Source organism: Pelomonas sp. V22 (genome assembly GCF_030014915.1).
Classification (GTDB): Bacteria; Pseudomonadota; Gammaproteobacteria; order Burkholderiales; family Burkholderiaceae_C; genus JAUASW01.
The window spans coordinates 217,117-274,301 of the sequence record NZ_JAGIXS010000002.1 but is presented as its reverse complement, the minus strand read 5'-3'; the positions used below and the strand labels follow the sequence as shown (position 1 = coordinate 274,301).

The window sequence follows — 57,185 nt, the reverse complement described above, 5'->3', positions numbered from 1 at the left end:
CTGCCGAACAGTGCCGCATGGTCCGCTGAGTTCCCGCTGGTGCTTGCAAGTCCAGCCACTTGTCCGGCGTCGTTAATGCGGCGAGCGTTGTTGGTGGTGCCGCCCAGCGTGCCGAGTGGGGTAACTGAATAGAGCGCCTCAGCTGTCGCTGGCTGCCCGACAACGAGCATCGCCGATGCGGCCAGTGCGGCAATCCACTGAGCCAAGAAGCGAAGTCGGGAACGATTGGGACTCATACGCACTCCCTTGCACGGTCCGTTGAAGGTTCGATCTGGATGCTGTCCCATTTTTCGATCGGCATCATCAAGTCCACGCCTCCCCTAATGCCTGCGCTTGCTGCAGCACCAGCTCCACTGCCGCGTCTTGCATGTCCGGCGGGTACTTGTACTTCCGCAGGATGCGCTTGACCATCAGCCGCAGGCTGGCGCGCACGCTCTCGCGTTCGGACCAATCGACGCTAAGGTTCTTGCGCAGGTTCTCGGTCAGTTCGTGGGCGATTTTCTTCAGGGTCTCGTCAGTCAGCTCTTTGACCGCTGACTCGTTGTTAGCCAGCGCGTCGTAGAAGCGCACCTCATCGTCAGTTAGGCCCAATGCCTCACCACGTGACGCCGCCTCGCGGAACTTCTTGGCCATCTCGACCAGCTCTTCCATGACCTGGGCCGTCTCGATGGAGCGGTTCTGGTAGCGAGTGATGACCTGGCCCAGCAGCTCGGAAAACTTCTTCTGCTGCACAACGTTGGTGGCGAACTTGGACTTGATTTCGCCCTCCAGCAGCCTCTCCAGCAACTCGACGGCCAGATTGCGTTCGGGCAGGTTCTTCACCTGAGCCAGGAATTCGTCGTCGAGCAGGCCGATATTGGGCTTGTCCAGGCCCACGGCATCAAAGATGTCCACGACGCTGTCGGAGACCACAGCCTGGCTGATGATCTGGCGGATGGCCTGTTCGCGTTGCTCGTCGGTCTTCTTTTGCTGGGTGATGTCGCGCTTAGTCAGGATCACCTTGACCGCCTGCAGGAAGGCCACCTCTTCGCGCACGGCCTTGGCCTCATCCAGCGTGCAGCACAGGGTGAAGGCCTTGCTCATCGCTAGCGCAGCGTCGGCAAAGCGCTTCTTGCCGTCGCGGTTCACTTCGCTCCTCAGAGCCAGCACATGGTTCGCAGCGCCGGCCAGGGTCTTGTGACCGCCGGTGAGGAAGCCGCTCCAGTCGTAGCCGTGAAGCATGGCCCGCAGCACGTCCAGCTTCTCGGCCAACACGGCATAGGCCTCCTGTGCATCAACCGTCGGCCGGCCGCGACCTTGGCTGGCGGTGTACTCGCGCATGGCCGCCTTCAGCTCGTTGCCGATGCCGATGTAGTCAACCACCAGGCCACCCTGCTTGTCCTTGAAGACGCGGTTCACCCGGGCAATAGCCTGCATCAGGTTGTGGCCCTTCATCGGTTTGTCCACGTACATGGTGTTGACGCAGGGGGCGTCGAAGCCCGTGAGCCACATGTCCCGGACGATGACCAGCTTGAGTGGGTCTGCCGGGTCCTTGAAGCGCTTCTCCAGCCGCTTCTTGACCTGGCCGCTGTAGATATGTGGACGCAGCAGGGCCTTGTCGCTGGCCGAGCCGGTCATGATGATCTTGATGACGCCCTTCTCGGGGTCCGGGTCGTGCCAGCTCGGGCGGAGCTTGACGATTTCGTCGTACAGATGGACGCAGATGTCACGGCTCATCGCCACGACCATGGCCTTGCCACGCTGCGCTGCATCGCGGTCATCGAAATGCGCCACCAGATCGGCGGCCACGCTGGCCACGCGTGGGCCGGCCCCGACCACCTTTTCGAGTGCGGCCCAGCGGCTCTTGAGCTTGGCCTGGGTGCTTTCCTCCTCGTCCTCGGCCAGCTCGTCCACCTCGTCGTCAATGGCGGGCAACTCGTCATCCTTCAGTCGCAGCTTGGCCAGACGCGACTCGTAGTAGATGGCCACGGTGGCACCATCTTCCTTGGCCTGCTGCATGTCGTAGACATGGATGTAGTCGCCGAACACGGCGCGGGTGTCGCGGTCGGCGGCCGAGACGGGGGTGCCGGTGAAGGCCACAAAGGTGGCGTTTGGCAGCGCATCGCGCAGGTGCTGGGCGTAGCCAACCTGGTACTTGGTCTTGTACGCAGGGGACTCAAAATCCCCCGCCGTATGGGCAGGATCCGCGCCATCGGTCGTTACGGCGCTGCGACCCCACCCGCTGCGGATCTTGACCTCTTTGAGCTTGGCCTCGAAGCCGTATTGCGTGCGGTGGGCCTCATCGGCCATGACGACGATGTTGTGGCGGTCCGAGAGCATGGGGAACAGGTCCTCGTCTTCGCCGGGCATGAACTTCTGGATGGTCGCGAAGACGATGCCGCCGGAAGGGCGGTTGCTGAGCAGTGCGCGCAGCTCCTGGCGTGTCGTCGCCTGCACAGGCTGCTCGCGAAGCAGATCCTGGGCCAGGCTGAAAACGCCGAACAGCTGGCCGTCCAGGTCGTTGCGGTCGGTGATGACAACGATTGTGGGGTTCTCCATCGCCGGCTCTTGCATCACCCGGGCAGCGAAGCAGGTCATGGTGATGCTCTTGCCACTGCCTTGGGTATGCCAGACCACGCCGCCCTTGCCGCGCAGCGAAGCGGTGCTGTCGGGCCGTGATGCCGCCACCACATGCTCAATGGCGGCACGCACCGCGTGGAACTGGTGGTAGCCGGCGATCTTCTTGACCAGCCGGCCGTCGTCCTCGAAGAGCACGAAGTAGCGCAGATAGTCCAGCAGCATGGCCGGGGCTAGCGCGCCGCGTACCAGGGTCTCCAACTCGCTGAACTGGCCCAGCGGGTCCAGGTCAACCCCGTTGATGGTGCGCCACTGCAGGAAGCGTTCTTCGTCGGCTGAGAGGGAGCCCATGCGCGCTTCGGTACCGTCTGAGATGACCAGCATCTCGTTGTACTGGAAGACATCGGGGATCTGGGCTTTGTACGTCTGGATCTGGTCGAAGGCCTTCCAGATGTCCGCCTGCTCGTCGGCCGGGTTCTTCAGCTCGACGAGGACCAAAGGCAGGCCGTTGACGAACAGGACGATGTCGGGCCGTCGCGTGTGGTGTGCGCCCTTGATGGTGAACTGGTTGACCGCCCACCACTCGTTGTTGGCCACATCGGCCCAGTCGATCAGGCGGACGAAGTCACCACGCGTCTCGCCGTCCTTCTGATACAGCACCGGCACGCCACTGACCAGCAGCTTGTGGAAGGCGCGGTTGGCAGAAAGCAGTGCCGGGATGCCGAGGTCCAGCACTTGAGCGAGGGCATCGCCGTGGGCGCTGGCCGGCATGTTCGGGTTCAGCCGGTGGATCGCAGCAGCTAGACGGTCGCGCAGCAGCACCTGGCGGAAGTCGCTGCGCTGTGGGCTCTCACCGTCCGGGGCGATGGTCAGGCCGTGGTGATGGATCCATTCCAGGTCGGCCAGCCACCCCAGAGCTTCCTGTTCGAGTTGGTCTTCTGTCATCTACTCCTCGCTAGCCGTAGCTCTCGATCAACCACGGACGGTAAGACCGCCCAGGCAGTGGCATAGGCGACTCCAGCGCGCTCGCAGACCTGCGATCCTGGGTGGGGCAGCCAAGGTCATGTCAGAGCCTCTTCAGGGCTTTCAGCCGTCTCTGGTAGGCGCAGTTGGCCGGAGATGAGACGGGGGAGAAGAGTGTCACGGAGGTTGGCAAGTTCGCGGGCCTGGAGCGCGCCTCGAATGCGTCGATCAAGAATCGGGCCGATCAGCATGCCGAGCGTCTTGATCACCTCTCGCGATGGGAGCGCCAACTTGGCTTCCGTCAGGTGCTTCCTTTGAATATGTCCCATGGTCGTGGCTTTGTGGGCAGCGATCTCTCGGAAGCTGGGCAGGAAGTGGCGGGTCGCCAAGTAATAGAACCACTTGGGAACTAAGTTGGACGTCACCTTAAACAAGTGCTGATTCAGCGCACCGTCGCCACCGCACCAAAACTCGACCTCTAACGAGCCCGACCACGAGAAAAGCACATCCCCATCCTGAACCACGTACTCGGGCTTAAGGCGCGCACTCGCGCGGTCCGCTCCGGTTGTGTTGCCCGCTCTGAGTTGCGCGATCTTTACCACGGGCAAGTACTCGTCGTCGCTCTCAGGTGGGAATTTCTGAAGGGCGAGGCCGTTCAGGTAGATCGCAATGCCGTCGAGAGATTGCACGGACCAGCCACTTGGCACCTCCCCCAACTCCGAGTCCTCGAAGCTGTCGGGGAAGAGGGCGGCGGTGGCTTCGTCCATGCCGTCTGGGGGGCGGCCATCGCGCTTGGCGCGCACGGGGTCGAAGTCCACGAACCAGGACTTGAACAGCGCCTGGGCGATGGCTTCCAGCGTGGCGTTGGTTTCGCGGAGGATGGTGATGCGGTCGTCGAGTGCAGATAGGAAAGAGGCTATGCGCGCCTGTACGGCCAAGTCGGGCAAGGGAATCGAGAGCTCCTTCAGCATCGGCAGTGTGATGAAGAGCGTAGTCGTGCCTCGCGCCTTAGCTGTAAACGTCGCCGACAGATGACTGAGCACGTAGTAGAGATAACGGTTGCTCAGCTTTGCTGCATCTGCTGACCAAATCACGTAGACCCGCTGCCTTGCGGTGAATGCACCGTTGACGTAGAAGACCGGAAACACTGCATTTGCGTTGTTTCCACCTAGTAGCACGGCCTCGCGATCATGTTCGTAGTCGTTGATGCGCAGGACTTCCTTTCCACACGTAAAAAATGGATACCTTCCTTGCGAATCGGCCTCCGAGCTGTTTCGCCGACCAGAAGTAATCGAGACAAGTTCTCCAAGCGGCGTATGGTCAAAACTCATAACCCATCCCCCCAAGCTTGGCTCGGATCAACGCATCCAGCTTCGCTCCCTTGGCCATCTGCTCGCCCAGTTGCTCGGTCAACCGTGTCATCTTGTTGGCGAACGCCTCGTCATCGTCCTCGACCTCTTCAGTGCCTACATAGCGCCCCGGCGTCAGCACATGGCCGTGCTGGGCGATCTCTGCCAATGGGACGCTGCGGCAGAAGCCCGGCACGTCGGCGTACTCACCCAGGGGCTCACCGGCCGCCGCTTCACCGCGCCACGAGGCCACGGTGGCGGCGACGCGGGCGATGTCTTCATCGGCCAGCTCGCGCTGCACCCGGCTGATCATGCGGCCCAGCTTGCGGGCGTCGATGAACAAGACCTGACCCTTGCGCTCGGCTGGCTTGGTCTTGGCCAGGAACCACAGGCAGGCCGGGATCTGGGTATTGAAGAACAGCTGTCCGGGCAGGGCCACCATGACCTCCACCACATCGGCGTCCACCATTGCAGCGCGGATGACGCCCTCGCTGTTCTGGCTAGAGCTCATGGAGCCGTTGGCCAGCACGATGCCGGCGCGGCCGGTCGGCTTGAGGTGGTGCAGCATGTGCTGCAGCCAAGCGTAATTGGCGTTGCCTTGCGGCGGGTCTCCGTACTGCCAGCGCGGGTCACCTTCCAGGCTGCCGTGCCACCAGTCGCTGATGTTGAAGGGTGGGTTGGCCAGGATGTAGTCGGCCCGCAGGTCGGGGTGCTGATTGCGGGTGAAGGTGTCGCCGGGCTCGCGGCCCAGGTTGAAGTCGATGCCGCGGATGGCCAGGTTCATTGCTGCCAGACGCCAGGTGGTGGGGTTGCTCTCCTGGCCGTAAATGGACACGTCGCCCAGCTTGCCTCCGTGGGCCTCGATGAACTTCTCGCTTTGCACGAACATGCCGCCCGAGCCGCAGCACGGGTCGTAGACCTTGCCGTGATGGGGGGCCAGCACGGCGACCAGGGTGCGCACGATGGAGGCCGGCGTGTAGAACTGGCCGCCTTTCTTGCCCTCAGCACTGGCGAATTGGCCGAGGAAGTACTCGTAGACCTGGCCCAGCACATCACGGGCCAGGCCAGGGTCGTCACCGAAGCCGATGGTGGAGACCAAGTCCACCAGCTCGCCGAGCTTGCCGTCTGGCAGCTGGGCGCGGCCGTAACGCTTGTCGAGGATGCCCTTGAGCTTGGGGTTGTCAGCCTCGATCAGGGTCAGAGCGTCGTCGATGCTACGGCCGATGGTCGGCTGCTTGGCCTGGCCGCGTAGGTGCTCCCAGCGCGCACCCTCAGGCACCCAGAAGACGTTGGCCGAGGTGTAGTAGTCGCGGTCGTCAGCCTCGCCAGCGAGGTCGACCTCGCTGGCGTCTCCGTAGTAGTACTCGTCCTGCGGATTGCGCAGTCGGGCGATGACCTCGGCACGGCGGGCGGCGAAGGTGTCGGACACGTATTTCAGGAAGATCAAGCCAAGCACCAGGTGCTTGTATTCGGCGGCGTCCATGTTGGCGCGCAGCTTGTCAGCGGTGGCCCAGAGTGTTTTCTTGATGTCGTCGAGCATTGGGGGCGTGAAATCGCAGTGTCAGTTGGCTGAGCCGGAGGGTTGAAGGTGCGCTGCGTCCTTGGTGGACGCCAGTGCCACGGTCCAGTGACCACCAGGCTCCTGGCGGATGTTCAGCAGGTCATATGTCTTGAGCATGCTGACCAGGCCGGAGTGGCCGTATGACTGCGGTGAGAAGGCTGGATCGGCGCGACGCAGGTAGGACCCTAGCGTGCCGACATGGACCCGCCCGTCGGTTGTTTCTGCTGCCATAAGCTTGACGGCATTGACCAAGGCCTTCGGCCGCTGCTTGGGCTTGGGTTGGTCTGCTGGTTTGGTGGCTGGTGTCGCAGCCCCTGTGGCTGTAGTCGCATCGACAGGTGCCCACTCAAAGAACTGGTCACTGGCGTTGCGCAGGGCCTCGGGTGTCTTGGACTCGCCCACGATGTGGACCGTGGCCCCGCGTTCACGCAGCTTGCGACACAGCCCGGCGAAGTCTGAGTCGCTGGTGACCAAGCAGAACGTGTCCGCCCGCTGATCAAACAGGGCCTCGATGGCGTCCATGGCCAGCGCGATGTCCGAGGTGTTCTTGCCGGGCGAGTAGGTGTACTGGAGACAAGGGGTGAAGGCCCGTTTGACCAGGGCGTCTTGCCACTTGTTCGCCAAGGTGGTGTGGTTGCCAAATCCCCGGCGCAGTACGACCCGACCGAACTGGGCTGCTACCTGCAGGGCGTACTCAAGCACGTCAGGGGACGCGTTCTCGCAATCCACCAACACGGCAACCTTCGCGTCTGAATTGAGCTCTGTGGGCCCCATGGCTTCTCCCTGGATGCGGCAAGGATGATATGGGCCACGGGCAGGGGCAACACTGCAGCCAGGTCATTGTTTGCGGGGGCAGTGCGATTGGTGTTCCGACCCGAGGTGAAGATCGATAGGGCCCAGTTGGACATCGATGCCGCTGGCCACCTTCCTTCAATTCTGTCCAGCACGATCCTTGGAACGTTGTGACCGGGAGGGTCGTGTGCCGGTCACTCCAGGCGGGCAGTTCCACTGGGGTCTAACGGAGAGGTGCAGGCCGGAACGATGAGATGGAGCCCGAACACTACTAGTGGCATCAAGACCTGCGTCGATCCCTGTAAGTTGTTGATTTGTATTGAAAAACTTGTGTTCCCCAGGAGTTTCGAATTGCACTGTTTCATTGCCGTACTCGATCTCTGGCGCGGCAATGCGCTTGGCATCAAGCTCCAGCCGGTACCCGGTGACCTTGCTGATCAGGCTCTCTATTTCACGGGAATCCAGCTCAATGCAGCTGACCCAACCATCGTGCATGGCCAGCAGCACATGCCTGCCGTACTGCCGAAGCACTGCGCGCAGGGCCTTTGCTTCTATACCCTGAAGCAGGTGGCACAGCACCTGGCCTTCGTCAGCCTCTGCCGGGTCGATCTCCAACCCCATGGCGTTGATGACCTTGCCCCGCCGGACCGACTGGGTGGCAAGAACCGCCTTGCGAACCGCCCGGATCTCGGCGGCCAGCGCCTTTACAAATGGGTCGGCAAGAAAGCTGCCAAGCGCACTCGGCTTAAACAATTTCCCTAGGGCGGTCTTTGTCGAGTGCGATAGCCTTGCGCCATAGAGTAGTGCGATCAGGGCTTCTTTTACGTCGTCCTTGGGGGCGTTCGTGATGGCCATGAGCCCGGCCCGAATCGCTCGCTTGTTCGCGAGGTACGTATCGATTGTCGGACTGGGCACGCCAACTGCAGCTGCCATTTGGCGCAGGATGGAGAAGTGGCAGTTCTCGATGTCGTAGTCCCAATAGCCCACCAGTGCTGCGTTCCGCGCGTCGCGATGGATCGTTTGCACTCCACCGATGATCATGTAGAGCCTCCCGCTTGACTTCTGCTCGTACGACACGGGCACGAAGCCATCGGCCACGTGGTTGTAGCTGAGCTTGAGAAGGTGGCGTGCAGCGCGTCGGTGCTTTTCTTCAGACGCACAGTTGGCCATCCTTTCGAGTTCTGACCTGTTGACCCTGACCAAGTTGGCGCAGGTAGCTCCGGCCCACTTGGCGTTGTTGTTGTTGGCGTCCCGGGAGCGGATGGCTCGTGGTGGTGATCGAAGGACTCGACCGTCTGGCCGATGCAAGTCGTCAGGGTTTCGGTCGTCAAGGCAGTCATCCAACGCTTGTTTGAGAGCCGGGGCAGGCTTGAACCCGCTTGCCCAGCCCACCAAGTTGTCGCCCGGTACCACGACGAAGTAGCGGTGTCCCAGAACGCGCCTCATGCTGGCATCAGAGCCCCAAAGTTTGCGGCTTTGATCCTTTGTGAAAGGCATGAAGTCGTTGTACTGGCAGTGCCTGCGACTACCGCTAGACCAGTTCCAAAGCATCATGGCTATTCGATGCTGGTGCTCCAGGGGAAGCTCACTGAACTCGGGGATGCGATTGCGGATGTGTTCGACAAGTCGTGCGGGAAAGTACATGGCGTCTCAGGCTGATAGGTGGGCATCAATGCCAATTCAAGACATGCAGGCCACCGTGAACAGGCGACCTGTAGGCAAGTGGCTGAATCAGGCGATTGGGGCTGCGACGGTTCGCTCAGCCTCCAGCTTTTTGACCAGCATGCGGATCTCGTCATCGGACCTACCAGACACACGTGCTGCGTTGAGCGCAGCGATCTCCTGTTCGGGCCAGCCGACCGAACGCGGGCCAAGGCTGACCTGCCTTGTCCACAGCCCTTGCGAGATGCGCTGGTAGATGGTTGACCGTGAATGCCCTGTTCGAGCTTGGACGGTTGGAAGGCGCAGGATGGTGTGAGACATCGTCGTATCGCAATGGATGTTGAACATGAGTTCTGATTCCATCCAAGTTCGCCTGTTTTCAATCTCCAATCTGTTGTATGTCGTGGCTCGACGGCACTGGTTGTGCGCTGCACGGTGACGGAGTACGTCAATGCCTTAGGTCAGCGTTCTGCCATTCGCTTCGCCGGGTGGGGGCGCGGGCGATGGGCAGTACATGGACGGCCGCCATTGCGCATCAATTGAATCCACAAGGCCTTGCCTAAAATTTGGACATGGCAATGGGCAGAAAAACCGGCGGCAGGGTCGCCGGTACCGTGAACCGCAAGACCGCTGACGTGATCGAGCGGCTGGCGCAGTTGGGGTGCGATCCCATTGAGGGCATGGCCGTTTTGGCCATGGACGCCTGCAACCCCCCGGAACTGCGCGGACGCATGTATGCCGAGCTGGCCCAATATGTCGCGCCCAAGCGGCGGGCGTTGGACGTGGGTGCGGCTACCGCCCCGGTGGTCCAGATACGTCTAGGTATCCCGATGAAGGCTGAGGAAGCGCCGCCGGTTGACGCGGTCTAGCGGTCTAAGGTTGACCCAAGTAGACCCTGGCGCTTGAGCGGGTTTGCTCCACTATTGCTCCAACGGAGGCCCCTTGCGGCCTCAAAAAGCCTGTGTTGGAATGCAAACTGCCTCGTCCGAGGCAGCCATTGTTGGAGTGAATTCTTGGGCGGCTGATGGTCGCTAAGTGATTGTCACCAAAGGGAAATCAGACCAGTCCCTGCTTGCTCGCGAGCACCGCAGCTTCGGCGCGGCTCGACACATTCAGCTTCTTGTAGATCGACTTGATGTGGTCGTTGACCGTGAACCACTTGATGCCCATCAGGTTGGCGATTTCCTTGATGGTGAAGCCCTTGCTGAGGTAGGTCAGCACCTCGTTCTCGCGCGGCGTCAGTCGCTCCCACTCGGGTGGCGGATCGAGGGCCACCGAGCGGCTGTTGGGGGGCGGCGCATTGAAGGTCAAAGGGCCGAAGCCGGAATTGAGACCCATGGGGCCGCTGTCGCCGGTGGAGCCGGGGCGGAAGTGCGAGAGCAAGCGCCGTGCGATGGCGGGTGAGAGCGGCGGCTGCCCGCGCACGATGCGCTGCAGCTCTTCCACCAGGACCTCGAAGCGGTCTTCCTTCAGCAGGTAGCCATCGGCACCGCACTGCAGGGCAGGGAAGAGATGATCGTCATCGGAATAGAGCGTGGTGACGATCTTCACGGCGGGCATGCCGGCCAGCTCGGTCAGGAACTCCATGCCGTTGCCGTCGGGCAGTTCCAGGTCCACCAGCACCAGTTTGAAGCCGCCGTCGGCGCCGAGGCCTGCGTTCTTGGCGACGGAGCGGCGCGCGCCTTCCAGATCGCCGGCTTCGGTGATTTCCAAAGCGTCGCTGAAGCTCTCTCGCACGACTCTGCAGAGGAAGCTGCGGGCTACCGGGTTGTCTTCAACGATCAGTACTTTGACGGGCATGTCAGTGGGTTCCGCTCACGAGGCATCCTAGCTTACAAAGCCTGCGGCCCATGCCCCGCGAAAGCAGGTCACGTCGGGAGCGGCGACGGCCTGTCGCTTCGCCGCCGCAATGGCTCGCCCTGCGTTCAGTCGGTGCGCAGTACGAGCTTGCCCACAACCTGGCGGCTGGCCATGCGATCGAAGGCGGCAGGCAACTGTTCCATCGCCAGCACCCGGTCTAGCACCGGCTTGATCTTGCCCGCTGCGTACCAGGCGGCCAGCTCGCCCAACATGGCGGCGTTGCGGCGCGGCTCGCGCTTGGCGAACTCGCCCCAGAACACGCCGACGATGGAGGCTCCCTTGAGCAGCGCAAGATTCAAGGGCAGGGCTGGAATCTGGCCCTGAGCGAAGCCGACCACCAGGTAGCGGCCGCGCCAGGCAATGGACCGGAAGGCGGGTTCGGCGAGATCGCCACCAACCGGGTCGTAGATCACATCGGGGCCGCGACCTTCGGTCAGGGCCTTGAGTTCGTCGCGCAGATTGCCGCTTGCATAGTTGATCGCCGCATCGGCGCCGAGCTGCAGGCAGCGCTGGCATTTCTCGTCCGAACTTGCCGCCGCAATCACCCGTGCTCCAGCCGCCTTGGCGATCTGGATGGCGGCCGTGCCCACGCCGCCGGCAGCGCCGAGTACCAACACGGTCTCGCCAGGCTGCAGGGCCGCGCGGTCCATCAGCGCATGGTGACTGGTGGCATAGGTGCAAATGAAGGCCGCTGCGTCCTCGAAGGCAAAGCCTGGCGGCAGCGGCATGGCCAGCGCGGCAGGAATGCAGGCATGGGTGGCAAAGCCGCCGGTGCCGGCAAAGGCGGCGACCTCGTCGCCGGGCTTGAAGCCCATGACGCCTTCACCCACGGCATCGACCACGCCGGCGAACTCCGTGCCCGGCACGAAGGGCAGTGGCGGCTTGATCTGGTACTTGTTCTCGATGATCAGCAGGTCCGGGAAGTTCAGGCTGGCTGCCTTGATCGCGATGCGGATCTGGCCGGCGGCCGGCTCAGGCAGCGGCAGTTCTTTCCATTGCAGGGCGGCAACGCCGGTGGGGGTCTCGCACAGCCAGGCTTTCATCGCGCTTGCTCCAAGGTTTGTTCGTAGCTCGCGCCATGATAGGGAGGCACGGGTAGCGGAGCGGTCCCGGAGGTGACGCGCTGCCTACAATGAAGCCATGCGAATCTTGATTGCCAATGACGACGGATACCTGGCCCCTGGGCTGCATGCGCTGGTGAAGGCTTGCGAGGGGCTGGGGCAGATCGATGTGATCGCCCCTGAGCAGAATGCCAGCGGTACCTCCAATGCCCTGACACTGAGTCGGCCGTTATCGGTATTCCGCGCGCAGAACGGATTCCGCTACGTCAACGGCACGCCGTCCGATTGCGTCCACGTGGCCCTGACAGGCCTGCTGGACTACAAGCCCGATCTGGTCCTTTCTGGCATCAATAATGGCGCCAATATGGGCGACGACACCCTGTACTCCGGTACCGTCGCAGCCGCCACCGAAGGTTTCCTGTTCGGCATTCCGTCGATCGCCTTTTCGCAGGTCGACAAGGGGTGGGGCGAGCTCGAGGCCGCCGCGCAATTGGCGCGCAGCCTGGTAGAGCAAGTCATTGCAGAAGGTCTGAGCAAGCCCTTCCTGCTGAACGTGAACATTCCCAACCGGGCCGATGCGGTGGGTCTGCCTCGGCGCGTCACGCGCCTCGGGCGTCGCCATGCCAGCGAGCCGGTGATCGAACAGCTGAACCCGCGCGGCGAGCCCATCTACTGGATAGGCCCGGCCGGCGATGCGCGCGAGGCCGGCGAGGGCACCGACTTCCATGCGACCGGCAACGGCATGGTCTCGATCACGCCGCTGCAGGTGGACCTCACCGACCACGCCGGCCTGTCCGGCTGGGCCGCGCGCCTGGACGGCCGCCGATGAGCGAGGGTGCACCCAAGGCGCCCCGGCGCTTTCCGCTGGGGCTGGAGAAGATGCAAGCGGCACGGCCCGGCAGCAGCCGGGGCGAGGTCCTGCGTCCGCAGCGCCACCTGCACATGGCGGCGGCCGATGCGGCGCGTCAGGCCGCGCCCAGCGGCCTCGGTCTCGACTCGGTCGGCGTGCGCCAGCGCATGGTGCAGCGCTTGCGCGCCGAAGGCCTGTCGGACGAGCGCGTGCTGCAGGCCCTGGCCACGGTGCCGCGCCATCAGTTCGTCGACACGGCGCTGGCAATCCAGGCTTATGAAGACACCAGCCTGCCTATTGGCCATGGCCAGACCATCTCCAAGCCCTCGGTCGTCGGCCGCATGATCGAGCTGCTGTTCGCCGGTCAGGGCGCGCGCGCGCGTGGCGAACTCGGGCGCGTGCTTGAGATTGGCACCGGCTGCGGCTATCAGGCGGCCGTGCTGGCTGAACTCTCGCGCCAGGTCGTTTCCATCGAGCGTCTCAAGCCCTTGCACGACAAGGCGGTGAGCAACCTGGCGGCGCTGCGGGGCCACAAGATCCGCCTGATCTATGGCGATGGCAAGCTCGGCCATGCGCCGCTGGCGGCCTACGACAGCATCGTGGCCGCGGCCGGTGGCGACGACATCCCGCCGGCCTGGCTGGCCCAGCTGGCGCCGGGCGGTCGGCTGGTCGCGCCCATGGCTGCGCCGGGCGGGCGGGGCCAGGTGCTGGTGGTGGTGGATCATGTGCTCGAAGAGGGCCGCAGCCAGTTTGTCCGCAGCACCCAGGAAGCGGTGCAGTTCGTGCCCCTAAAATCGGGCGTCATGTAAGCGTCGGTCCGCGCGCAGCCGTTGTCGTGGTCCGGTGAAACCTAGCCTTGCAAAGAGCGCATGCACCTGAACACGAAACGCTTCGCCCCGGCCCTGTCGGCCATGTTGGTCTGCGGCATGGCCCTGCTGGCCGGCTGCTCCACGACCTCGCACCGCGCGCCTGTGGAGGATCGCCCCGTCTCTCAGCCCGCTCAGGCAAAACCTGCCCCCAGCGGCGTAGCAGCGGGCGCGCCCGGCGCTGCAGCCTCCGCGCCTGAGTCGCCCAAGCCTGGCGCCGAGAATGCCGGCAAGCCGGGCTACTACACGGTCAAGCCCGGTGATGCGCTGATACGCATCGCCTTGGACACCGGCCAGAACTGGCGCGACCTGGCGCGCTGGAACGGCCTTGAGAATCCGAACCGCATTGAGGTGGGTCAGGTCTTGCGCGTGATTGCACCCGGCGCCGAGCCGGGCACGGCCAGTACCCGTCCTATCGCCACGGCCAAGGTCGAGAGCCGTCCGCTGGACAGCAAGCCTGCAACGGCAGCGAGTGGTGCTGCTTCGGCAGCCGAGTCGGCCGCATCGTCGCCGTCGACGGCAGCAGCCGCCCCCGCGTCGGAAGACGATCTGCCCTGGGGCTGGCCGGGCAACGGTGCCGTGCTGAACGGCTTCGGCGAATCGCGCAACAACGGCCTGACCCTGGGCGGCAAGGCCGGCGATCCGGTCTATGCGGCGGCTGGTGGCCGCGTGATGTATGCGGGGTCGGGCTTGCGCGGCTACGGCAACGTGATCATCATTAAGCACAACAACACCTACCTCTCGGCCTATGGCCACAACCAGACTTTGCTGGTGAAGGAGGATCAGGTGGTGCGCAAGGGCCAGAGGATTGCCGACATGGGCGATAGCGACGCGGATCAGGTCAAGCTGCAGTTCGAAGTGCGCAAGCAGGGCAAGCCGATTGACCCTGCCAAACTGCTGCCTGCCAGGTAGCCCGATGCGACGCGCGATGAGAGGATGCCTCCATGAAGCACATCGCGCCCGTTGCCAAAGCTGTGCCGCCGCCTGAGCTCTTGCCGGACGGCGTGCCTGCCGAGCCAGGCAATGATGAGGAAGAAGAGGGCCAGCTGTTGCGCAACGGCGCGGCGCCGATGGCCGACATCGAGGTCGGCAATGCGTTGCAGGCCTATCTCCGCGACATCCGCCGCACGCCGCTGCTGACCTCGCAGCAGGAATTCGAGACCGCCACCCGCGCCCGCGCCGGCGATTTCGAGGCGCGCCAGGCCATGATCAAGCACAATCTGCGCCTGGTCGTCAGCATCGCCAAGAACTACCTGGGGCGTGGCCTGCCGATGAGCGACCTCATCGAAGAAGGCAACCTCGGCCTGATGCATGCCATCGGCAAGTTCGAGCCCGAACGCGGCTTCCGTTTCTCGACCTACGCGAGCTGGTGGATACGCCAGAGCATTGAGCGCGCGCTGATGCACCAGGCGCGGCTCGTGCGCCTGCCGGTGCACATCGTGCGCGAGCTCAACCATGTGCTGAAGGCGCGCCGCGCGCTCGAGGCCTTGCAGAGCCAGAACGGCGGCGAAGGCCTGGTGCGGGCCGAAGACATCGCCACTGCGCTGGGCCGGCCTATCGAGGAGGTGGCCGAACTGCTGGCCTATGCCGAGCTGCCGAGCTCGCTGGATTCACCGGTCGATCGCAATGGCGAAGGCGGCGAGTCGATGATGGATCTGGTGGCCGACGAGCAGGCCGTCGATCCACTCGGCCTGCGCCTCAGCCATGAGCTGGAAGAGCTGCTAGAGCATGGCCTGGCTACGTTGAACGACCGTGAGCGCGAGGTGCTGGCCGGCCGCTATGGCCTCAGTGACCGCGAGCCCGAGACGCTGGATGTGCTGGCCATCCGCCTCGGCCTGACCCGCGAGCGCATCCGCCAGATCCAGATCGAGGCGCTGGGCAAGCTCAAGCGCAACATGATGCGGCATGGGATCAATCGGGACGCGATCTTCTGACGTGCGAGGGCCTGGGATAATCAATCCCATGACTCAAGTTTCTGAATGGCTCAAGATCGACTCGCTCGATCTTGAAGCGCAGGGTGTTGCCCACAACGAAGAAGGCAAGGTGGTGTTCGTCGAGGGTGCCTTGCCCGGTGAACAGGTCCAGGTCACCGTGGGCCGCAAGAAGAACAACTGGGAGCAGGGCACGATGGTGGCCCTGCGGCGCGAAAGCCCGCTGCGCGTGACACCTGGCTGCCCGCATTTCGGGCTGCATGCCGGTGCCTGCGGTGGCTGCAAGATGCAGCACCTGCATGCCAGTGCCCAGGTGGCGGTGAAGCAGCGTGTGGTCGAGGACAACCTCTGGCACCTCGGCAAGGTCAAGCCTGAGCGGCTGCTGCGCCCGATCGAAGGGCCGACCTGGGGCTATCGCTACCGGGCCCGTTTCTCGGTCCGCTACGTCGCCAAGAAGGGCCAGGTGCTGATCGGCTTCCATGAGCGCAAGAGCCGCTATGTGGCCGACATGCAGGTCTGCAAGGTCGTGCCTGAGCGCGTCAGCGATCTGTTGATTCCGCTGCGCGAACTGATCTCCTCGATGGAAGAGCGCGACCGCCTGCCGCAGATCGAGCTGGCCATGGGCGATGACGTGATCGCCCTCGTGCTGCGCCACCTGAACCCGCTCGGCGCGGCCGACCTGCAGCGCCTGCGAGACTTCGCCGCCCAGCACGGCGTGCAATGGTGGCTCCAGCCCAAGGGACCGGACACGGTCAAGCTGCTGGATGAAGGTGGCACCGAGTTGTCGTACTCATTGCCCGAGTTCGGCGTCGTCATGCCCTTCAAGCCGACGGACTTCACCCAGGTCAATCCACATATCAACACGGTGCTGGTGGGGCGCGCGCTGCGCTTGCTGGCGGTGCAGAAGCACGAGCGCGTGATCGACTGGTTCTGCGGCCTCGGCAACTTCACCTTGCCATTGGCCACGCAGGCACGCGAGGTGCTGGGCATCGAGGGTAGCGAGACCCTGGTGCAGCGCTCGCGTGAGAACGCGGTGCGCAATGGCCTGGCTGCGAACACCTCTTTCGTCGCTCGCAATCTGTTCGAGATGACGCCCGAGTTGCTTGCGGCCGATGGCAGTGCCGACAAGTGGCTGGTCGACCCGCCGCGCGAAGGGGCTTTTGCCCTGGCCAAGGCGATTGCCGACATCGCGCAAGACCCGAACCTGGCCCCCGGCTGGACGCCGCCGAAGCGCATTGTCTACGTGAGCTGCAACCCGGCCACGCTGGCGCGCGATGCGGGGCTGCTGGTCAACCTGGCTGGCTACCGCTGTACGGCGGCGAGTGCGGTGAACATGTTCCCGCATACGGCGCACGTGGAAAGCATAGCGGTCTTCGAACGCTGAAATGAAGAAAGGGCCGTAAGGCCCTTTCTTCTTGCGCCGCGCAGCCGGCGCTACCTCCAGCGGCACCCGCGGAACTGGCTTTGCCAGGCCGCTGGGTGCGCCCCCTTGAGGGGGAGGCGCGTGAGCGCCTCGGGGGTGGTCAATCGGTCAGTCGCGTTCCCCGCCGAAGATGCCCAGCAGCGACAGCAGACTCTGGAACACGTTGTATGCATCCAGGTAGAGGTGCAGCGTGGCCGTGATGTAGTTGGTCTCGCCGCCGTCGATGATCTGCTTGATGTCGTACAGCATCAGGGCCGAGAAGACGGCCAGCACCAGCACCAGGATGGTCAGCATCAGGGCCGAGGACTGCAGGAAGATGTTGGCGATGCCGGCCACCATCAGGATCAGAGCGCCGACCAGCAGGAACTTGCCCATGCTCGACAGGTCGCGCTTGATTACCGTGGCCAGGCTGGCCATGGCGAAGAAGATCAGGCTGGTACCGCCAAAGGCTGTCATCACCAGGCTGGCGCCGTTGCGCAGGCCGAGCACGGGTATCAGCAGGCGCGACAGCATCAGGCCCATGAAGAACGTAAAGGCCAGCAGCGCCACGACGCCGGTGCTGGAGTTCTTGGTCTTCTCAATGACGAACATCAGGCCGAAGGCGCCGATGAAGAAGAGGATGGTGCTGGCGCCCATGCCCATGCTGGCGATGAGTCCGGTGCTGACGCCGATCCAGGCGCCCAGCACGGTGGGCACCATGGAAAGCGCGAGCAGCCAGTAGGTGTTGCGCAGCACGCGCTGCTGCTGCGAGGCCAGGTCGGCACCATAGCTGCTTCCGTACTGCGTTTGCAGACCTTCGTTCATGGACTTCCTCCGTTTGAATCAGGATGCGACGATTCTAGGCGCGCCATCCCTGCGCCCGCCGCAGCTAAAGTGCAGGCCTTTCCCAAAGATTCAAGAGCCGAGACCATGAACCAGAAACCCTGCCTCAGCCTGGACGACGTCAAGCGCATCGCCGCCGCAGCCGAAGCCGAGGCTGCGGCCAACCGCTGGGCCGTCTGCATCGCCATCGCCGACGAGGGCGGCCACCTGCTGTGGCTGCAGCGCATGGACGGCGCCGCACCCATCTCCGCGCAGATCGCCCCGGCCAAGGCCCATACGGCCGCGCTGGGCCGCCGCGAGTCCAAGGTCTACGAGGACATGATCAACCAGGGCCGCACGTCCTTCTTGAGCGCGCCCGGCCTCTCCGGCATGCTCGAAGGTGGCGTGCCCATCCTGGTGGGCGGCCATTGCCTGGGTGCCGTGGGTGTCAGCGGCGTCAAGTCCATCGAGGATGCGCAGATCGCCCGCGCGGGCATTGCCGCGCTGGTGTGACGAAAGTTTTACCAGGGCGCGGGGCTCGGGGATAACCCTGCTCGGATATACTCCACAGGTTTACCCGAAACCCACCGCACCCTCGCGAAACTCCACCCGTTTCCTCCACCGGATTCAGGCTCCTCGGCTGCTCAAACAGTCGGTCCCGGAGCAGAGCTGGGCGCGCGCACAATAACGGAGTTACCCGTGCTGCCCGATCTGCTCAATCATTCCCTCGCGATCCTCGCCCTGGCAGACGGCACGGTCTTCAAAGGCAGCTCCATCGGCGCTGCAGGCCACACCGTCGGCGAAGTGGTGTTCAACACCTCGCTGACCGGTTACCAGGAAATCCTCACCGACCCGAGCTACTGCCGGCAGATCGTCACCCTGACGTATCCGCACATCGGCAACTACGGCGTCAACGACGAGGATGTGGAGGCTACGAAGATCCATGCCGCAGGCTTGATCATCAAGGAACCGCCGGTTCTCGATTCCAACTTCCGCAAGAGCCGCACGCTCGTCCAGTACCTGAAGGACGAAGGCACGGTGGCGATTGCGCACATCGACACCCGCCGACTGACCCGCGTGCTGCGCACGACCGGCGCACAGAACGGCTGCATCCTCGCGCTGCCGGCCGGCGAGAAGATCACCGAAGCCCACATCGCCGATGCGATTGCCAAGGCCAAGGCCGCCCCGAGCATGGCGGGCCTTGATCTGGCCAAGGTGGTGAGCCGCACCGAGCGCGAAACCTGGACCCAGACGGAGTGGACCTTGGGTGCAGGCTATGGCGAGCAGAAGGCACCGAAGTTCCACGTCGTGGCCTACGACTTCGGCGTGAAGAGCAACATCCTGCGCATGCTGGCCTCGCGCGGCTGCAAGATCACCGTGGTGCCCGCGCAGACGCCGGCCAGCGCCGTGTTCGATCTCGAGCCCGATGGCGTGTTCCTGTCCAACGGCCCGGGCGACCCGGAGCCTTGCGACTACGCCATCAAGGCGGCCGCCCAGCTGATCGAATCCGGCATCCCGACCTTCGGCATATGCCTCGGTCACCAGATCATGGCCCTGGCCAGCGGCGCCAAGACCTTCAAGATGAAGTTCGGCCACCACGGCGCCAACCATCCGGTGAAAGACCTGGACAACGGCCGTGTCTCGATCACCAGTCAGAACCATGGCTTCGCGGTCGACGCCGAGTCGCTGCCGGCCAATCTGCGCCCCACGCACATCAGCCTGTTCGACGGCACGCTGCAGGGCCTCGCCCGCACCGACAAGCCGGCCTTCTGCTTCCAGGGCCACCCCGAGGCCAGCCCCGGCCCGCACGACATTTCCTACCTGTTCGACCGTTTCATCGGTCTGATGGCCAAGGCTTGAACAGGGAGCACCGCTATGCCAAAACGTACAGACATCAAGAGCGTCCTCATCATCGGCGCTGGCCCGATCATCATTGGCCAGGCCTGCGAGTTCGACTATTCCGGTGCCCAGGCCTGCAAGGCGCTGCGTGAGGAGGGCTACCGCGTCATCCTCGTGAACAGCAACCCGGCCACGATCATGACGGACCCGGACACGGCCGACGTCACCTACATCGAGCCCATCACCTGGCAGGTGGTCGAGAAGATCATCGCCAAGGAGCGCCCGGACGCAGTCCTGCCCACCATGGGCGGCCAGACCGCGCTGAACTGCGCGCTCGACCTGCACAAGCACGGCGTGCTCGACAAGTACAAGGTCGAGATGATCGGTGCCAACGAGCATGCGATCGAGAAGGCCGAGGATCGCCTGAAGTTCAAGGACGCGATGACCAAGATCGGCCTGGGCTCGGCCAAGTCCGGCATCGCGCATTCGCTGGAAGAAGCCTGGAGCGTGCAGAAGCGCATCCAGGCCGACATCGGCGGCTCCGGCTTCCCCATGGTCATTCGCCCCAGCTTCACCTTGGGCGGCACGGGCGGTGGCATTGCCTACAACCCGGAAGAGTTCGAAGAGATCTGCAAGCGTGGCCTCGACCTCTCGCCGACCAACGAGCTCTTGATCGAAGAGTCGCTGATCGGCTGGAAGGAGTACGAGATGGAAGTCGTGCGCGACCGCGCCGACAACTGCATCATCGTCTGCTCGATCGAGAACCTGGACCCCATGGGCATCCACACCGGCGACTCGATCACCGTGGCCCCGGCCCAGACGCTGACCGACAAGGAATACCAGCTGCTGCGCAACGCCTCCATCGCCATCCTGCGCGAAATCGGCGTGGACACCGGCGGCTCCAACGTGCAGTTCTCGATCAACCCGAAGGACGGCCGCATGGTCGTCATCGAGATGAACCCGCGCGTTTCGCGTTCGTCCGCACTGGCTTCCAAGGCCACCGGCTTCCCGATTGCCAAGATCGCGGCCAAGCTGGCCGTGGGCTACACGCTCGATGAGCTGAAGAACGACATCACCGGCGGCGTGACCCCGGCTTCGTTCGAGCCCTCGATCGACTACGTCGTCACCAAGATCCCGCGCTTCGCCTTCGAGAAGTTCCCGATGGCCGATTCGCGCCTGACGACGCAGATGAAGTCGGTCGGCGAAGTGATGGCCATGGGTCGCAGCTTCCAGGAATCGTTCCAGAAGGCGCTGCGCGGCCTGGAAACCGGCATCGACGGCCTGACCGAGCGCTCGACCGACCGTGAAGAGATCGTCCAGGAAATCGGCGAAGCCGGTCCTGAGCGCATCCTCTTCCTGGCCGACGCTTTTCGCATCGGCATGAGCCTCGAAGAGGTGTTCGATGAAACGGCCGTGGACCCCTGGTTCCTGGCCCAGATCGAACAGCTGGTGAAGATCGAGCAGTCGCTGGCCGGCCGCACGCTGCAAAGCCTCTCGACCGAAGAGCTGCGCCTTCTGAAGCAGAAGGGCTTCTCGGACAAGCGCCTGGCCAAGCTGCTGGGCACGAATCAGCATGAGGTGCGCAATGCGCGCTGGGCGCAAGGCGTGCGCCCGGTCTACAAGCGGGTGGACACCTGCGCGGCCGAGTTCGCCACCGAGACGGCCTACATGTATTCCACGTACGACGAGGAATGCGAAGCCGAGCCGACGAACAAGAAGAAGATCATGGTGCTGGGCGGTGGCCCGAACCGCATCGGCCAGGGCATCGAGTTCGACTACTGCTGCGTCCATGCCGCCCTCGCCATGCGCGAAGACGGCTACGAGACCATCATGGTCAACTGCAACCCGGAAACGGTTTCGACCGACTACGACACCTCGGACCGCCTCTACTTCGAGCCCGTGACGTTGGAAGACGTGCTCGAGATCGTCGAGAAGGAAAAGCCGGTCGGCGTGATCGTGCAGTACGGCGGCCAGACGCCGCTGAAGCTCGCGCTGGACCTGGAGCGCGCGGGCGTGCCCATCATCGGCACAACGCCCGACAGCATCGACATCGCTGAAGACCGCGAACGCTTCCAGAAGCTCCTGCATGAGCTGGGCCTGAAGCAGCCACCGAACCGCACCGCGCGCACCGAAGACCAGGCCGTGGCCCTGGCCAACGAGATCGGCTACCCGCTGGTGGTGCGCCCGAGCTATGTGCTGGGCGGCCGCGCGATGGAAATCGTGCACGGCGACAAGGACCTCGAGCGCTACATGCGTGAAGCGGTGCGTGTGTCGGACAAGTCGCCCGTGCTGCTGGATCGCTTCCTGGAAGACGCCGTTGAAGTCGATGCCGACTGCATCAGCGACGGCACCGACGTGATGATCGGCGGCATCATGGAGCACATTGAGGCGGCCGGCATCCACAGCGGCGACTCGGCTTGCTCGCTGCCGCCGTACACACTCTCCAGCGACCTGCAAGACGAACTGCGCCGCCAGACCGCCGCCATGGCCAAGGCCCTGAACGTCGTCGGCCTGATGAACGTGCAGTTCGCGATCCAGGGCGACGTGACCCAGGGCCTGTCGGCCTGCACGGTCTACGTGCTGGAAGTGAATCCGCGTGCCTCGCGCACCGTGCCCTTCGTCTCCAAGGCCACGGGCCAGCAACTGGCCAAGATCGCAGCGCGCTGCATGGCCGGCCAGAAGCTGAAGGACCAGAAGGACCGCCTGGGCCGCGTGCCGGCCGAGGTCGTGCCGCCGTACTACAGCGTCAAGGAAGCGGTGTTCCCGTTCAACAAGTTCCCTGGCGTCGACCCCATCCTGAGTCCCGAGATGCGCTCGACCGGTGAGGTGATGGGTGCGGCCAAGACCTTCGGTGAAGCGATGCTGAAGAGCCAGCTCGGTGCCGGCTCGCGCCTGCCGCGCCAGGGCAATGTCCTGATCACGGTGAAGAACGCCGACAAGGCCCGCGCCATCAAGGTGGCCAAGGACCTGCATGCGCTGGGCTTTGGCGTCGTGGCCACCAAGGGCACGGCAGCGGCCATCCAGGAAGCCGGCGTGCCTGCCCAGGTGGTCAACAAGATCAAGGACGGCCGCCCGCACATCGTCGACATGATCAAGGGTGGCGAGATCCAGCTGGTGTTCACCACCGTGGACGAAACCCGCACGGCGATTGCTGACAGCCGCTACATCCGCCAGGCCGCGCTTGCCAACCGCATCACCTACTACACGACCATGGCCGGTTGTGAGGCGGCGGTGGAGGGCATGAAGCACCAGAACGGCCTCTTGGTGCAATCCCTGCAGGAACTGCATGCCGAACTGAACTAAAATTCAGCGCACACGATTCCGCCGCAGCAGCCCGGGGTGCCAGCCCCAGGCCGCAGCGGCGGATTCATTTTGGTTTATCAAAGTTCCTTTCTTCCATGGCCACGATCCCTCTGACCACACGCGGCGCTGAAAAGCTCAAGCAAGAACTGCATCGACTGAAATCGGTCGAGCGTCATGCCGTGATCCAGGCCATCGCCGAAGCCCGCGCCCAGGGCGACCTGTCCGAGAACGCCGAATACGAGGCTGCCAAGGACAAGCAAGGCTTCATCGAAGGCCGCATCCTCGAGATCGAGGGCAAGCTGGCGGCTGCGCAGATCATCGACCCCTCCTCGGTGGACGCCGGCGGCCGCATCGTCTTCGGCACCACCGTCGACCTGGAGGAAGAATCCAGCGGCGCCGAGGTGACCTACCAGATCGTTGGCGACGACGAGGCCGACTTGAAGCTGGGCCTGATCTCGATCAGCTCGCCGATTGCCCGTGCCTTGATCGGCAAGGAAGCCGGCGACGTGGCCGAGGTGAATGCACCGGGCGGCGTCAAGCGCTACGAAATCGTCGAAGTCCGCTACGTCTGATCGAGCTGATGCTGTATCGCGTTCGCGCCGTGCTGGCCGCCCTGTGGGGCGGCCTTCTCGTTTGCGTGGCGGCCGTGGCCGCGCCCAGCGCGTTTGCAATGCTTGAGCGTGCCCAGGCCGGTAAGCTGGTGGCCCGCGTGTTCGAACTGGATGCGCAGATCAGCCTCGGCCTCGGGCTCATGCTGCTGATGGTGGAACGTCGCTTGCAACGAGATGCGGCCGGTCCGGTCATGACGCCCAACCTGCTGCTGCCGATGGCTGCGCTGTTCTGCACGGCCGCCGGCTACTACGGCATCCAGCCGCTGATGGAAGCGGCGCGGGCGGGGCAGGGGGCTTGGTCGTTTGGCGCGCTGCACGCGGTCTCCAGCCTGTTCTTCGGGCTCAAAACGCTGGCGGTGCTGGTGTTGGCCTGGCGCGCATCCCGCGCGCCGGCCTGAGCTCGAGTCGCTCGTTCAGCCGTTCTGGCTGGACTTCTTCGTGCTGGTCATCTTGCGCTTGGCACGCTTGATCTCGCCGCCTTGAGCCACACGCTGGTTGCCGAAGACTTCGAGCTTCTTGACCTGCGGGCGGTTGTTGCCGCTCTTGGAGAACTTGACGATCTTGACGATGCGCGGGCCCGCCTTGGCGTCTTCGCGAACGGCCTTGACCTTTTCCGGCATCGGGCGCCACAGCACCAGCAGCTTGCCGATGTGCTGGATGGGCGCGGCATCCAGCTTGTCGGACAGCTCTGCGAAAATGCTTTCGCGGTTCTCACGGTCGTCCGACAACACGCGCACCTTGATCAGCCCGTGGGCGTTCAGGGCAGCATCGGTTTCCTTCACGACGGCGGGCGTGAGTCCATCCGCGCCTATCATCACGACGGGGTCGAGATGGTGGGCATCGGAGCGTTTTTCCTTGCGCTGGGCAGGGGTCAATTGAATCGCAGGCATTCCGGCATTATCGGGCCAGGCGCGGCACATCATGAAATTCACGAGCAAAAGCAAGAAAATCAACAAGGCTTGGCTGCACGGTCATATCAATGATCCGTATGTCAAAGCAGCCCAGAAGGACGGCTATCGCGCTCGAGCCGCCTACAAGCTGCAGGAAATCGACGAAGAGCTGAAGCTGATCCGTCCGGGGCAAGTGGTCGTGGACCTGGGCGCCGCGCCCGGGGCCTGGAGCCAGTACCTGCGGCGCAAGTTTGCGCCCAAGGAGGCTGGCACCGGCGGAGCGGCCGTCGGGCAGCTCAACGGCACCATCATCGCGCTCGACCTGCTGGATTTCGAGCCGATCGAGGGCGTGCATTTCATCCAGGGTGATTTCCGCGAGGACGCTGTGCTGAAGGAGCTGGAAGACACCTTGGCCGGCCGTGCGGTGGATCTGGTGGTTTCCGACATGGCTCCCAACTTGTCAGGCATCACCGATACCGACGCTGCACGGGTCAGCCACCTGATCGAGCTGGCCCTGGACTTCGGCCAGAAGCACCTGACACCCGACGGCGCCCTGGTCGCCAAAGTCTTCCATGGTGCCGGCTACGACGATCTGGTGGCCCAGTTCCGCAAGGCCTTCAAGAAGGTCAAGACCCTGAAGCCCAAGGCTTCGCGTGACCGGTCGTCTGAGACTTTCTTGATCGGCATCGGCCTCAAGTGAGGCGTTTGCAGGCAATCTCTATCGCCGGGCATGGATTTCTCAATCAGGTCCGGGGACTTGACTGCAATAGAATCAACCCCAACTGCCGTGCATCGTCTGTGCGCAAGGCGCAGACCTGTGGAATCGAGTTAAAGGAGTCGCGGTGAACAATCAGTGGTTCTCGAAAATTGCTGTCTGGCTGGTGATCGCCCTGGTGCTGTTCACCGTGGTCAAGCAGTTTGATCGGGGCACGACCCAGGGGAACCAGATCGGCTATTCCGATTTCCTCGAGGAAGTGAAGTCCCGTCGCGTCAAGCAAGTGACCTTGCAGGAAACCCCCAGCGGCACCGAGATCTCGGCGCTGACGACGGACGACAAGCCCCTGCGCGCCCTCGCCCCGGTGTATGACCGCGGGCTGTACGGCGACCTGCTCAGCAACGGCGTGAAGTTCAGCGTGAAGCAGCGCGAAGAGCAATCGCTGCTGATGGGCCTGTTGATGAGCTGGGGCCCGATGCTGCTACTGATCGGCGTCTGGATCTACTTCATGCGTCAGATGCAGGGGGGCGGCAAGGGGGGCGCGTTCAGCTTCGGCAAGAGCAAGGCCCGCATGCTGGACGAGGCCAACAACTCGATCACCTTCGCCGACGTCGCTGGTTGCGACGAAGCCAAGGAAGAGGTCAAGGAGCTGGTCGATTTCCTGAAGGACCCGCAAAAATTCCAGAAGCTCGGCGGCCGCATTCCCCGTGGCGTGCTGATGGTCGGCCCTCCGGGTACCGGCAAGACGCTGCTGGCCAAGTCCATCGCCGGCGAGGCCAAGGTGCCGTTCTTCACGATCTCGGGTTCCGACTTCGTTGAAATGTTCGTCGGCGTGGGCGCCGCCCGCGTCCGCGACATGTTCGAGCAGGCCAAGAAGAGCGCGCCCTGCATCATCTTCATCGACGAAATCGATGCGGTCGGCCGCCATCGCGGTGCCGGCCTCGGCGGTGGCAACGACGAGCGCGAACAGACGCTGAACCAGATGCTGGTTGAGATGGATGGCTTCGAGACCAATCTCGGCGTCATCGTGATCGCCGCAACCAACCGCCCCGACATCCTTGACCCGGCGCTGCTGCGCCCGGGCCGTTTCGACCGCCAGGTCTATGTGACGCTGCCGGACATCCGCGGCCGCGAGCAAATCCTCAACGTCCACATGCGCAAGGTGCCGGTGGGCCAGGACGTGGACGCCAGCATCCTCGCTCGCGGCACGCCCGGCATGAGCGGCGCCGACCTGGCCAACCTGGTCAACGAGGCCGCACTGTTCGCTGCCCGCCGCAATGGCCGCCTGGTCGAGATGATCGACTTCGAGCGTGCCAAGGACAAGCTCTACATGGGCCCCGAGCGCAAGAGCATGGTGATGAGCGAAGACGAGAAGCGGGCCACCGCCTATCACGAGTCGGGCCATGCCATCGTTGCCGAAATGCTGCCGGGCACGGACCCGGTCCACAAGGTCACCGTGATGCCGCGCGGCCGTGCGCTGGGCGTCACCTGGCAGCTGCCGGAGCGCGACCAATACAGCCGCTACTACAAGCAGATGTTGAACGAGATCAGCATCCTGTTCGGCGGCCGCATCGCGGAAGACCTGTTCGTCAAGGAAATCTCCACCGGCGCTTCGAACGACTACGAGCGGGCCACGCGCATCGCCCGTGACATGGTGACCCGCTACGGCATGAGCAATCTGCTGGGCCCGATGGTCTATGCCGAGAACGAAGGCGAAGTCTTCCTCGGCCGCAACATGACCAAGACGGCCAACATCAGCGAGACCACGCAGCAGAAGGTCGATGCCGAGATGCGCCGCATCCTGGACGAGCAGTACGCCGTGGCCCAGCGCATCCTGGAAGAGAACCGCGACAAGGTCGAGGCGATGACCGAGGCCCTGATGAAGTGGGAAACCATCGACCGCGACCAGGTGCTCGACATCATGGCCGGCAAGCCGCCGCGCGCGCCTGGCGAATCCGCCACGCCCAGCGGTGGTTCCAGCGGTGGCGGTACGCCGCCGGTGAGCACCGACGGCGCCCCGGCAGCCGCCTGATCCAACTGAACCCATACGGGGCCCGACATCGCGTCGGGCCCTTTTTCCTTTCAACTCCGTCCTCGCTATGTACTGGCAGACCCGGCGCTTTCAGATCGACCTCAGCCGCCCCCGGGTGATGGGCATCGTCAACGTCACGCCCGATTCCTTTTCCGATGGCGGCCAGCATGGCGAGGCCGCGAGCGCCATCGCGCATTGCGAACGCCTGGTGGAGGAGGGGGCCGACATCCTCGACATCGGTGGCGAATCGACGCGGCCTGGCGCTGCCGTGCTGCCCGATGAAGAGGAGTGGCGCCGCATTGCACCGGTGATCCAGGCGGCGCTGAGCCTCAAGGTGCCGCTGTCGGTCGACACCTGCAAACCGGGCGTGATGCAGCGCGCGCTGGATGCTGGCGTCGACATCGTCAACGACGTGCAGGCCCTGCGCCGCCCGGGAGCGCTGGAACTGCTTGCGGCCCATGCGTCGGCCGGTATCTGCCTGATGCACATGCGCGGCGAGCCCTCGACGATGCAGGGCCTGACCGACTATGCCGACGTGGTGGCCGAGGTGGCGCAATTCCTCGGCGAGCAAGCCGCACGGGTGCGGGCCGCTGGCGTGGCGGCTGAACGCATCGTGCTGGACCCCGGCTATGGCTTTGCCAAGACCTCCGAGCAGAACCTGCTCCTGCTGCGCGAGCAGCGAAGCCTGTTGTCACTTGGATATCCGCTGCTCGTGGGTTGGTCGCGCAAGCGCACGCTCGGTGACCTGACCGGCAGGCCGGTCGATCAACGCCTGCCGGCCAGCGTGGCGGCCGCCTTGCTGGCCTTGTCGCATGGTGCCCGCATCCTGCGTGTGCACGATGTCGCAGCAACCAGCGATGCGCTCAAGGTCTGGCAGGCTGGGGATGGGCCGGGTGCGCTATTCGCCGACAATAGCGAGATCAAAAATACTGGAGGCCGCTCGCAATGAGCCGTACCTATTTCGGAACCGATGGCATCCGCGGCACCGTGGGCCAATCGCCCATCACCCCCGATTTCATGCTGCGCCTGGGCCATGCCGTGGGCCGCGTGCTCAAACGCAAGGTCGCACGCCCCAGCGTGCTGATCGGCAAGGACACCCGCATCTCTGGCTACATGCTGGAATCCTCCCTCGAAGCTGGTTTCGCTTCGGCGGGTGTCGATGTGCGCCTGACGGGCCCGCTGCCCACGCCGGGCGTGGCCTACCTGACCCGCGCGCTGCGCCAGGACCTGGGCGTGGTCATCTCGGCCTCGCACAACCCCTTCGCCGACAACGGCATCAAGTTCTTTTCGAGCAAGGGCGAGAAGCTGCCCGATGCCTGGGAGCTGGACGTTGAAGCCGCGCTCGAAGAGCCGCCGGTCTGGGTCGATTCGGCCAACCTCGGCCGTGCCCGCCGCCTGGAAGACGCGCGCGGCCGCTACATCGAGTTCTGCAAGAACTGCTTCGGCTCCGACCTCACGCTCAAGGGCCTGAAGATCGTCGTCGACGCTGCCCATGGCGCCGGCTACCAGATCGCTCCCGACGTGTTCCACGAGCTGGGCGCCGAGGTGATCGCCATCGGTTGCAGCCCGGATGGCTACAACATCAACGCCGGCTTTGGTGCTACGGCGCCGGCCGCGCTGGTCAAGGCGGTCAAGGAGCATGGCGCCCATTACGGCGTGGCGCTGGACGGCGATGCCGACCGCCTGCAACTGGTCGATGCCGAAGGTCGCCTCTACAACGGCGATGAGCTGCTCTATGTGATGGTGGCGGACCGCCTCGATCAAGGCCTGCGTGTGCCCGGCGCCGTCGGCACGCTGATGACCAATATGGCCGTCGAGCTGGCGCTGAAGTCGCGTGATGTCGATTTCGTCCGCGCGAAGGTCGGCGACCGCTACGTGCTGGAAGAGCTGGCCGCACGCGGCTGGCAGCTCGGCGGCGAAGGCTCCGGCCACCTGCTGGCCCTGGACAAGCACACGACCGGCGACGGCATCGTCAGCGCCTTGCTGGTGCTGCAGGCGATCAGCCGCACCGGCCGCAGCTTGTCGGACCAGCTCGCTGGTGTGGACCTGTTCCCGCAGACCTTGATCAATGTGCGCCTGCAGCCGGGCCAGGACTGGAAGGGCAATGCCCGCCTGGCCCAGGAACAGGCTGAGGTCACGGCCGACCTCGGTCAGCGTGGCCGCGTGCTGATCCGGGCATCGGGCACCGAGCCCCTGCTGCGCGTGATGGTCGAGGCCAGCGATGCGACCCTGGCCCAGCAATGCGCCCAGCGTCTCGCGGAAGCCGTGCGGGTCTGATTCGCTGAATCTCAAAAAAGAGCAAGGGCCGCCAGCGTTTGCACGCTGGCGGCCCTTCTCGCTTGCTTGGTTGCTGGGCGAGGGTCCTACCTGGGGTCTATTTCTTCGGCGGCATCAGCACGCGGTCCAGCACATGGGCCACGCCATTCGTGGCCGTGATGTCGGCCTGCTGGACCATGGCTTCCTCGACAGTCACAAAGTCACCGGCGCGGGCCAGAGCGATCGTGCCGCCTTGCAGGGTCTTCTGGTTGCTGTTGCGCACCTCGGCGGCCGACAGCTTGCCAGCGACCACGTGGTAGCTCAGCACGGACTTGAGCTGGGCCTTGTCGGCCACCAGGGCTTCCAGGGTCTTGGCCGGCACGGCCTTGAAGGCTTCGTCGCTGGGCGCGAACACGGTCAGCGGGCCGGCAGCGCGCAGCTCGTCGGCCATGCCGGCCTCGGCCACCAGGCGGTTGAAGGTGCTCAGCTGGGGTGCGCGAGCCAGGGTTTCGGTCAGCGGAGCCGGGGCGGGCGCCGTGGCGCAGGCGCCCAGGCCGGCGGCCAGGACGAGGGTGGAAAAGAGGCGAACGATCTGGGTTTGCATGATGGGTCTCCACAAATGCAGGGCGGATGCAGGGTGCATGGGCCCGGTGCCTGAGACTGTAGAAAGCCTCTGTGACATCACGGTGAATTCAATGTGACACCCTTGCTAGGGCGGCAATCACCGCTGGATCTTGTCAAGCGATGTCACTACGCTGTCATATTGGCTTTTTAGGATGCCGAGCATCGTTCAACCAAGCACCGTCACAGGTCCGCCATGAATCTCACTCGCTTTGCTCAGGGTTTCCTTCTTGCTGCCGGCCTCGCCGCCATGACCGGCGCCTCCGCGCAGGACGTGACCGGCGCCGGCGCCTCGTTCCCGGCCCCGATCTACTCCAAGTGGGCTGACGCTTATCACAAGGCCACTGGCGCTCGCATCAACTATCAATCGGTCGGCTCCGGTGCCGGCATCCGCCAGATCAAGGCCAAGACGGTCGACTTCGGCGCCTCCGATGCCCCGCTGAAGGACGATGAGCTGGCCAAGGATGGCCTGGTGCAGTTCCCCACCGTGATCGGCGGCGTCGTGCCGGTGGTCAATATCAAGGGCGTGGCCCCGGGCCAGCTGAAGCTGACCGGTCAGGTGCTCGGTGACATCTACCTCGGCAAGATTGCCAAGTGGAATGACCCCGCCATCACCGCCCTGAACCCGGGCGTGGCCCTGCCTGACGCAGCCATCGCGCCGGTTCGCCGCGCCGACGGCTCGGGCACCAGTTTCCTGTTCACCAACTACCTGAGCAAGGTCAACGCCGAGTGGAAGAGCAAGGTCGGCGAAGGCACGGCCGTGAACTGGCCCACCGGTGCAGGCGGCAAGGGCAATGAGGGCGTGTCGTCGTACGTGCAGCGCCTGAGCAACTCGATCGGCTATGTCGAGTACGCCTACGCCAAGCAGAACAAGATGTCGCATGTGCTGCTGAAGAACTCGGCCGGCAACTTCGTCGCCCCGAGCGATGACGCCTTCAAGGCCGCCGCTGCCGGTGCCGAATGGTCCAAGACCTTCTACCAGGTGCTGACCGAGCAAGCCGGCAAGGACAGCTGGCCCATCACCGGCGCCACCTTCATCCTGATGCACAAGTCGCAGGAAAAGACCGCCTCGGCTGCTGCCGCCCTGAAGTTCTTCGACTGGGCCTATGCCGCCGGTGGCGACAAGATGGCCGACGATCTCGACTACGTGCCGCTGCCGGCCGCCGTCAAGGACCTGATCCGCAAGCAATGGGGCGAGATCAAGGGCGCCGACGGCAAGGCTGTCAGCTACAAGTGATGCCAAGCCGCTGAGCCCGCTCAGTGAAGCAGCCCGGTGGTGACCCCTCCGGGCTGTGGCACAAGAGGGCTAGTCAGAATTCAACGCTGAGGAAGCGACAGACCCACCATGGCCGCAATACTCCCCGCCAACACCTTGGCCGCTGACCGCGCGGCCGAGCGCAGCCAGCCCCAGGGCGGCCCGCCGGCACGCCGCCGCGTCGCCCCCTGGGCCGACACCGTCTTTGCCCTGCTGGCCCACGGCGCCGCCTGGCTGACGCTGATCCTGCTGGTCGGCATCATCGTCTCGCTGCTGATCGGTGCCGCGCCGTCCATCAAGGAATTCGGCCTCGGCTTCCTGGTCTCCAAGGACTGGGACCCCGTGCAGCAGAAGTTCGGCGGCCTGGTGATGATCTACGGCACCTTGATGACCTCGCTGATCGCGCTGGCCATTGCCGTGCCGGTCAGCTTCGGCATCGCGATGTTCCTGACCGAGCTCTCGCCCAACTGGCTCAAGCGTCCGCTGGGTGTGGCCGTGGAATTGCTGGCGGCCGTGCCTTCCATCGTTTACGGCATGTGGGGCTTGCTGGTTTTCGGCCCCATCTTCGCGACCTACGTGCAGCAGCCGCTGCAGCAGCTGTTGACTGGCGTGCCGCTGCTTGGTGAGCTGGTGTCGGGCCCGCCCGTGGGCATTGGCATCCTGCCGGCCGGCATCATCCTCGCCATCATGATCATTCCCTTCATCGCCTCGGTGATGCGGGACGTCTTCGAGGTGACGCCGCCTATGCTGAAGGAATCGGCCTACGGCCTCGGTGCCACCACCTGGGAGGTGGTCTGGCGCGTGGTGCTGCCCTACACCAAGACCGGTGTGGTCGGCGGCATCATGCTGGGCCTCGGCCGCGCGCTTGGCGAGACCATGGCCGTGACCTTTGTGATCGGCAACGCGAGCCAGCTGAATTCGCTGTCGGTCTTCGAGGCCGCCAACAGCATCACCTCGGCCCTGGCGAATGAATTTGCCGAGGCCGGCGAGGGCCTGCACCAGGCCTCGCTGATCTACCTCGGCCTGGTGCTGTTCTTCATCACCTTCGTGGTGCTGGCCTGCTCCAAGCTGCTGCTCAACAAGCTCAAGAAGAACGAGGGAGCCCGCACATGAGCACGAGCCAAGCCCGCCTGGGCATGTACAGGCGCCGCCGGCGCGTCAACCAGGTCGCGCTGACCCTGTCGCTGGCTGCGATGGCCTTCGGCGTGTTCTGGCTGATCTGGATCCTCTTTGACACCGTGCGCTTCGGCTTCGGCGGCCTGAACCTGGCCGTCTTCACCGAGACCACCCCGCCGCCGCAAGGCGAGGGCGGTGGCCTGGCCAACGCGATCTTCGGCTCCGGCCTGATGGTGGGCATGGCCACGCTGATCGGCACGCCCATCGGCATCCTGGCTGGCGTCTACCTGGCTGAGTACGGCCAGAAGACCTGGCTCGGCAGCGCCGTGCGTTTCATCAACGACATCCTGCTGTCGGCGCCTTCCATCGTGATCGGCCTCTTCATCTACGCGGTGGTGGTCACCCGCATGAAGAGCTTCTCCGGCATCGCCGGCATCATGGCGCTCGCGCTGATCGTGATCCCGGTGGTGATTCGTACGACCGAGAACATGCTGAGTCTGGTGCCGAACGCACTGCGCGAAGCCGCCTACGCACTCGGCACGCCGAAGTGGAAGGTGATTCTCTCGGTGACGCTGAAGGCCGCGCGCTCCGGCGTGATCACAGGCGTGCTGCTGGCACTGGCCCGCGTGTCGGGCGAGACCGCACCGCTGCTGTTCACGGCACTGTCCAACCAGTTCTGGAGCACCGACATCACCCGCCCGATGGCGAGCCTGCCGGCCATGATCCGCGACTTCGCGATGAGCCCCTATGCGAACTGGCAGCAACTGGCCTGGGTGGGCGTTTTCATCATCACCCTGGGCGTGCTGCTGCTGAACATCATGGCGCGCGTGTTTTTCAAGAACAAGCACTGAACCTAAGAAAGCTTTGACCATGGACGCCAAAGTCGACATGCCCATCACCGAGCGGGCCAAGCTCTCGGTGCGCAACCTGAACTTCTATTACGGCAGCTTCCACGCGCTGAAGAGCATCAACCTGGACATCCCGGAAAAGAAGGTCACCGCCTTCATCGGCCCCAGCGGCTGCGGCAAGTCCACACTGCTGCGCACGCTGAACCGCATGTTCGAGCTCTACCCCGAGCAGCGCGCAGAAGGCCAGATCCTGCTGGACGGCGAGGACATTCTCTCGAGCCGCGAAGACGTCTCCCTGATCCGCGCCAAGATCGGCATGGTGTTCCAGAAGCCCACGCCGTTCCCGATGTCGATCTACGACAACATCGCCTTCGGCGTGCGCCTCTTTGAGACGCTGCCGCGTGTGGAGATGGATGAACGTGTCGAGTGGGCTCTGAAGAAAGCCGCGCTCTGGACCGAAGTGAAAGACAAGCTCAACCAGAGCGGCTCCGGCCTCTCCGGCGGCCAGCAGCAGCGCCTGTGCATTGCACGCGGCATTGCGATCAAGCCGGAGATCCTCCTGCTCGACGAGCCCTGCTCGGCGCTGGACCCGATCTCCACCGGCAAGATCGAGGAGCTGATCCACGAGCTCAAGAGCGACTACACGGTGGCCATCGTGACCCACAACATGCAGCAGGCCGCACGCTGCTCGGACTACACGGCCTATATGTACCTGGGCGACCTGATCGAGTTCGGCCCCACGGGCGACTTGTTCATGAAGCCCAAGCGCAAAGACACTGAGGATTACATCACCGGCCGTTTCGGCTGATCGAGGGAGACCAAGAATGAGCGACAAGCATCTCTCCACCCAATTCGATGCCGAGCTGAGCGGCATCTCCACCCGCGTGCTCGAGATGGGCGGCATGGTCGAGGCCCAGGTGGCCCAGGCCGTGGAGGCCCTGGTGCAGTTCAGCGGCGAGCTGGCCAGCAGCGTGCTGCAGACCGAGGAGAAGGTCAATGCGATGGAGGTCGAGATTGACCGCGACCTCTCCACCATCATTGCCCGCCGCCAGCCCACGGCCCGCGACCTGCGCCTCTTGATCGCCATCTCGAAGGCGATTGCCAACCTGGAGCGCGTCGGTGACGAAGCCGCGCGTGTGGCCCGAACGGTGCAGCGCCTGATCAATGCCGGCGTGTCGAGCCGGCTGCGTCTGCCGATGTCGGACCTGGCCTTCGAGGCCGAGCTGGCCGTGGCCCTGCTGCGCAAGGCGCTGGATGCCTTTGCCCGCCTGGACGTCGAGAAGGCGCTCGAAGTGCTGAAGCAGGACGACCAGATCGACAAGGAGTTCGATGGCCTGCTGCGCAAGCTGATTACCTACATGATGGAAGACCCGCGCACCATCTCTTCGTCCATCGACCTGGTGTTCGTGGCCAAGGCCATCGAGCGTGTGGGCGACCATGCTAAGAACCTGGCCGAGGTCATCATCTACGTGGTCAAGGGCACGGACGTGCGTCACAACACGCCCGAGGCCGTCGAAACCATGGTGAGGTAATCAAGATGAGCCGAATCCTGGTGGTGGAAGACGAATCGGCAATCGCCGAGCTGATCTCCATCAACCTGCGCCATGCAGGTTTTGAAGTGACCCTGGCGGCGAGCGCTGACCAGGCCCAGTACGAGGTCGACCGCATGTTGCCCGACCTCGTCGTGCTGGACTGGATGCTGCCCGGCCAGAGCGGCGTGGCGCTGGCCCGCCAATGGCGCGGCAGCGCTCGCACCAAGGAGCTGCCGGTCATCATGCTGACCGCCCGCGCCGACGAGATGGACAAGATCGCCGGCCTGGATGCCGGTGCCGACGACTACCTGACCAAGCCCTTCTCGACCAACGAGCTGCTGGCCCGCATCCGCGCCGTGCTGCGCCGCCGCGCGCCCGAGGCGCTGGACTCGGTGGTCGAGGTCGGTGGCCTCAGCATCGACCCCGGCACGCGCCGCGTCAGCCGCGATGGCACCGAAGTCAAGCTGGGCCCGACCGAGTTTCGGCTGCTGCATTTCTTCATGACCCATCCCGAGCGCGTGCACAGCCGCTCGCAACTGCTGGACCGCGTCTGGGGCGACCATGTGTTCATCGAGGAACGCACGGTGGATGTGCATGTGAAGCGCCTGCGCGAGGCGCTGGAGAAGGTGCACTGTCAGCGCATGATCGAGACGGTGCGCGGTGCCGGCTATCGCCTGACGCAGCAGCAGGCTGCGCTGTCGAGCTGATCGATTGTTCAAGAAGAAGACTTTGAGGATGCGGACTTGAGCTGGTTTTTTGCCCGGCTGGTATTGATCGTGGTGGCACTGGCCGCCGGCAGCCTGGTGGGCTGGTGGGCTGGCCACGAATTCGCCGCGCCACTGGTGGCCGAGGCCCTCGGGGCTGGCACGGCGGTGGCCTTGCTCACGTTGTTTGACTCGCTGCGCGCGCACCGCCTGATGGAATGGCTTCGCGGCTCGCAGCAAGAGGCGGCTCCGCGTGACCGTGGCTTCTGGGGCGAGATCGGCTACCGCGTCGAACGTGCACTGCGCCAGCGCGAGTTGGCCCTGGCGCGTGAGCGGCTGTGGATGGACCAGTTCCTCTCCGCCATCGAGGCTTCGCCGAATGGCGTGCTGATGCTGGACGCGAACGACCAGATCCAGTGGTGCAACCACGTGGCGGCCGACCACTTCTCGCTGGACCCGCAGCGCGACCTGCAGCAGCGCATCACCAACCTCGTGCGTGCGCCCAATTTCGTGGCTTATCTGCAGGCGGGTGACTACCAGGACCCGCTGCTGCTGGCTGGCAGCTCGCGCGGGCGGGGCAGCCTGTCTGTCGTCGTGCGCAGCTACGGAGAAGGCCGCAAGCTGGTGCTCTCGGTCGATGTGACCGAGCGTGAGCGGGCCGATGCGATGCGACGCGATTTCGTCGCCAACGTCTCACACGAGATCCGCACGCCCCTGACGGTGCTGGCGGGCTTCATCGAGACCATGGACAGCCTGCCGCTGACCGAGGCCGAGCGCCGCCGCGTGCTCAGCCTGATGCAGCAGCAGACGCAGCGCATGCAGACCCTGGTGGCCGACCTGCTGACGCTGGCCCAGCTGGAGGGCAGCCCGCGGCCTACATCAGACAAATGGGTGAGCCTCGACGGGCTGCTGCAGCGCATCCGCAGCGACGCGCTCGCGCTGTCGCAGGGGCGGCACCGCATCACGGTGCTGGCTGATACGCGGGCCGAGTTGGCCGGTGTCGAGGGCGAGTTGCTCAGCGGCATCGGCAACCTGGTCTCGAATGCGGTGCGCTACACACCGGAGGGCGGCGGCATCGACGTCCATTGGCGCGAACTCGCCGATGGCTCCGGCGAGCTTTGCGTGGCCGATACCGGGCCCGGCATCGCCCGGGAGCATCTGCCGCGCCTGACCGAGCGCTTTTATCGCGTGGACGGTAGCCGCTCCCGCGAAAGCGGCGGCACGGGCCTCGGCCTGTCCATCGTCAAGCATGTGGTGCAGCGCCATGGTGGCGCCTTGCTGATCGAGAGCGAGGTCGGCAAGGGCAGCCGCTTCAAGCTGCAGTTCCCGGCCGCCCGCGTGCGCGCGGCAGCGGCTGAGCCGGTGGTGGCCGAGCAGTTGAAGGCCTGAACCGGCCGGCTGATCAGCGGGCCAGCAGCTGGTAGCCCTGGTCGCCCCGGTCGGTGGGGCGCTTCACGATGGCGAGCAGGCGCCAGCCGTTTGGCGGCACTTCCTGGCCCTGCACATAGCGCAGCGCATGGCTGCATTCGGTGATGACCAGGGGCCTGCGGGCGTCGACGTGCCAGCCACCCTGGAACTCCAGCGCAGCCAGCAGCGACATCGCCTGGTCGGGCGCTGCAATGCAGGTCGGATTTGAAGGCAGCTGTGCGCGGAGGCGCTCGATCAGCGGGCGGTTGCTGCGCGCGTAGTCCAGCGGCGGCAGCATCAGCGTCATGGCCAGCAGCCAGGCCAGGGTCACGCCGCCGGCGGGCAGGGCCAGGCTCTTCCAGACCGCATGCTGATGGCGCGACGTGCGCCAGCGCACCAGGGCCAGCCAGGCCAGCGTGGCCAGGGCCGCGGCCAGCAGGGCCAGTGGATGGAAGCTGGGCACAAAGCCCTGCGCCAGGCGCTGCAGATTGGCCAGCAGCTTGGGCGGCCAGCCCTGCTGCATCGACAGGTAGTAGGCCCAAAAGAACAGGGCCACGGCGGTGAAGAAGAACACCGAGAACCAGTCCACGGCGGCGGCGAAGCTGCGCTTGAGTGTTGGCAGCGCAAAGGCCGCCAGCACGGCCAGCGGCGGAAGGCACAGCAGCAGGGCGCGGTCCGAGCCGTTCATGGTGATCGAGGCCACCATGGGCACGACGAAGACGATCAGCGGCAACAGGATGTGGCGGCGCGGCCAGTGATGGCGCCAGCGCCACAGCGTCCAGAAGGCGAGCGGCCAGGCCGGCCAGCAGAACCAGCCGAACTGGCTCAGCAGCTGCAGGCCGAACTCTGTCGTGCCCGGCATGCTCACCCGCCAGGCCCAAGCGTCGAAGGCCCAGGCCGACAGCGCGCTCAGGAGCGCGGCCGCCAAGACCCACATCGTCAGGCTGCGCACGTCGTCGTAGCTGGAGCGCTGGCACAGCCAGGCGCCGAGGCCGGCATAGAGCATGGACACGGCCGGCGCGCCGCTGGCTGCCAGCACGGGCAGCGAGAGCAGGACGGCCGCGCGCGATTTCCAGGCGCTGTAGGGCGCCACCGCCAACCCGTAGAGATAGATGGCGCAGGCCAGCAACTGCAGCAACTCGGGCGTGGTCTCGTGGCCCAGCATCAGGAGGCCGAGGCTGGCCAGCAGAGCCAGCAGGGCGCCATCGGCCATCGCCCGTGCATAGTCGGTCACTTGCGCTTCTCCACCGAAGGCAAAGGCCACGGGCTGGGCGGCTTCGGTGCGGGCCAGATGGAAGCTGCTGTACCAGACCAGCATGAACACAAGCAGCAGCACGGCTGCGAAGGGCAGGCGCGCGGCCAGCGCCGGGTCGAGGAAGGGCAGGGCCTTGATCGCCAGCGCGCCGAGCCAGAAGGGCAGAGGGCCGCCTTCAGCAGGTATCCCGGCAATGGCCGGCTGCCACCAGGAGGCATGGCCCTGGGCGATGCTGGCCATGAAGCCGAAGGCGGTCAGGTCGGCATTGCGCCAGGGGTCGCGGCCGAACAGGCCGGGCAGCACATAGGCCGCGCACAGCAGCAGCAAGGCCAGTCGCGGCAGGCGCTGGGCGCCGCGCTCGGCCACGATGGCGGGGGTGGGCAGGTTCACGCGTCTCGGGGTCTTGTTGTTGTGAGCCGGATCATGCCGGAGATTCGGGGCGTGCCCCTTCCTGAGTCAGCTTGACACTCAGAACGGTTGAACACTGCCGGCGAAAGCAAACAAAAAAGCCCCGCGTCTCAAGGACTTGCGGGGCTTCTAGGCGTTGCATCTGGGTCCATGCGGACCGCTGCGAACAAATTTCTGGCGGAGCAGGCGGGATTCGAACCCGCGGTGGGCTATTAACCCACACACGCTTTCCAGGCGTGCGACTTAAACCACTCATCCACCGCTCCGAAGCCCGCCATTCTAGCCTAGTTTTTCGGGTGCTCCGGAGAGTCTCAAGCCTTGTTGGCGTTGCCATTCATCAGGGCCATGGCCGTGCCGATCAGGCCCGATACCTCGCTCATGTTGCCGGGCACGATCATGGTGTTGTTCTTCTGGGCGAGCTGGGCATAGGCATCGACAGCCTTCTCGGCCACCTTCAGCTGCACGGCCTGGTCGCCGCCGGGGTGCTGGATGGAGGCGGCGATCTTGCGGATGGCGTCGGCCGTGGCATCGGCCACGGCGGTGATGGCGGCGGCTTCACCGAGTGCCTTGTTGATCTCGGCCTGCTTCTCGCCTTCGGAGCGCGCGATGGCGGCCTCGCGCTCGCCGGTGGCGATGTTGATCTGTTCCTGGCGGCGGCCTTCAGATGCCGCAATCAGGGCGCGCTTCTCGCGCTCGGCCGTGATCTGCGCCTGCATCGCATGCAGGATGGCAGGCGGCGGCGTCAGGTCCTTGATCTCGTAGCGCAGCACCTTGACGCCCCAGTTCAAGGCGGCCTCGTCGAGCGCCTGTACGACGGAGCTGTTGATCATGTCGCGCTCTTCGAAGGTGCGGTCCAATTCCATGCGGCCGATCACACTGCGCAGCGTGGTCTGCGCGAGCTGGGTGATCGCGATGATGTAGTTGCTGGAGCCGTAGCTGGCACGCATCGGGTCGGTGATCTGGAAGTAGAGAATGCCGTCGACCGTCAGCTGCGTGTTGTCCTTGGTGATGCAGACCTGGCTCGGCACATCGAGCGGGATCTCCTTCAGCGAATGCTTGTAGGCCAGGCGATCAACGAAGGGCACGAGGAAGTTCAGCCCTGGCGTGAGCGTGCCGTGATAGCGGCCCAGGCGTTCGACCACCCAGGCATGCTGCTGCGGCACGACCTTGACCGAGCGGACCACAAAAATGGCTGCGACGATCAGCAGCACCAGTGCAACGATTTCCATGCATCTCCCCTTGTTGTTAGTTGGGCCTTGTGCGGCTCAGGCCGGTTCGAGCAGCAGACAGCTGCCGTCGATGGCGCGGATGACGAAGCGGCCGCTCTGCGGCTGGCCTTCGCCCTGGAAGCGGGCCTGCCAGTCGGTGCCGCGGTACTTGACGGTGGTTCGGCCGTCGTCCTGCCAGTGCTGGACCTGCACGGTTTGACCGATGTCCAGATTGACGTCGCGGTCTGCCTGCGCCGGCAGGCGCATCTGCTTGCTGCGGCGCAGATGCCACAGCGCCACGGCTGCACCGCCGACCAGGGCTCCCGTCAGCATCTGCGCCGTCATGCTCAGGCCCAGATGGGCGGCCAGTGCCGAGGCGCCGGCACCCAGGGCCAGCATCAGCAGGTAGAAGGTGCCGGTGGCCAGCTCAGCCGCGACCAGCAGGCCCACCACGATCCACCAGGCGATGGCTTGATTCATTGCCCCTCCGTTTGTTGCAAACGAGTGTAGCGCCCGGCCTGGCGCGCTCAGGTCGTCCGGTTTGTGCGACAAACGGGGGCGGCCCAGCGTCATTCCGGTGCTTGGCCCTACACTTCGCGCCTTCCGTTTTTCGCCCGTGCCCACTGGAGGCCAAGCCATGCTGCGTTTTCGTTTTCCCATCGTCATCATCGACGAGGACTACCGCTCCGAGAACACCTCGGGTCTGGGCATCCGCGCCCTGGCTGATGCCATCCAGAAGGAGGGCTTCGAGGTCTTGGGCGTTACGAGCTACGGCGACCTGAGTCAGTTCGCCCAGCAGCAGAGCCGCGCCGGCGCCTTCATCCTTTCGATCGACGACGAGGAGTTCACGCCCGGGCCCGAGCTCGACCCGGCGGTGCTGAACCTGCGCAAGTTCATCGAAGAAATCCGCTTCAAGAATGCGGACATCCCGATCTACGTCTATGGGGAGACGCGCACCTCCCAGCATCTGCCCAACGACGTGCTGCGCGAACTGCATGGCTTCATCCACATGTTCGAGGACACGCCGGAGTTCGTGGCCCGCCACATCATCCGCGAGGCGCGCAGCTACCTCGATGGCCTGGCGCCGCCGTTCTTCAAGGCGCTGATGGACTATGCGCAGGACGGCTCCTACTCCTGGCACTGCCCCGGCCACTCGGGTGGCGTGGCCTTCCTGAAGAGCCCGGTGGGCCAGATGTTCCACCAGTTCTTCGGCGAGAACATGCTGCGCGCCGACGTCTGCAATGCGGTGGAAGAGCTGGGTCAGCTGCTGGACCACACCGGCCCGGTCGCGGCCTCTGAGAAGAATGCTGCGCGCATCTTCAATGCCGACCACTGCTTCTTCGTCACCAACGGCACCAGCACTTCCAACAAGATGGTCTGGCACCACACGGTGGCGCCGGGAGACGTGGTGGTGGTGGACCGCAACTGCCACAAGAGCATCCTGCACTCGATCATCATGACCGGCGCCGTGCCGGTCTTCATGACGCCGACGCGCAACCACTACGGCATCATCGGCCCCATCCCGGACAGCGAGTTCTCGCCCGAGAGCATCCGCAAGAAGATCGCCAAGAATCCGCTGCTCAAGGGCGTGGATGCGAAGAAGGTCAAGCCGCGCATCATGACGCTGACGCAGAGCACCTATGACGGCGTGCTCTACAACACCGAGACGATCAAGGCCAAGCTCGATGGCTGGATCGACACCCTGCATTTCGACGAGGCCTGGCTGCCGCACGCCGCCTTCCATGGCTTCTACGGCTCCTACCATTCGATGGGCAAGAACCGCCCGCGCCCCAAGCAGGCGATGGTCTATGCCACGCAGTCGACCCACAAGCTGCTGGCCGGCATCAGCCAGGCTTCGCAGGTGCTCGTGCAGGATGCGCAGAACGTCAAGCTGGACAAGCATCTGTTCAACGAGGCCTACCTGATGCACACCTCCACAAGCCCGCAGTACTCGATCATTGCGAGCTGCGACGTGGCGGCCGCGATGATGGATGCGCCTGGCGGCCCGGCCCTGGTGGAAGAAAGCATCGCCGAGGCGCTGGACTTCCGCCGTGCCATGCGCAAGGTCGAGACCGACTATGGCAAGGACTGGTGGTTCAAGGTCTGGGGTCCGGACAAGCTGGTGGAAGAAGGCATCGGCAAGCCAGCCGACTGGATGCTCAAGGCCAACCAGAAGTGGCACGGCTTCGGCAACCTCGAGTCCGGCTTCAACATGCTGGACCCGATCAAGTCCACGGTGATCACGCCGGGGCTGGACATGAGCGGCAAGTTCGCCAAGACCGGCATCCCGGCCAGCATCGTCACCAAGTTCCTGGCCGAGCACGGCGTGGTGGTCGAGAAGACGGGCCTGTACTCGTTCTTCATCCTGTTCACCATCGGCATCACCAAGGGCCGCTGGAACACGCTCTTGACCGCCCTGCAGCAGTTCAAGGATGACTACGACAAGAATGCACCGCTGTGGCGCATCCTGCCGGAGTTCTGTGCCGCCCAGCCGCGCTACGAGCGCATGGGCCTGCGCGACCTCTGCCAGAGCATCCACGAGGCCTATGCCAAGGGCGACATCGCGCGCCTGACGACCGAGGTCTACCTGTCGGACCTGGAGCCGGCGATGAAGCCGAGCGATGCCTATGCCCACATCGCCCACCGCCGCACCGAGCGCGTCGAGATCGACAAGCTCGAAGGCCGTGTGACGACCTCGCTGCTGACGCCGTACCCGCCGGGCATCCCGCTCCTGATTCCGGGCGAGCGCTTCAACAAGAAGATCGTGGACTACCTGAAGTTCACCCGAGAGTTCAATGCCAAGTTCCCGGGCTTTGCCACGGACGTGCATGGCCTGGTGGAAGAGAAGGGCGAGGATGGCAAGTCACGCTACTTTGTCGATTGCGTCGCCACGAAGTAATCAATCAGCAGGCATAAATGCAAACGGGGCCCCAAGGGCCCCGTTTTCTATTGCTAAAACGCCAGATCAGGCTTCGCCAGCCAGTGCGACGTGGCTGAAGCCACCGTCCACATAGATGATCTCCGAGCTGATACCGCCCGACAGGTCGGACAGCAGGAAGGCGGCTGTGTTGCCCACATCGTCGATCGTCACGTTGCGGCGGATCGGCGTGGTGGCGGCGAAGGCGGACAGCAGCTTGCCGAAGTCCTTGATGCCCGAGGCGGCCAGTGTCTTGATCGGGCCGGCCGAGATGCCGTTCACGCGGATGCCCTTGGCGCCCATGTTGTAGGCCAGGTAGCGCACGCTGGCTTCCAGCGAGGCCTTGGCCAGGCCCATGGTGTTGTAGTTGGGCACATAGCGCTCGGCGCCCAGGTAGCTCAGCGTCAGCAGGGCGGCGCCCGCGCGCAGGCGCGGAGCGGCGGCCTTGGCCATGGCCGGGAAGCTGTAGGCCGAGATGTCGTGGGCGATGCGGTAGTTCTCGCGGGTCAGGCCGTCGAGGAAGTCACCGGCGATGGCCTCACGCGGCGCGAAACCGATGGAATGGACGAAGCCGTCGAACTCGGGCCAGACCTCGCCCAACTGGGCGAACATGGCTTCGATTTGCTCGTCGCTGCCGACGTCACAGTCGAAAACCAGCTTGGAATCGAACTCGGCGGCAAATTCGGTGATGCGTTCCTTGAAGCGCTCGCCCACGTAGCTGAAAGCCAGTTCGGCGCCTTCGCGGCGGCAGGCCTTGGCAATGCCGTAGGCAATCGAACGATTGGACAATACGCCCGTGATCAGCAATCGCTTGCCGGCGAGAAAACCCATGGTGGCTCCTGTTTGTTGGTTATCGGGGCCGGATTTTGGCATGCCATGAGCGCCACGGGCTGTCTACGGCTTGTCGGCATGGGGCGTGCATAGTACAATCCCGGCTTCGCTGGCAAGGCATGACGGCGAACGCAAGGCAAGTGCAGCAAGAGCAGTAGGTCCTGATCAAATTTGATTCAAATCTGATTGAGGCCGAGACACTTGCAAATGTGGGCGGATTCATCCAGCCCATTTTTTTTGCTCGAACGTCTTTGCGTTCTTGTTGCGTGAGTGGCCTTGCCCTGCGATCCCAAGCATCTTTTAGAAATCGGCGAGCGACGAAGCATCACGCATGAATTGGCAAGCGGCTGTTGAGAAAACCGTGACCGGCCTCGGTTACGAACTGGTGGACTGCGAGCGCAGTGCTGCTGGCTTGCTGCGCGTGTACATCGACAAGCTCCCCGAGCAGCTCGCCGTCGGCGGGTTCATCACCGTCGACGATTGCGAGAAGGTGACGCGGCAGCTGCAGTATGTGCTTGAAGTCGAGAACGCACCCTACGAGCGTCTCGAGGTTTCTTCTCCCGGTGTGGATCGCCCGCTGAAGAAACTGGCCGACTACCAGCGCTTTGCCGGCGAGGAAGTCCAGATCACGCTGCGCGTGGCCTTCCAGGGGCGCAAGAAGTACAGCGGCGTCCTGGCGGCAGAAGGCGAAGGCTGGCGCCTCGTGTTCAACGACGGCAAGGCCGACCAGGCCCTCGATTTTTCCCTTGAAGAAGTGCGCGAGGCCAAGCTGGTGCCGGCGCTGACCTTCAAGGGGCGCAATGCCCAGCCCAAGGAACTGCATGGGACGGGCGAGACGGTGACCGAGGCCAAGAAGCCCAAGGCCCCCAAGAAGCGCAGCAATGCAAAGGCGCGGCAGTCTGTCGAGGCTGCCGGCGAAGATGAAAAGGTTGATGGAGGTCCTGATCAATGAACCGCGAACTGTTGATGCTGGTGGACGCGATCTCGCGCGAGAAGAGCGTGGAGCGCGATGTCGTGTTCGGCGCTGTCGAGGCCGCCCTGGCCTCGGCCACCAAGAAGCTGTATGGCACGGAAGTCGACATCCGTGTGGCCGTTGATCGTGACTCTGGCGAGTACGAGACTTTCCGCCGCTGGCACGTTGTCCCGAACGAAGCTGGTCTGCAAAACGCCGATTCTGAAATCCTGCTGTTCGAAGCGCAGGAGCAGATCGAAGACATCGAGGTCGACGACCACATCGAAGAGCCGGTTGAATCGGTGCCGATCGGCCGCATCGGTGCCCAGGCCGCCAAGCAGGTCATCCTGCAGAAGATCCGTGACGCCGAGCGCGAGCAATTGCTGAACGACTTCATGTCGCGCGGCGACAAGATCTTCATTGGCACGGTCAAGCGTCTGGACAAGGGCGACATCATTGCCGAGTCGGGTCGCGTGGAAGGCCGCCTTAAGCGCACCGAAATGATCGCCAAGGAAAACCTGCGCACCGGTGACCGCGTTCGCGCCGTCATCCTGGGCGTGGACCCCACACAGCGTGGCCCGCAGATCATGCTCTCGCGCTCGTCGCCCGAGTTCATGAAGGAGCTGTTCGCGCAGGAAGTGCCTGAAATCGAACAGGGCCTGCTTGAGATCAAGAGCTGCGCCCGTGACTCCGGCAGCCGCGCCAAGATCGCCGTGCTGTCGCACGACAAGCGCGTCGACCCGATCGGCACCTGCGTGGGTGTGCGCGGTTCGCGCGTTAACGGCGTGACCAATGAGTTGGCTGGCGAGCGCGTCGACATCGTGCTGTGGTCCGAAGACCCTGCGCAGTTCGTCATCGGCGCACTGGCTCCGGCCAATGTGCAGTCCATCGTGGTGGACGAAGAGCGCCATGCCATGGACGTGGTGGTCGACGAGGAAAACCTCGCCATCGCCATCGGCCGCGGTGGCCAGAACGTGCGGCTCGCCTCCGAGCTGACCGGCTGGCGCATCAACATCATGTCGGCCGAGGAATCGGCCGCCAAGCATGAGCAGGAATCGGAATCGGTGCGCAAGCTCTTCGTCGAGAAGCTCGACGTCGATGCCGAAGTCGCCGACATCCTGATCGCCGAAGGATTCACCAGCCTGGAAGAAGTGGCCTACGTGCCGATGCAGGAAATGCTGGAAATCGAGGCCTTCGACGAGGACACGGTCAACGAGTTGCGCACCCGAGCCAAGGATGCGCTCCTGACCATGGAAATTGCCAAGGAAGAGAAGGTCGAGGAAGTGTCCCAAGACCTGCGTGATCTGGAAGGCGTGACGCCCGACCTGATTGCCAAGCTCGCCGATGGCGGCATCCACACCCGCGACGACCTGGCCGACCTGGCCGTCGACGAACTCGTTGAACTGGCCGGCATGGACGAGGCTGATGCCCGCACCATGATCATGAAGGCCCGCGAACATTGGTTCACCGCTTAACAGAGCGTTGAAGACCAGTATTTCGCACAGCAGATTTAGCACAAGGATTCAACAATGGCTGTGACCACCGTCGCCCAGTTCGCCGCAGAGCTGAACAGGCCTGCAAGCACTCTTCTCGAGCAGCTGCAAGCCGCGGGCGTCAAGACGGCGTCCACCGAGGACGCCCTCAACGAGGCCGACAAAGAGCGGCTGCTGGACTACCTGCGCACCGCGCACGGTACGGCCAGTGCTGACCGCAAGAAGATCACGCTGACCCGCAAGTCGACCAGCGAAATCAAGCAGGCTGATGCCAGCGGCAAGGCCCGCACCATCCAGGTCGAGGTTCGCAAGAAGCGCACCTTCGTCAAGCGCGACGACCTGCCCGCTGGTGTTGACGAAGCCACAGCCGCCGCTGCGGAAGAAGCCGAGCTGCAGCGTCGCGAAGAGGAAGCTGAAAAGCAGGCCGAAGCGCTGCGTCGCCAGGAAGAAGAGCTCGCAGCCAAGATGCGTGAGCGCGAAGAAGCCGAGCGCGCCGCCAAGGAAGCCGAAGAGCAACGCCGCCAGGAACGCCTGGCTGCGGAAGCCCGCGCTGCCGAGGAAGCTGCCGAGGCTGCCGCCAAGGCCGAGGCTGCCGCCAAGGCTGCTGCCGCTGCCGCCAAGAAGGGCGCCGCAGCAGCCGCGCCTGTGGCCGCTGCGCCTGCCGCCCCGGCTGCTGAACCTGTGGCACCGCCGCCGGCGCCAGTCGAGCCGCCCAAGCCCGCGCTGCGCGTTGTCAAGGCCACGGCACCGGCTGCCGACGAAAAGCAGAAGCAAGCCGACCTGGAGCGCCGCCGCAAGGCCGCCGAGGCCGAGGCCGCCGCCATCCGCGCCATGATGAATGCGCCCAAGAAGGTCATGGTGGCCAAGAAGCCGGAAGAACCGAAGCCGGTTGAAGCCGCCGCCATCAAGGGCACGATCCACAAGAAGCCGGGCACGCCGGGCGCTCCTGCCGCTGCAGGCGCCGGTGCTGCCAAGCCGGGCGACAAGAAGTCGATCAAGTCCGAGAAGCTGTCTTCCAGCTGGGCCGACGATGCCGCCAAGAAGCGTGGACTCAAGACGGTCGGAGCCGGCCCGACGGCTGGTGCTGGCGCCCGTCCGGGCTGGCGCGCTCCGGCCCGTGGTGGTGCGGGCGGCCGTGGCCGCAATGACCGCGGTGGTGACCGTGGCCAGTCGAGCTTCGTCGCGCCGGTCGAGCAGCAGATCCAGGAAGTGCATGTGCCCGAGACCATCTCGGTGGCCGATCTGGCACACAAGATGTCGATCAAGGCTTCCGAGTTGATCAAGCAGCTGATGAAGCTGGGCCAGATGGTCACGATCAACCAGCAGCTGGACCAGGAAACGGCCATGATCCTCGTCGAGGAAATGGGCCACAAGGCGTTCGCTGCCAAGCTGGACGACCCCGATGCCTTCCTCGAAGAAGAGGGCACGACCGAGCAGCAGCATGAATCGCTGCCGCGCGCGCCGGTGGTCACCGTCATGGGTCACGTCGACCACGGCAAGACCTCGCTGCTGGACTACATCCGCCGTGCCCGCGTCGCCGCTGGCGAAGCGGGTGGCATTACGCAGCACATCGGCGCTTATCACGTCGACACGCCGCGCGGCATGATCACCTTCCTGGACACCCCGGGTCACGCGGCCTTCACGGCCATGCGTGCTCGCGGCGCCAAGGCCACCGACATCGTCATCCTGGTGGTGGCGGCGGACGATGGCGTGATGCCCCAGACCAAGGAAGCGATCCACCATGCCAAGGCGGCGGGCGTGCCCATCGTCGTGGCGGTCACCAAGATCGACAAGCCTGATTCCAACCTCGAGCGCGTCAAGAGCGAGCTGGTCGGCGAGCAGGTGGTGCCGGAAGAATTCGGCGGCGATTCGCCGTTCGTGGGCGTGTCTTCCAAGACCGGCCAGGGCATTGACGACCTGCTGGAGCAAGTGCTGCTGCAGGCCGAAGTGCTGGAACTGAAGGCGCCGAAGGATTCGATGGCCAAGGGCCTCGTGATCGAAGCCAAGCTGGACAAGGGCCGCGGCCCGGTGGCCACGGTGCTGGTGCAGAGCGGTACTCTCAAGCGCGGCGACGTCGTGCTGGCGGGTTCCACCTATGGCCGCGTGCGCGCCATGCTGGACGAAGACGGCAAGGCCTGTACCGAGGGCGGCCCGTCCATCCCGGTGGAAATCCAGGGCCTGACCGAAGTGCCGCAGGCTGGTGATGAATTCATGGTGCTGGCCGACGAGCGCCGCGCCCGTGAAATCGCCACCTTCCGCTCGGGCAAGTACCGCGACGTGAAGCTGGCCAAGCAACAAGCTGCCAAGCTGGAGAATATGTTCAGCGAAATGGGTGCTGGCGATGTCCAGAGCCTGCCGCTGATCATCAAGGCCGACGTGCAAGGTTCGCAGGAAGCCCTGGCTGCCTCGCTGCTCAAGCTCTCGACCGACGAAGTCAAGGTGCAGATCGTCCATGCGGCGGTCGGTGGCATCAGCGAGTCCGACGTCAACCTGGCGATCGCTTCCAAGGCGGTCATCATCGGCTTCAACGTCCGTGCCGACGCGGGTGCCCGCAAGCTGGCCGAGGGCAACTCGGTCGACCTGCGCTACTACAACATCATCTACGACGCCGTGGATGAGGTGAAGGCAGCCATGGCCGGCATGCTGGCTCCGGAACAGCGCGAAGAAGCGCTGGGTACCGCCGAGATCCGCGTCGTGTTCGTCGCTTCCAAGATCGGTACCGTGGCCGGTTCCATGGTCACCTCGGGCCTGGTGCGCCGTGGTGCCAAGTTCCGCCTGCTGCGCGACAACATCGTCATCTACACCGGCGAGGTCGACTCGGTCCGCCGCGAGAAGGACGATGTCAAGGAAGTCAAGGAAGGCTTCGAGTGCGGTATCAAGCTCAAGAACTACAACGACATCGCCGAGGGCGACCAGCTGGAGTTCTTCGAGATCAAGGAAGTGGCACGAACGCTTTAACAGCGGAGTTGGCCTCACCCAGCAAACCCCGCCTCCGAAAACGAAGGCGGGGTTTGTATTTGGAGGGGCAGCGAAGGAGCTAAGACATGCGACACAAAAGAGCCATCCCCAACCGCGGTTTCCGCGTGGCCGACCAGATCCAGCGCGACCTGGCGGAGCTGATCCGCGAGCTGAAGGATCCACGCGTCGGCATGGCGACCGTCAATGCGGTCGAGGTCACGCCCGACTATGCGCATGCCAAGGTCTTCTTCTCGGTGCTGGTCGGCGATCCGGTCGAGAGCGAAGCGGCGCTGAACGAGGCTGCCGGCTTCCTGCGCAACGGCCTGTTCAAGCGCTTGCAGATCCACACCGTGCCGACGCTGCATTTCCATTACGACCGCACCATCGAGCGTGCGGCTGAGATGAGCCAGCTGATCTCCAAGGCCAACGCCACCCGCGCGCTGGACGACGAAGAACACACGAACGACTGATCCAGAAAATCTCGCAAGCAGGCCAGCCGTGACCGAAACCAAACCCCAGCGCCAGAGAGTTGTGCGCCGTGCCCTGCACGGCGTGCTGCTGCTCGACAAGCCGCTGGGCCTGTCCAGCAACGACGCCTTGCAAAAAGCCAAGTGGCTGCTGCGGGCGGAGAAGGCTGGGCACACGGGCACGCTCGACCCTCTGGCCACCGGCCTCTTGCCGCTCTGCTTTGGCGCGGCGACCAAGTTCAGCCAGGTCAGCCTCGATGCCGACAAGGCCTACGAAGCGACGCTGAAGCTCGGTCAGACCACGACCACCGGTGACGCCGAAGGCGAGGTGCTGGAGACCCGCGAAGTCGCGGTGACGAGTGAATCAATCGCAGCGGCCTGCGCCAAGTTCACGGGCGCCATCTCGCAGGTGCCGCCCATGTATTCGGCCTTGAAGCACGAAGGCAAGGCGCTGTACGACTACGCCCGCCAAGGCATCACCATTGAGCGCGAAGCGCGCGCTGTGACGATTCACAGCATCGACATGCTCGACTGGCAGACTGATTCGCTGACCATCGCGGTGCGCTGCTCCAAGGGCACCTACATCCGGACGCTGGCCGAAGACATCGGCCGTGAGCTGGGTTGCGGCGCGCACCTGAGCGCCTTGCGCCGCACCGCCAGTGGCAGCGTCGATGTGCGCGATGCCATCAGCCTCGATGCCCTGGCCGCGATGACGGAGGCCGAGCGCGAAGCGCTGCTGCGTCCGCCCGATTGCTTGTTGGCCGACTGGCCGTCCATCAGCCTGGCTGATGAGGATGCCAGCCGGTTCCTGAATGGTCTGCGGCGCCGCGTTGCCGCCGCAGATGCACCGCATGTCCGGGTCTACGGGCCCGCCGCTCATGCCTTGTTGGGCAGCGCATCAATCGCCGCCGGTGAATTGATACCCGGCCGCTTGTTGAGCCCACAGGAAGTCGAAAGCCTGTTGAGCGTTTAAGAATTTTTAGGAAAGTCGTTTTGCTATGAGTACCCAGATCCGCAACATCGCCATCATCGCCCACGTCGACCATGGCAAGACCACGATGGTGGACCAGCTGCTGCGTCAGAGCGGCACCTTCGCCGACCATGAAAAGGTCGTCGACACCGTGATGGACAACAACGCCATCGAACGCGAGCGTGGCATCACCATTCTGGCCAAGAACTGCGCCGTGTCCTGGGAAGGCACGCACATCAACATCGTCGACACGCCCGGACACGCGGACTTCGGTGGTGAAGTGGAACGCGCGTTGTCCATGGTCGACGGCGTGGTGCTGCTGATCGACGCGCAAGAAGGCCCGATGCCGCAAACGCGCTTCGTGACGAAGAAGGCCCTGGCCCTCGGCCTCAAGCCCATCGTCGTGGTGAACAAGGTCGACAAGCCGGGTGCCAAGCCGGACGCCGTCGTCAACGCCGCTTTCGACCTGTTCGACAAGCTGGGCGCTACCGATGAGCAGCTGGACTTCCCGGTTGTCTACGCCTCGGGCATCAACGGCTGGAGCTCGCTGGAAGAAGGCGCTCCGGGCGAAAAGTGGGGCGAGGACATGTCGGCCCTCTTCAACACCGTGCTGAAGCATGTGCCGGCGCAAACCGGCGACGCGAGCGCCCCGCTGCAGCTGCAGATCTCGGCGCTGGACTTCTCGTCCTTCGTCGGCCGCATCGGCGTGGGCCGCATCAGCCAGGGCACCATCAAGCCCGGCATGCAGGTCAAGGTCATGGAGGGCCCGGACGGCAAATCGGTCAACGGCCGCATCAACCAGGTGCTGACCTTCCAAGGTCTGGACCGTGTGCAGGTCACTGAAGCCGGCCCCGGCAACATCGTGCTGATCAACGGCATTGAAGAAATCGGCATCGGCGTGACCGTGACCGACCCGGCCAATCCGCTGCCGCTGCCCATGCTGAAGGTGGACGAGCCGACGCTGACGATGAACTTCTGCGTCAACACCAGCCCGCTGGCCGGTCGCGAAGGCAAGTACGTCACCAGCCGCCAGATCTGGGATCGCCTGCAAAAGGAGCTGCAGCACAACGTGGCGCTGCGCGTCTCCGAGACCGACGAAGACGGCATCTTCGAAGTCTGCGGTCGCGGCGAACTGCACCTGACCATCCTCCTGGAAAACATGCGCCGCGAAGGCTATGAGCTGGCTGTTTCCAAGCCGCGCGTGATGTTCAAGGACATCGACGGCGTGAAGAGCGAGCCGATGGAGCTGGTGACTGCCGACGTGGAAGAAATCCACCAGGGCGGCGTCATGCAGGCCCTGGGTCTGCGCAAGGGTGAGATGCTGAACATGGAGCCGGACGGCCATGGCCGCGTTCGCCTCGAGTACCGCATCCCTGCGCGTGGCCTGATCGGCTTCGCTAACGAGTTCATGAACCTGACCCGTGGCTCGGGCCTGATCTCGTCGATCTTCGACGGTTACGAAGCCCACAAGGGCGACATCGGCGGCCGCAAGAACGGCGTGCTGATCTCCATGGACGACGGTGAAATCTTCACCTACGCCCTCGGCAAGCTGGACGACCGCGGCCGCATGTTCGTGAAGCCGAATGACCCGGTGTACGAGGGCATGATCGTCGGCATCCACAACCGCGACAACGACCTGGTCGTCAATGCCACGCGCACCAAGCAGCTGACCAACTTCCGCGTCAGCGGCAAGGAAGACGCGATCAAGATCACGCCGCCCATCGACCTGACGCTGGAATACGGTGTCGACTTCATCGACGACGACGAGCTGGTCGAAATCACGCCGAAGAGCGTGCGTGTCCGCAAGCGCTTCCTGACGGAGAACGAGCGCAAGCGCGCGTCGCGCGCCTGAGCGCACGACGCGCGCTTTGCGCTGTCCTGTGAGCTCCCCCAGCCCCCTCCAAGAGGGGGCTCCAATCAGAATGACTCCCGCGCCCCGTAAGGGGCGCTCTCAATTCAGGTATGAGCCATCGCAAGGCTGTGCTGTTGATGATCCTGGTCACCCTGCTGTGGAGCACGGCAGGCGTGGTCACGCGACAGCTGGAGGCGGCGCGGAGCTTTGAGCTGACGTTCTGGCGCAGCGCGTTCAATGCGTTGTCGCTGATCGTGCTGCTGCGCTGGCTGCGCGGGCCGGCGTTCTGGGGCCAACTGCAGCGGGCACCACGGCTGGTCTGGCTGTCGGGTGCCTTCTGGGGGCTGATGTTCACGGCCTTCATGGTGGCGCTCAGCATGGTCAGCGTCGCCACGGTGCTGGTGACCATGGCGCTCGGGCCCCTCTTCACGGCGCTGTTCTCGCGGGTCTTCCTGTTTCACCAGTTGCCGGCTCGCACCTGGGTCGCCATTGCGCTGGCCACGCTGGGCATCGCCTGGATGTTCGTGCAGGAAGCGGGTGGGGCAGGGCTGGCGGGCATTCTGGTCGCCTTGCTGGTGCCGCTGGCCGCCGCCAGCAACTGGACGCTGTTGCAGCGCGCCACGCATGGCAGCGCCGACCCTGACGCGCCAGCCCCCGGGCAGGACATGCTGCCCGCCGTGCTGATCGGCGCCTTGATCTCGGCCCTGCTGACTTTGCCGCTGGCCTGGCCCTTCCAGGCTTCGGCCCATGATGTGGGCCTGCTGGGCTTGCTGGGCCTGTGCCAGTTGGCGATTCCCTGCCTGCTGGTGGTGCGGCTGTCCCGCGTGCTGCCTGCACCCGAGATCGCGCTGCTGGGCCAGCTGGAGGTGATCTTCGGCGTGCTGTGGGCCTGGCTCGGTGCCGGGGAAGCCCCGGCTGGCGCCACGCTCATCGGCGGTGCTATCGTGCTGGCCGCCCTGGCGGGTAATGAAATCCTGGCGCTACGGCAGCGCCGATCGAATTGAAGCAACAAGACATTGGAGTCCCTGGCATGAGCGCCGCATCGTTGATCCCCCCGCTGCAATCCGAAGGCCAGGTCCTGGCCGAAACCAACGGCTGCCTGGGCTTGATCACCTTGAACCGGGCGAACGCGCTGAATGCGCTGTCGCTGGCCATGATCCGCGACCTGACGGCGCTGCTGAAGACCTGGGCCACCGCGCCCGGCATTGAGGCCGTGGTCATCCTCGGCGCGGGCCGCGAGGGCAAGCCGGCCGCCTTCTGCGCCGGTGGCGACATCCGCTTCTTCCACCAGGCCGCGCTGGCCGGTGACGCGGCGCTCGAAGCCTTCTTCACCGAGGAATATGCGCTCAACCACCTGATCCACCACTACCCCAAGCCCTATATCGCCCTGATGGACGGCGTGGTGATGGGCGGCGGCATGGGCATCAGCCAGGGCGCCAAGCTGCGCGTGCTGACCGAGCATTCCAAGCTCGCCATGCCCGAGACCAACATCGGCCTCTTCCCCGACGTGGGCGGCGGCTGGTTCCTCGCCCAATGCCCGGGCCACAGCGGCGAATGGCTGGCCCTGACCGGCCATGCCATAGGCGCTGGTGACGCCATTGCCCTCGGCCTCGGCGACGTGTTCGTGCGCAGCAGCGAGCTGCCGGCCGTCATCGAGGCGATGCGCCGTGGCGAGCAGAGCAGTGCCGAGCATGTGGTGGCCACGGTGATGGAGCGCGTCGACCTGGCCGCACCGGCCGACGACCTGGAACTGCGCCGCCGCATCGACCTGCATTTCTCCAAGCCCACGGTGCTGGCCATCTGCGAGTCGCTGCAGGCCGCTGGCGATGCCTGGTCGCTGGAGACGCTGGCGACCTTGCGCAAGCGTTCGCCGCTGATGCTGGCCGTGACGCTGGAGCAGGTGCGCCGCGCACGCCGCATGAGCCTTGCCGAAGACCTGCGCATGGAGCGCGACCTGGTGCACCGCTCGTTCCACCTGCGCCCCGGCGCGGCCTCGGAAACGGTGGAGGGCATTCGGGCGCTGGCGGTCGACAAGGACCACAGCCCGCGCTGGAACCCGGCCCGCATCGAGGAGGTCACGCCGGCCATGGTGGCCGAGTTCTTTGAGAGCCCCTGGGCCGACGTGGAGCACCCGCTGCGCGGGCTGGCCTGACACCCCTGGTTCAGGCCACGGGCAGCGGCTTGCCGCTGCGGGCCAACGCCTCGAAATCTTCAATCGGAATGGGCCGCGAGAACAGAAAGCCCTGAAAGATCCTGCAGCCCATGGCTTGCAAGGCCTGCAGTTGCTCGTGGTTTTCCACGCCTTCGGCCACCACCTCCAGGCCCAGGTCCGCGCCCAGGTGGACGATGGTGGCGGCGATCTTGGCGGCGCTGGCATCGCCGGGCAGGTCGCGCACGAAGCTCTGATCCACCTTGATCTGATCCAGGGGTAGTTGCTTCAGGTAAGACAGCGAAGAGAAGCCGGTACCGAAATCGTCCAGCGCCATGCGTATGCCCTGGTCGCGGATCTGCTCCATCTTGGCGCGCACCGCCTCGAAGTTCTCGACGAACATGGACTCGGTCAATTCAAACTTGAGCGAGGCCGGCGGCGTTTCGGCGTCATGCACGGCGCCCAGCAGCTTGCTGGTCGAGGCGCCGGAGTACAGCTGGGCCGAGCTGACGTTGACGGAAACCGTCAACTGGCTCAGCACCGGGTCGTGCTCCCAGTGGTGCAGGGCCTTGCAGACGATGGCCGCAATCTGTTCTCCTGCGGGCACGATCAGGCCCGAGCGCTCGGCCATGGGGATGAACTCGGCCGGCGACACATAGCCCCGCTTGGAATGGCGCCAGCGCATCAGCGCCTCGGCACCGACGATGCGGCCATCGGCCGTGCACTGCGCCTGCAGGTAGGCCTGGATCTCGCCGACCGCCACGGCGCGGGCGAAGTCCAGCTCAAGGGCCGAGGTTTCCTTCGCTTCGCGCAGCATGATCATGATCGCGACATAGGTCAGCACGGCCGCGCACAGTGTGTTGACCAGGCCGGCACCCGCCTGTGCCGTGCCCGCGAAGTTGATGTTCTCCGGTCGGGCCGGCTGGGTCGCCAGCCAGGCAAAGGCAAGCAACATGGGCAGCAGGAAGCCGAGTCGCAGGATCGGCTTCTCATGCTGGAGCATGAACACCGCGCTGGCCGCCAACGGCAGGAGGTACAGGTGCTCGGAGCGTGGAGCAACCAGCGTTGGCACATCCAGCACAACCGAGACCCCGACCAGGTAGGTCAAGGCGATGGCGATGAATCCGATGGCCGCCAGACGCTGGTGGTCGCTCCGATCCAGCAGCAGCACACCGGTCGTTGCAGCGGCCATCAGCACATTGACCTGGGCGAGGCTCTGCCAGCCAAGGGTGATGACGAAATAGATCGTCCACCCCACCATGCTGGCAAGAAAGAACAGGCTGCCGGTCTGGATCATGAGTCGCCGCCTGCGCCTGAAAGCGCGGGGCAGGGGGCCTTCTGCTGCATTGAAGGCTTCGAGCCATTGCTGCGGCGAACGCGCGGCTTGCATCGGCGGCAATGTCCCAATCGATTCGTTATCCGACATGCGGGTGTTCTCCCACGCTGGCGTGAGTGCCTCGAAAAAGCGGGCACGCCTCGGGACTGTCAGCCAGCGACAGAAGACGCGGCATTGGCACTTTCGCTAGGTTGTGCGATTCACGCCCGTTCGCGCTGAGCCGCTGTGCGGCGTTGATAATGCCGCGCGCTGGCGAATGGATGATTGCGTTCGACCAGGCGCACCTCTCCCCACGAAGGATTGCCAAGAGACGCCATGCGCACCGACATCGAAATCGCCCAGGCAGCAACGCTGCAGCCCATCGTTCCCCTGGCCGTGCAGCGCCTCGGGCTTCCCGAGGAATCGCTGAGCCCCTACGGCCGCTACAAGGCCAAGCTCTCTCTCGAGCAGATCGCAGCGCTGCAGTCGCGGCCCGACGGCCACCTCGTGCTGGTCACCGCGATCACGCCGACGCCGCCCGGTGAAGGCAAGACCACGACCACGGTGGGCCTCGGTGACGCGCTGAACCACATCGGCCAGAACGCCATGATCTGCCTGCGCGAGCCTTCGCTCGGACCCTGCTTCGGCATGAAGGGCGGCGCGGCCGGCGGTGGCCAGGCGCAGATCGTGCCGATGGAGGACATCAACCTCCACTTCACCGGCGACTTCCATGCCATCGCCCTGGCCAACAACCTGCTGGCCGCGCTGCTCGACAACCACATCCACCATGGCAATGCGCTCGGCCTCGACGTGCGCCGCATCAGCTGGCGCCGCGTGGTCGACATGAACGACCGCGCGTTGCGCCACATCACCGTCGCCTTGGGTGGTCCCGGCAACGGCTATCCGCGCGAGGACGGCTTCGACATCGTGGTCGCCTCCGAGGTGATGGCCATCCTGTGCCTCGCTACCTCGCTGGCCGACCTGAAGCAGCGGCTGGGCAACATCGTGGTCGGCTACACGGCCGACAAGCAGCCCGTCACGGCGCGCCAGCTCAAGGCCGATGGTGCGATGGCTGCGCTCTTGAAGGACGCGCTGGCACCGAATCTCGTGCAGACGCTGGAAGGCAACCTGGCCTTCGTGCACGGCGGGCCCTTCGCCAACATCGCCCATGGCTGCAATTCGCTCATCGCCACCCGCGCAGCGCTGAAGCTGGCCGACTATGTGGTCACCGAAGCCGGCTTCGGTGCCGACCTGGGTGCCGAGAAGTTCATCGACATCAAGTGCCGGCAATCGGGCCTCAAGCCCAGCTGCGCCGTCATCGTGGCCACGGTGCGGGCGCTGCGCCACCACGGTGGCAGCCTGCAGGGGCTGGAGGCCTTGCAGGCGGGCCTCGCCAACCTGCGCCGCCACGTCGAGAACGTGCGCCAGCATTACGGCTTGCCGGCCATCGTCTCGATCAACCGCTTCGATGCCGACACGCCGGACGAGATCGCCCTGATCGAGCGCGAATGCGCGCTGCTGGAGGTGCCCTGCGTGCTCGCCTCGCATTGGGCCGAGGGCGGTGCCGGCGCGGCGGCGCTGGCCCGCGAGGTGGTCAAGGCCTGCG

The 57,185-nt window shown here is 64.6% G+C and carries 48 protein-coding genes, 1 tRNA gene and 1 pseudogene (2 of these 50 only partly in view); 32 read left to right on the top strand and 18 right to left on the bottom strand.

Annotation, left to right across the window (positions count from 1 at the left end):
* The 7 genes from J7U46_RS10540 to J7U46_RS10510 all read right to left on the bottom strand — a co-directional run.
* Positions 1-236, bottom strand: partial view of an HAF repeat-containing protein gene (locus J7U46_RS10540; RefSeq protein WP_282825547.1) — the beginning only. It extends 937 nt beyond the left edge of the window; only the first 236 of its 1,173 coding nucleotides appear in the window; it begins with the start codon at positions 234-236; its stop codon lies off the left edge, out of view.
* Between the two features lie 67 nt (positions 237-303).
* Complete coding sequence (locus J7U46_RS10535; RefSeq protein WP_282825546.1) at positions 304-3,501, bottom strand: type I restriction endonuclease subunit R; 3,198 nt, start codon at positions 3,499-3,501, stop codon at positions 304-306.
* Between the two features lie 116 nt (positions 3,502-3,617).
* The gene (locus J7U46_RS10530) at positions 3,618-4,850 is read right to left on the bottom strand and encodes a restriction endonuclease subunit S (protein ID WP_282825544.1); all 1,233 of its coding nucleotides are present in this window, start codon (positions 4,848-4,850) and stop codon (positions 3,618-3,620) included.
* Positions 4,840-6,408, bottom strand: coding sequence for a class I SAM-dependent DNA methyltransferase (locus J7U46_RS10525; protein WP_282825543.1), 1,569 nt, complete (start codon positions 6,406-6,408; stop codon positions 4,840-4,842). Before J7U46_RS10525 ends, J7U46_RS10530 begins: the two co-directional genes overlap by 11 nt.
* Positions 6,409-6,429: 21 nt before the next feature.
* Positions 6,430-7,203 carry an NYN domain-containing protein gene (locus J7U46_RS10520; protein WP_282825541.1) on the bottom strand — a complete coding sequence of 258 codons (774 nt, stop codon included), beginning with the start codon at positions 7,201-7,203 and terminating at the stop codon, positions 6,430-6,432.
* A gap of 156 nt (positions 7,204-7,359) precedes the next feature.
* Positions 7,360-8,865 (bottom strand): hypothetical protein, encoded by a 1,506-nt coding sequence (locus tag J7U46_RS10515; protein WP_282825539.1) that lies wholly within the window; start codon positions 8,863-8,865, stop codon positions 7,360-7,362.
* 87 nt (positions 8,866-8,952) lie between these two features.
* Positions 8,953-9,231, bottom strand: coding sequence for an AlpA family phage regulatory protein (locus J7U46_RS10510; RefSeq protein WP_282825537.1), 279 nt, complete (start codon positions 9,229-9,231; stop codon positions 8,953-8,955).
* A gap of 230 nt (positions 9,232-9,461) precedes the next feature.
* Here J7U46_RS10510 and J7U46_RS10505 point away from each other — a divergent pair, with 230 nt between their 5' ends.
* Positions 9,462-9,752: a hypothetical protein gene (locus J7U46_RS10505; protein WP_282825536.1), complete on the top strand. Its 291-nt coding sequence runs from the start codon at positions 9,462-9,464 to the stop codon at positions 9,750-9,752.
* Positions 9,753-9,939: 187 nt separating this feature from the next.
* Here J7U46_RS10505 and J7U46_RS10500 read toward each other — a convergent pair whose 3' ends face one another.
* On the bottom strand, positions 9,940-10,683 hold the full coding sequence (locus J7U46_RS10500) for a response regulator transcription factor (protein WP_282825534.1): 744 nt from the start codon (positions 10,681-10,683) through the stop codon (positions 9,940-9,942).
* A 125-nt stretch (positions 10,684-10,808) separates the two neighbouring features.
* Positions 10,809-11,786, bottom strand: a complete 978-nt coding sequence (locus tag J7U46_RS10495; RefSeq protein WP_282825532.1) for an NADPH:quinone oxidoreductase family protein — start codon at positions 11,784-11,786, stop codon at positions 10,809-10,811.
* A gap of 97 nt (positions 11,787-11,883) precedes the next feature.
* On the opposite strand from J7U46_RS10495, the gene surE reads away from it, so the two are divergent.
* From surE to rlmD, 5 genes are all read left to right on the top strand, one after another.
* Positions 11,884-12,633 (top strand): 5'/3'-nucleotidase SurE, encoded by a 750-nt coding sequence (surE, locus tag J7U46_RS10490; protein ID WP_282825530.1) that lies wholly within the window; start codon positions 11,884-11,886, stop codon positions 12,631-12,633.
* On the top strand, positions 12,630-13,463 hold the full coding sequence (locus J7U46_RS10485) for a protein-L-isoaspartate(D-aspartate) O-methyltransferase (protein ID WP_282825528.1): 834 nt from the start codon (positions 12,630-12,632) through the stop codon (positions 13,461-13,463). Before surE ends, J7U46_RS10485 begins: the two co-directional genes overlap by 4 nt.
* 60 nt (positions 13,464-13,523) lie before the next feature.
* Complete coding sequence (locus J7U46_RS10480) at positions 13,524-14,432, top strand: peptidoglycan DD-metalloendopeptidase family protein (RefSeq protein ID WP_282825526.1); 909 nt, start codon at positions 13,524-13,526, stop codon at positions 14,430-14,432.
* 158 nt (positions 14,433-14,590) lie between these two features.
* Positions 14,591-15,454: an RNA polymerase sigma factor RpoS gene (rpoS, locus tag J7U46_RS10475; RefSeq protein WP_282826196.1), complete on the top strand. Its 864-nt coding sequence runs from the start codon at positions 14,591-14,593 to the stop codon at positions 15,452-15,454.
* 28 nt (positions 15,455-15,482) lie between these two features.
* Positions 15,483-16,835, top strand: a complete 1,353-nt coding sequence (gene rlmD / locus J7U46_RS10470; protein ID WP_282825524.1) for a 23S rRNA (uracil(1939)-C(5))-methyltransferase RlmD — start codon at positions 15,483-15,485, stop codon at positions 16,833-16,835.
* Positions 16,836-16,982: 147 nt separating this feature from the next.
* Here rlmD and J7U46_RS10465 read toward each other — a convergent pair whose 3' ends face one another.
* Positions 16,983-17,678 carry a Bax inhibitor-1 family protein gene (locus J7U46_RS10465; RefSeq protein ID WP_282825521.1) on the bottom strand — a complete coding sequence of 232 codons (696 nt, stop codon included), beginning with the start codon at positions 17,676-17,678 and terminating at the stop codon, positions 16,983-16,985.
* 105 nt (positions 17,679-17,783) lie between these two features.
* Between J7U46_RS10465 and J7U46_RS10460 the strand changes: the two genes are divergently transcribed.
* The 5 genes from J7U46_RS10460 (at position 17,784) to J7U46_RS10440 (ending at position 23,826) form a co-directional block, all read left to right on the top strand.
* Positions 17,784-18,188, top strand: a complete 405-nt coding sequence (locus J7U46_RS10460) for a heme-binding protein (RefSeq protein WP_282825519.1) — start codon at positions 17,784-17,786, stop codon at positions 18,186-18,188.
* 186 nt (positions 18,189-18,374) lie between these two features.
* Positions 18,375-19,535, top strand: a complete 1,161-nt coding sequence (gene carA, locus J7U46_RS10455) for a glutamine-hydrolyzing carbamoyl-phosphate synthase small subunit (RefSeq protein WP_282825517.1) — start codon at positions 18,375-18,377, stop codon at positions 19,533-19,535.
* A 15-nt stretch (positions 19,536-19,550) separates the two neighbouring features.
* On the top strand, positions 19,551-22,817 hold the full coding sequence (carB, locus tag J7U46_RS10450; RefSeq protein ID WP_282825515.1) for a carbamoyl-phosphate synthase large subunit: 3,267 nt from the start codon (positions 19,551-19,553) through the stop codon (positions 22,815-22,817).
* A 95-nt stretch (positions 22,818-22,912) separates the two neighbouring features.
* The gene (gene greA / locus J7U46_RS10445; protein ID WP_282825514.1) at positions 22,913-23,389 is read left to right on the top strand and encodes a transcription elongation factor GreA; all 477 of its coding nucleotides are present in this window, start codon (positions 22,913-22,915) and stop codon (positions 23,387-23,389) included.
* 8 nt (positions 23,390-23,397) lie between these two features.
* Positions 23,398-23,826: a DUF4149 domain-containing protein gene (locus tag J7U46_RS10440; protein ID WP_282825512.1), complete on the top strand. Its 429-nt coding sequence runs from the start codon at positions 23,398-23,400 to the stop codon at positions 23,824-23,826.
* 15 nt (positions 23,827-23,841) lie between these two features.
* Here J7U46_RS10440 and J7U46_RS10435 read toward each other — a convergent pair whose 3' ends face one another.
* Positions 23,842-24,318 carry a YhbY family RNA-binding protein gene (locus tag J7U46_RS10435; RefSeq protein ID WP_282825511.1) on the bottom strand — a complete coding sequence of 159 codons (477 nt, stop codon included), beginning with the start codon at positions 24,316-24,318 and terminating at the stop codon, positions 23,842-23,844.
* 31 nt (positions 24,319-24,349) lie between these two features.
* Between J7U46_RS10435 and J7U46_RS10430 the strand changes: the two genes are divergently transcribed.
* The 4 genes from J7U46_RS10430 to glmM all read left to right on the top strand — a co-directional run bounded on the left by J7U46_RS10430 (position 24,350) and on the right by glmM (position 29,342).
* A complete protein-coding gene (locus J7U46_RS10430; protein ID WP_282825509.1) occupies positions 24,350-25,018 on the top strand; it encodes an RlmE family RNA methyltransferase in 669 nt (222 codons plus the stop codon).
* Between the two features lie 142 nt (positions 25,019-25,160).
* On the top strand, positions 25,161-27,065 hold the full coding sequence (ftsH, locus tag J7U46_RS10425; RefSeq protein WP_282825507.1) for an ATP-dependent zinc metalloprotease FtsH: 1,905 nt from the start codon (positions 25,161-25,163) through the stop codon (positions 27,063-27,065).
* Between the two features lie 67 nt (positions 27,066-27,132).
* Positions 27,133-28,014, top strand: a complete 882-nt coding sequence (gene folP / locus J7U46_RS10420; protein ID WP_282825505.1) for a dihydropteroate synthase — start codon at positions 27,133-27,135, stop codon at positions 28,012-28,014.
* Positions 28,011-29,342 carry a phosphoglucosamine mutase gene (gene glmM, locus J7U46_RS10415; protein ID WP_282825504.1) on the top strand — a complete coding sequence of 444 codons (1,332 nt, stop codon included), beginning with the start codon at positions 28,011-28,013 and terminating at the stop codon, positions 29,340-29,342. Before folP ends, glmM begins: the two co-directional genes overlap by 4 nt.
* 97 nt (positions 29,343-29,439) lie before the next feature.
* Here glmM and J7U46_RS10410 read toward each other — a convergent pair whose 3' ends face one another.
* Complete coding sequence (locus J7U46_RS10410; RefSeq protein ID WP_282825503.1) at positions 29,440-29,925, bottom strand: fasciclin domain-containing protein; 486 nt, start codon at positions 29,923-29,925, stop codon at positions 29,440-29,442.
* A 213-nt stretch (positions 29,926-30,138) separates the two neighbouring features.
* On the opposite strand from J7U46_RS10410, the gene pstS reads away from it, so the two are divergent.
* From pstS to phoR, 7 genes are all read left to right on the top strand, one after another.
* A complete protein-coding gene (gene pstS / locus J7U46_RS10405; protein ID WP_282825501.1) occupies positions 30,139-31,179 on the top strand; it encodes a phosphate ABC transporter substrate-binding protein PstS in 1,041 nt (346 codons plus the stop codon).
* Between the two features lie 108 nt (positions 31,180-31,287).
* Positions 31,288-32,310: a phosphate ABC transporter permease PstC gene (gene pstC, locus J7U46_RS10400; RefSeq protein ID WP_282825499.1), complete on the top strand. Its 1,023-nt coding sequence runs from the start codon at positions 31,288-31,290 to the stop codon at positions 32,308-32,310.
* The gene (pstA, locus tag J7U46_RS10395; RefSeq protein ID WP_282825497.1) at positions 32,307-33,164 is read left to right on the top strand and encodes a phosphate ABC transporter permease PstA; all 858 of its coding nucleotides are present in this window, start codon (positions 32,307-32,309) and stop codon (positions 33,162-33,164) included. Before pstC ends, pstA begins: the two co-directional genes overlap by 4 nt.
* Before the next feature lie 19 nt (positions 33,165-33,183).
* Entirely contained in the window at positions 33,184-33,969 is a 786-nt protein-coding gene (gene pstB / locus J7U46_RS10390) for a phosphate ABC transporter ATP-binding protein PstB (RefSeq protein ID WP_282825496.1), read from the top strand.
* A 16-nt stretch (positions 33,970-33,985) separates the two neighbouring features.
* On the top strand, positions 33,986-34,693 hold the full coding sequence (gene phoU / locus J7U46_RS10385) for a phosphate signaling complex protein PhoU (RefSeq protein ID WP_282825494.1): 708 nt from the start codon (positions 33,986-33,988) through the stop codon (positions 34,691-34,693).
* A gap of 5 nt (positions 34,694-34,698) precedes the next feature.
* Positions 34,699-35,400, top strand: coding sequence for a phosphate regulon transcriptional regulator PhoB (gene phoB / locus J7U46_RS10380; RefSeq protein WP_282825493.1), 702 nt, complete (start codon positions 34,699-34,701; stop codon positions 35,398-35,400).
* A gap of 36 nt (positions 35,401-35,436) precedes the next feature.
* Positions 35,437-36,786 (top strand): phosphate regulon sensor histidine kinase PhoR, encoded by a 1,350-nt coding sequence (gene phoR, locus J7U46_RS10375; RefSeq protein WP_282825491.1) that lies wholly within the window; start codon positions 35,437-35,439, stop codon positions 36,784-36,786.
* A 13-nt stretch (positions 36,787-36,799) separates the two neighbouring features.
* Here phoR and J7U46_RS10370 read toward each other — a convergent pair whose 3' ends face one another.
* The 4 genes from J7U46_RS10370 to J7U46_RS10355 all read right to left on the bottom strand — a co-directional run bounded on the left by J7U46_RS10370 (position 36,800) and on the right by J7U46_RS10355 (position 40,155).
* Positions 36,800-38,449 carry a hypothetical protein gene (locus J7U46_RS10370; RefSeq protein WP_282825489.1) on the bottom strand — a complete coding sequence of 550 codons (1,650 nt, stop codon included), beginning with the start codon at positions 38,447-38,449 and terminating at the stop codon, positions 36,800-36,802.
* A gap of 193 nt (positions 38,450-38,642) precedes the next feature.
* Positions 38,643-38,733: transfer RNA gene (locus tag J7U46_RS10365), tRNA-Ser, on the bottom strand.
* Between the two features lie 45 nt (positions 38,734-38,778).
* Positions 38,779-39,696 carry an SPFH domain-containing protein gene (locus J7U46_RS10360; protein WP_282825487.1) on the bottom strand — a complete coding sequence of 306 codons (918 nt, stop codon included), beginning with the start codon at positions 39,694-39,696 and terminating at the stop codon, positions 38,779-38,781.
* 36 nt (positions 39,697-39,732) lie between these two features.
* Positions 39,733-40,155 carry an NfeD family protein gene (locus J7U46_RS10355; protein ID WP_282825485.1) on the bottom strand — a complete coding sequence of 141 codons (423 nt, stop codon included), beginning with the start codon at positions 40,153-40,155 and terminating at the stop codon, positions 39,733-39,735.
* A 157-nt stretch (positions 40,156-40,312) separates the two neighbouring features.
* Here J7U46_RS10355 and J7U46_RS10350 point away from each other — a divergent pair, with 157 nt between their 5' ends.
* Positions 40,313-42,574, top strand: coding sequence for an arginine/lysine/ornithine decarboxylase (locus tag J7U46_RS10350; protein WP_282825484.1), 2,262 nt, complete (start codon positions 40,313-40,315; stop codon positions 42,572-42,574).
* 66 nt (positions 42,575-42,640) lie between these two features.
* Here the strand turns inward: J7U46_RS10350 and fabI are convergent, their stop codons facing one another.
* Positions 42,641-43,423 (bottom strand): enoyl-ACP reductase FabI, encoded by a 783-nt coding sequence (fabI, locus tag J7U46_RS10345; RefSeq protein WP_282825481.1) that lies wholly within the window; start codon positions 43,421-43,423, stop codon positions 42,641-42,643.
* A gap of 331 nt (positions 43,424-43,754) precedes the next feature.
* On the opposite strand from fabI, the pseudogene rimP reads away from it, so the two are divergent.
* From rimP to J7U46_RS10305, 8 genes and pseudogenes are all read left to right on the top strand, one after another.
* Positions 43,755-44,234: pseudogene (gene rimP, locus J7U46_RS10340) on the top strand (ribosome maturation factor RimP); the annotation flags it as partial.
* 137 nt (positions 44,235-44,371) lie between these two features.
* Positions 44,372-45,850 carry a transcription termination factor NusA gene (nusA, locus tag J7U46_RS10335; protein WP_282825480.1) on the top strand — a complete coding sequence of 493 codons (1,479 nt, stop codon included), beginning with the start codon at positions 44,372-44,374 and terminating at the stop codon, positions 45,848-45,850.
* 54 nt (positions 45,851-45,904) lie between these two features.
* Positions 45,905-48,826, top strand: a complete 2,922-nt coding sequence (infB, locus tag J7U46_RS10330; protein ID WP_282825479.1) for a translation initiation factor IF-2 — start codon at positions 45,905-45,907, stop codon at positions 48,824-48,826.
* Positions 48,827-48,912: 86 nt separating this feature from the next.
* Positions 48,913-49,296, top strand: coding sequence for a 30S ribosome-binding factor RbfA (rbfA, locus tag J7U46_RS10325; RefSeq protein ID WP_282825478.1), 384 nt, complete (start codon positions 48,913-48,915; stop codon positions 49,294-49,296).
* A gap of 28 nt (positions 49,297-49,324) precedes the next feature.
* Complete coding sequence (gene truB / locus J7U46_RS10320; protein WP_282825476.1) at positions 49,325-50,266, top strand: tRNA pseudouridine(55) synthase TruB; 942 nt, start codon at positions 49,325-49,327, stop codon at positions 50,264-50,266.
* Between the two features lie 25 nt (positions 50,267-50,291).
* Positions 50,292-52,115, top strand: coding sequence for a translational GTPase TypA (gene typA / locus J7U46_RS10315; RefSeq protein ID WP_282825474.1), 1,824 nt, complete (start codon positions 50,292-50,294; stop codon positions 52,113-52,115).
* A 110-nt stretch (positions 52,116-52,225) separates the two neighbouring features.
* A complete protein-coding gene (locus J7U46_RS10310) occupies positions 52,226-53,119 on the top strand; it encodes a DMT family transporter (RefSeq protein WP_282825472.1) in 894 nt (297 codons plus the stop codon).
* 26 nt (positions 53,120-53,145) lie between these two features.
* Entirely contained in the window at positions 53,146-54,267 is a 1,122-nt protein-coding gene (locus J7U46_RS10305) for an enoyl-CoA hydratase/isomerase family protein (RefSeq protein ID WP_282825470.1), read from the top strand.
* Between the two features lie 10 nt (positions 54,268-54,277).
* Here the strand turns inward: J7U46_RS10305 and J7U46_RS10300 are convergent, their stop codons facing one another.
* A complete protein-coding gene (locus J7U46_RS10300; protein WP_282825469.1) occupies positions 54,278-55,561 on the bottom strand; it encodes an EAL domain-containing protein in 1,284 nt (427 codons plus the stop codon).
* Between the two features lie 354 nt (positions 55,562-55,915).
* Here J7U46_RS10300 and J7U46_RS10295 point away from each other — a divergent pair, with 354 nt between their 5' ends.
* On the top strand, positions 55,916-57,185 hold the 5' portion of the coding sequence (locus tag J7U46_RS10295) for a formate--tetrahydrofolate ligase (protein ID WP_282825468.1). The gene runs 389 nt beyond the window's last position; 1,270 of the gene's 1,659 nt are visible here — the first part of the coding sequence; it begins with the start codon at positions 55,916-55,918; its stop codon lies off the right edge, out of view.

What these genes read in the sequence shown, in the direction of transcription:
- J7U46_RS10535 (WP_282825546.1), bottom strand. Translation starts at nt 3,501, where the DNA reads ATGACAGAAGACCAACTCGAACAGGAAGCTCTGGGGTGGCTGGCCGAC.
- J7U46_RS10530 (WP_282825544.1), bottom strand. Translation starts at nt 4,850, where the DNA reads ATGAGTTTTGACCATACGCCGCTTGGAGAACTTGTCTCGATTACTTCT.
- J7U46_RS10525 (WP_282825543.1), bottom strand. Translation starts at nt 6,408, where the DNA reads ATGCTCGACGACATCAAGAAAACACTCTGGGCCACCGCTGACAAGCTG.
- J7U46_RS10520 (WP_282825541.1), bottom strand. Translation starts at nt 7,203, where the DNA reads ATGGGGCCCACAGAGCTCAATTCAGACGCGAAGGTTGCCGTGTTGGTG.
- J7U46_RS10515 (WP_282825539.1), bottom strand. Translation starts at nt 8,865, where the DNA reads ATGTACTTTCCCGCACGACTTGTCGAACACATCCGCAATCGCATCCCC.
- J7U46_RS10510 (WP_282825537.1), bottom strand. Translation starts at nt 9,231, where the DNA reads ATGTTCAACATCCATTGCGATACGACGATGTCTCACACCATCCTGCGC.
- J7U46_RS10505 (WP_282825536.1), top strand. Translation starts at nt 9,462, where the DNA reads ATGGGCAGAAAAACCGGCGGCAGGGTCGCCGGTACCGTGAACCGCAAG.
- J7U46_RS10500 (WP_282825534.1), bottom strand. Translation starts at nt 10,683, where the DNA reads ATGCCCGTCAAAGTACTGATCGTTGAAGACAACCCGGTAGCCCGCAGC.
- J7U46_RS10495 (WP_282825532.1), bottom strand. Translation starts at nt 11,786, where the DNA reads ATGAAAGCCTGGCTGTGCGAGACCCCCACCGGCGTTGCCGCCCTGCAA.
- surE (WP_282825530.1), top strand. Translation starts at nt 11,884, where the DNA reads ATGCGAATCTTGATTGCCAATGACGACGGATACCTGGCCCCTGGGCTG.
- J7U46_RS10485 (WP_282825528.1), top strand. Translation starts at nt 12,630, where the DNA reads ATGAGCGAGGGTGCACCCAAGGCGCCCCGGCGCTTTCCGCTGGGGCTG.
- J7U46_RS10480 (WP_282825526.1), top strand. Translation starts at nt 13,524, where the DNA reads ATGCACCTGAACACGAAACGCTTCGCCCCGGCCCTGTCGGCCATGTTG.
- rpoS (WP_282826196.1), top strand. Translation starts at nt 14,591, where the DNA reads ATGGCCGACATCGAGGTCGGCAATGCGTTGCAGGCCTATCTCCGCGAC.
- rlmD (WP_282825524.1), top strand. Translation starts at nt 15,483, where the DNA reads ATGACTCAAGTTTCTGAATGGCTCAAGATCGACTCGCTCGATCTTGAA.
- J7U46_RS10465 (WP_282825521.1), bottom strand. Translation starts at nt 17,678, where the DNA reads ATGAACGAAGGTCTGCAAACGCAGTACGGAAGCAGCTATGGTGCCGAC.
- J7U46_RS10460 (WP_282825519.1), top strand. Translation starts at nt 17,784, where the DNA reads ATGAACCAGAAACCCTGCCTCAGCCTGGACGACGTCAAGCGCATCGCC.
- carB (WP_282825515.1), top strand. Translation starts at nt 19,551, where the DNA reads ATGCCAAAACGTACAGACATCAAGAGCGTCCTCATCATCGGCGCTGGC.
- greA (WP_282825514.1), top strand. Translation starts at nt 22,913, where the DNA reads ATGGCCACGATCCCTCTGACCACACGCGGCGCTGAAAAGCTCAAGCAA.
- J7U46_RS10440 (WP_282825512.1), top strand. Translation starts at nt 23,398, where the DNA reads ATGCTGTATCGCGTTCGCGCCGTGCTGGCCGCCCTGTGGGGCGGCCTT.
- J7U46_RS10435 (WP_282825511.1), bottom strand. Translation starts at nt 24,318, where the DNA reads ATGCCTGCGATTCAATTGACCCCTGCCCAGCGCAAGGAAAAACGCTCC.
- J7U46_RS10430 (WP_282825509.1), top strand. Translation starts at nt 24,350, where the DNA reads ATGAAATTCACGAGCAAAAGCAAGAAAATCAACAAGGCTTGGCTGCAC.
- folP (WP_282825505.1), top strand. Translation starts at nt 27,133, where the DNA reads ATGTACTGGCAGACCCGGCGCTTTCAGATCGACCTCAGCCGCCCCCGG.
- glmM (WP_282825504.1), top strand. Translation starts at nt 28,011, where the DNA reads ATGAGCCGTACCTATTTCGGAACCGATGGCATCCGCGGCACCGTGGGC.
- J7U46_RS10410 (WP_282825503.1), bottom strand. Translation starts at nt 29,925, where the DNA reads ATGCAAACCCAGATCGTTCGCCTCTTTTCCACCCTCGTCCTGGCCGCC.
- pstS (WP_282825501.1), top strand. Translation starts at nt 30,139, where the DNA reads ATGAATCTCACTCGCTTTGCTCAGGGTTTCCTTCTTGCTGCCGGCCTC.
- pstC (WP_282825499.1), top strand. Translation starts at nt 31,288, where the DNA reads ATGGCCGCAATACTCCCCGCCAACACCTTGGCCGCTGACCGCGCGGCC.
- pstA (WP_282825497.1), top strand. Translation starts at nt 32,307, where the DNA reads ATGAGCACGAGCCAAGCCCGCCTGGGCATGTACAGGCGCCGCCGGCGC.
- pstB (WP_282825496.1), top strand. Translation starts at nt 33,184, where the DNA reads ATGGACGCCAAAGTCGACATGCCCATCACCGAGCGGGCCAAGCTCTCG.
- phoU (WP_282825494.1), top strand. Translation starts at nt 33,986, where the DNA reads ATGAGCGACAAGCATCTCTCCACCCAATTCGATGCCGAGCTGAGCGGC.
- phoB (WP_282825493.1), top strand. Translation starts at nt 34,699, where the DNA reads ATGAGCCGAATCCTGGTGGTGGAAGACGAATCGGCAATCGCCGAGCTG.
- J7U46_RS10360 (WP_282825487.1), bottom strand. Translation starts at nt 39,696, where the DNA reads ATGGAAATCGTTGCACTGGTGCTGCTGATCGTCGCAGCCATTTTTGTG.
- J7U46_RS10355 (WP_282825485.1), bottom strand. Translation starts at nt 40,155, where the DNA reads ATGAATCAAGCCATCGCCTGGTGGATCGTGGTGGGCCTGCTGGTCGCG.
- J7U46_RS10350 (WP_282825484.1), top strand. Translation starts at nt 40,313, where the DNA reads ATGCTGCGTTTTCGTTTTCCCATCGTCATCATCGACGAGGACTACCGC.
- fabI (WP_282825481.1), bottom strand. Translation starts at nt 43,423, where the DNA reads ATGGGTTTTCTCGCCGGCAAGCGATTGCTGATCACGGGCGTATTGTCC.
- nusA (WP_282825480.1), top strand. Translation starts at nt 44,372, where the DNA reads ATGAACCGCGAACTGTTGATGCTGGTGGACGCGATCTCGCGCGAGAAG.
- infB (WP_282825479.1), top strand. Translation starts at nt 45,905, where the DNA reads ATGGCTGTGACCACCGTCGCCCAGTTCGCCGCAGAGCTGAACAGGCCT.
- rbfA (WP_282825478.1), top strand. Translation starts at nt 48,913, where the DNA reads ATGCGACACAAAAGAGCCATCCCCAACCGCGGTTTCCGCGTGGCCGAC.
- typA (WP_282825474.1), top strand. Translation starts at nt 50,292, where the DNA reads ATGAGTACCCAGATCCGCAACATCGCCATCATCGCCCACGTCGACCAT.
- J7U46_RS10310 (WP_282825472.1), top strand. Translation starts at nt 52,226, where the DNA reads ATGAGCCATCGCAAGGCTGTGCTGTTGATGATCCTGGTCACCCTGCTG.
- J7U46_RS10305 (WP_282825470.1), top strand. Translation starts at nt 53,146, where the DNA reads ATGAGCGCCGCATCGTTGATCCCCCCGCTGCAATCCGAAGGCCAGGTC.
- J7U46_RS10300 (WP_282825469.1), bottom strand. Translation starts at nt 55,561, where the DNA reads ATGATCCAGACCGGCAGCCTGTTCTTTCTTGCCAGCATGGTGGGGTGG.